The sequence below is a fragment of the Blastopirellula marina genome (assembly GCF_002967765.1).
GTDB lineage: Bacteria > Planctomycetota > Planctomycetia > Pirellulales > Pirellulaceae > Bremerella > Bremerella marina_A.
Window position 1 is genome coordinate 346029 of the sequence record NZ_PUHY01000001.1, and the last position, 57671, is coordinate 403699.

39 protein-coding genes (1 of these 39 only partly in view) are annotated in these 57671 nt (G+C 53.0%); 17 read left to right on the forward strand and 22 right to left on the reverse strand.

Annotated elements, in window-relative coordinates; all coding sequences use genetic code 11:
- The 5 genes in view from ctaD to C5Y83_RS01245 are tightly spaced (at most 14 nt apart) and all read left to right on the forward strand, a layout consistent with a single transcriptional unit that may run on beyond the window.
- On the forward strand, positions 1–1768 hold the 3' portion of the coding sequence (gene ctaD / locus C5Y83_RS01225; protein ID WP_105327815.1) for a cytochrome c oxidase subunit I. It extends 458 nt beyond the left edge of the window; only the last 1768 of its 2226 coding nucleotides appear in the window; the start codon falls outside the window, past its left edge; its stop codon occupies positions 1766–1768.
- Positions 1765–2595 carry a cytochrome c oxidase assembly protein gene (locus C5Y83_RS01230; RefSeq protein WP_158262181.1) on the forward strand — a complete coding sequence of 277 codons (831 nt, stop codon included), beginning with the start codon at positions 1765–1767 and terminating at the stop codon, positions 2593–2595. The genes ctaD and C5Y83_RS01230 overlap by 4 nt, the downstream gene beginning before the upstream one ends.
- Positions 2592–2816, forward strand: coding sequence for a hypothetical protein (locus C5Y83_RS01235; RefSeq protein ID WP_105327817.1), 225 nt, complete (start codon positions 2592–2594; stop codon positions 2814–2816). Before C5Y83_RS01230 ends, C5Y83_RS01235 begins: the two co-directional genes overlap by 4 nt.
- A 14-nt stretch (positions 2817–2830) precedes the next feature.
- Positions 2831–3358, forward strand: coding sequence for a ubiquinol-cytochrome c reductase iron-sulfur subunit (locus C5Y83_RS01240; RefSeq protein ID WP_105327818.1), 528 nt, complete (start codon positions 2831–2833; stop codon positions 3356–3358).
- Entirely contained in the window at positions 3358–4770 is a 1413-nt protein-coding gene (locus tag C5Y83_RS01245; protein WP_105327819.1) for a cytochrome b N-terminal domain-containing protein, read from the forward strand. The genes C5Y83_RS01240 and C5Y83_RS01245 overlap by 1 nt, the downstream gene beginning before the upstream one ends.
- Positions 4771–4795: 25 nt before the next feature.
- On the opposite strand, the gene C5Y83_RS01250 is transcribed toward C5Y83_RS01245, so the two are convergent.
- The 11 genes from C5Y83_RS01250 to C5Y83_RS01300 all read right to left on the reverse strand — a co-directional run bounded on the left by C5Y83_RS01250 (position 4796) and on the right by C5Y83_RS01300 (position 21458).
- Positions 4796–5707, reverse strand: coding sequence for a dihydrodipicolinate synthase family protein (locus tag C5Y83_RS01250; RefSeq protein WP_233207018.1), 912 nt, complete (start codon positions 5705–5707; stop codon positions 4796–4798).
- A gap of 31 nt (positions 5708–5738) precedes the next feature.
- Entirely contained in the window at positions 5739–7469 is a 1731-nt protein-coding gene (araD, locus tag C5Y83_RS01255) for an L-arabinonate dehydratase (protein WP_105327820.1), read from the reverse strand.
- A gap of 45 nt (positions 7470–7514) precedes the next feature.
- Complete coding sequence (locus C5Y83_RS01260; protein WP_105327821.1) at positions 7515–9185, reverse strand: GntP family permease; 1671 nt, start codon at positions 9183–9185, stop codon at positions 7515–7517.
- Between the two features lie 195 nt (positions 9186–9380).
- Entirely contained in the window at positions 9381–10616 is a 1236-nt protein-coding gene (locus tag C5Y83_RS01265) for a DUF1501 domain-containing protein (protein ID WP_105327822.1), read from the reverse strand.
- Positions 10617–10656: 40 nt separating this feature from the next.
- Positions 10657–12024 carry a DUF1800 family protein gene (locus C5Y83_RS01270; protein ID WP_105327823.1) on the reverse strand — a complete coding sequence of 456 codons (1368 nt, stop codon included), beginning with the start codon at positions 12022–12024 and terminating at the stop codon, positions 10657–10659.
- 5 nt (positions 12025–12029) lie between these two features.
- The gene (locus C5Y83_RS01275) at positions 12030–13805 is read right to left on the reverse strand and encodes a hypothetical protein (RefSeq protein ID WP_146117586.1); all 1776 of its coding nucleotides are present in this window, start codon (positions 13803–13805) and stop codon (positions 12030–12032) included.
- Positions 13806–14038: 233 nt separating this feature from the next.
- Complete coding sequence (locus C5Y83_RS01280; RefSeq protein ID WP_233207020.1) at positions 14039–15175, reverse strand: dihydrodipicolinate synthase family protein; 1137 nt, start codon at positions 15173–15175, stop codon at positions 14039–14041.
- Positions 15162–16208 carry an NAD-dependent epimerase/dehydratase family protein gene (locus tag C5Y83_RS01285; protein WP_105327825.1) on the reverse strand — a complete coding sequence of 349 codons (1047 nt, stop codon included), beginning with the start codon at positions 16206–16208 and terminating at the stop codon, positions 15162–15164. Before C5Y83_RS01285 ends, C5Y83_RS01280 begins: the two co-directional genes overlap by 14 nt.
- Before the next feature lie 60 nt (positions 16209–16268).
- Positions 16269–17642 carry a sodium:calcium antiporter gene (locus C5Y83_RS01290; protein WP_105327826.1) on the reverse strand — a complete coding sequence of 458 codons (1374 nt, stop codon included), beginning with the start codon at positions 17640–17642 and terminating at the stop codon, positions 16269–16271.
- Positions 17643–17993: 351 nt separating this feature from the next.
- Positions 17994–18728, reverse strand: a complete 735-nt coding sequence (locus C5Y83_RS01295) for a YebC/PmpR family DNA-binding transcriptional regulator (RefSeq protein ID WP_105327827.1) — start codon at positions 18726–18728, stop codon at positions 17994–17996.
- Positions 18729–19001: 273 nt separating this feature from the next.
- Positions 19002–21458, reverse strand: coding sequence for a M14 family metallopeptidase (locus C5Y83_RS01300; protein ID WP_105327828.1), 2457 nt, complete (start codon positions 21456–21458; stop codon positions 19002–19004).
- 471 nt (positions 21459–21929) lie between these two features.
- On the opposite strand from C5Y83_RS01300, the gene C5Y83_RS01305 reads away from it, so the two are divergent.
- The 5 genes from C5Y83_RS01305 (at position 21930) to C5Y83_RS01325 (ending at position 32922) form a co-directional block, all read left to right on the forward strand.
- On the forward strand, positions 21930–24878 hold the full coding sequence (locus C5Y83_RS01305) for a DUF1592 domain-containing protein (protein ID WP_105327829.1): 2949 nt from the start codon (positions 21930–21932) through the stop codon (positions 24876–24878).
- 15 nt (positions 24879–24893) lie between these two features.
- Complete coding sequence (locus C5Y83_RS01310; RefSeq protein ID WP_233207021.1) at positions 24894–26231, forward strand: DUF1552 domain-containing protein; 1338 nt, start codon at positions 24894–24896, stop codon at positions 26229–26231.
- Between the two features lie 129 nt (positions 26232–26360).
- A complete protein-coding gene (locus C5Y83_RS01315) occupies positions 26361–27569 on the forward strand; it encodes an ATP-binding protein (protein ID WP_105327830.1) in 1209 nt (402 codons plus the stop codon).
- A 2-nt stretch (positions 27570–27571) separates the two neighbouring features.
- Positions 27572–31159 carry a DUF5682 family protein gene (locus C5Y83_RS01320; protein WP_105327831.1) on the forward strand — a complete coding sequence of 1196 codons (3588 nt, stop codon included), beginning with the start codon at positions 27572–27574 and terminating at the stop codon, positions 31157–31159.
- Positions 31156–32922, forward strand: coding sequence for a hypothetical protein (locus C5Y83_RS01325; RefSeq protein WP_105327832.1), 1767 nt, complete (start codon positions 31156–31158; stop codon positions 32920–32922). Before C5Y83_RS01320 ends, C5Y83_RS01325 begins: the two co-directional genes overlap by 4 nt.
- 10 nt (positions 32923–32932) lie before the next feature.
- On the opposite strand, the gene C5Y83_RS01330 is transcribed toward C5Y83_RS01325, so the two are convergent.
- The 4 genes from C5Y83_RS01330 to C5Y83_RS01345 form a co-directional block, all read right to left on the reverse strand.
- Positions 32933–38017 carry a hypothetical protein gene (locus C5Y83_RS01330; protein WP_105327833.1) on the reverse strand — a complete coding sequence of 1695 codons (5085 nt, stop codon included), beginning with the start codon at positions 38015–38017 and terminating at the stop codon, positions 32933–32935.
- Complete coding sequence (locus tag C5Y83_RS01335) at positions 38014–38964, reverse strand: DUF4132 domain-containing protein (RefSeq protein ID WP_105327834.1); 951 nt, start codon at positions 38962–38964, stop codon at positions 38014–38016. The genes C5Y83_RS01330 and C5Y83_RS01335 overlap by 4 nt, the downstream gene beginning before the upstream one ends.
- A 280-nt stretch (positions 38965–39244) precedes the next feature.
- The gene (locus C5Y83_RS01340) at positions 39245–42412 is read right to left on the reverse strand and encodes an efflux RND transporter permease subunit (RefSeq protein ID WP_105327835.1); all 3168 of its coding nucleotides are present in this window, start codon (positions 42410–42412) and stop codon (positions 39245–39247) included.
- The gene (locus tag C5Y83_RS01345) at positions 42409–43845 is read right to left on the reverse strand and encodes an efflux RND transporter periplasmic adaptor subunit (RefSeq protein ID WP_105327836.1); all 1437 of its coding nucleotides are present in this window, start codon (positions 43843–43845) and stop codon (positions 42409–42411) included. Before C5Y83_RS01345 ends, C5Y83_RS01340 begins: the two co-directional genes overlap by 4 nt.
- A 306-nt stretch (positions 43846–44151) precedes the next feature.
- On the opposite strand from C5Y83_RS01345, the gene C5Y83_RS01350 reads away from it, so the two are divergent.
- Complete coding sequence (locus C5Y83_RS01350; RefSeq protein WP_105327886.1) at positions 44152–45120, forward strand: AraC family transcriptional regulator; 969 nt, start codon at positions 44152–44154, stop codon at positions 45118–45120.
- 19 nt (positions 45121–45139) lie between these two features.
- On the opposite strand, the gene C5Y83_RS01355 is transcribed toward C5Y83_RS01350, so the two are convergent.
- Together C5Y83_RS01355 and C5Y83_RS01360 are read right to left on the reverse strand one after the other, a co-directional pair.
- On the reverse strand, positions 45140–46138 hold the full coding sequence (locus tag C5Y83_RS01355) for an amidohydrolase family protein (RefSeq protein ID WP_105327837.1): 999 nt from the start codon (positions 46136–46138) through the stop codon (positions 45140–45142).
- Positions 46139–46181: 43 nt separating this feature from the next.
- Positions 46182–47540 (reverse strand): aminotransferase class III-fold pyridoxal phosphate-dependent enzyme, encoded by a 1359-nt coding sequence (locus C5Y83_RS01360; protein WP_105327838.1) that lies wholly within the window; start codon positions 47538–47540, stop codon positions 46182–46184.
- Between the two features lie 389 nt (positions 47541–47929).
- On the opposite strand from C5Y83_RS01360, the gene C5Y83_RS01365 reads away from it, so the two are divergent.
- A complete protein-coding gene (locus C5Y83_RS01365) occupies positions 47930–49435 on the forward strand; it encodes a sodium:solute symporter family transporter (protein ID WP_158262183.1) in 1506 nt (501 codons plus the stop codon).
- Positions 49436–49458: 23 nt separating this feature from the next.
- On the opposite strand, the gene C5Y83_RS01370 is transcribed toward C5Y83_RS01365, so the two are convergent.
- Positions 49459–50031 carry a hypothetical protein gene (locus C5Y83_RS01370; RefSeq protein WP_146117587.1) on the reverse strand — a complete coding sequence of 191 codons (573 nt, stop codon included), beginning with the start codon at positions 50029–50031 and terminating at the stop codon, positions 49459–49461.
- A complete protein-coding gene (locus tag C5Y83_RS01375; RefSeq protein ID WP_105327841.1) occupies positions 49970–50386 on the reverse strand; it encodes a PadR family transcriptional regulator in 417 nt (138 codons plus the stop codon). Before C5Y83_RS01375 ends, C5Y83_RS01370 begins: the two co-directional genes overlap by 62 nt.
- Positions 50387–50849: 463 nt before the next feature.
- Here C5Y83_RS01375 and C5Y83_RS01380 point away from each other — a divergent pair, with 463 nt between their 5' ends.
- The 4 genes from C5Y83_RS01380 (at position 50850) to C5Y83_RS01395 (ending at position 54355) form a co-directional block, all read left to right on the forward strand.
- A complete protein-coding gene (locus C5Y83_RS01380) occupies positions 50850–51392 on the forward strand; it encodes a sigma-70 family RNA polymerase sigma factor (RefSeq protein ID WP_105327842.1) in 543 nt (180 codons plus the stop codon).
- Complete coding sequence (locus C5Y83_RS01385) at positions 51389–52810, forward strand: FecR domain-containing protein (RefSeq protein WP_105327843.1); 1422 nt, start codon at positions 51389–51391, stop codon at positions 52808–52810. The genes C5Y83_RS01380 and C5Y83_RS01385 overlap by 4 nt, the downstream gene beginning before the upstream one ends.
- A gap of 64 nt (positions 52811–52874) precedes the next feature.
- Positions 52875–53870: a DUF1559 domain-containing protein gene (locus tag C5Y83_RS01390; RefSeq protein WP_105327844.1), complete on the forward strand. Its 996-nt coding sequence runs from the start codon at positions 52875–52877 to the stop codon at positions 53868–53870.
- Between the two features lie 68 nt (positions 53871–53938).
- Entirely contained in the window at positions 53939–54355 is a 417-nt protein-coding gene (locus C5Y83_RS01395) for a carboxypeptidase-like regulatory domain-containing protein (protein ID WP_146117588.1), read from the forward strand.
- A 69-nt stretch (positions 54356–54424) separates the two neighbouring features.
- On the opposite strand, the gene C5Y83_RS01400 is transcribed toward C5Y83_RS01395, so the two are convergent.
- Both C5Y83_RS01400 and soxR read right to left on the reverse strand, forming a co-directional pair.
- Entirely contained in the window at positions 54425–55072 is a 648-nt protein-coding gene (locus tag C5Y83_RS01400) for a DUF1801 domain-containing protein (RefSeq protein ID WP_105327846.1), read from the reverse strand.
- Positions 55073–55238: 166 nt separating this feature from the next.
- Complete coding sequence (soxR, locus tag C5Y83_RS01405) at positions 55239–55688, reverse strand: redox-sensitive transcriptional activator SoxR (RefSeq protein ID WP_233207022.1); 450 nt, start codon at positions 55686–55688, stop codon at positions 55239–55241.
- A 111-nt stretch (positions 55689–55799) separates the two neighbouring features.
- Here soxR and C5Y83_RS01410 point away from each other — a divergent pair, with 111 nt between their 5' ends.
- Entirely contained in the window at positions 55800–56531 is a 732-nt protein-coding gene (locus C5Y83_RS01410; protein WP_105327848.1) for an SDR family oxidoreductase, read from the forward strand.
- A 225-nt stretch (positions 56532–56756) separates the two neighbouring features.
- Here C5Y83_RS01410 and C5Y83_RS01415 read toward each other — a convergent pair whose 3' ends face one another.
- Positions 56757–57647, reverse strand: coding sequence for an AraC family transcriptional regulator (locus tag C5Y83_RS01415; RefSeq protein WP_105327849.1), 891 nt, complete (start codon positions 57645–57647; stop codon positions 56757–56759).
- Between the last annotated feature and the right edge of the window lie 24 nt (positions 57648–57671).

Consider the following 57671-nt stretch of genomic DNA (forward strand, 5'->3'; position numbering starts at 1 on the left):
ATACAACTTGATGGTCGCGCAAGACTACTGGATTATCGGGCTCTTGTGTTTGGGCGTGGGCTCGGTGGCTGGTTCGATCAACATTTTTGTCACGGTACTCAGTCTGCGAGCACCGGGGATGAGTTTGCAGCGGGTTCCCCTGTTTGTATGGATGAGCTTCATGATGGCCATCCTAACCGTGTTAGCATTACCGGCGTTGAACGCAGCTCTGGCGATGCTGTTGATTGATCGTTGGCTCGGTGCAGCCTTCTTTGAACCAGCACGTGGCGGTTCGGCCGTGTTGTGGCAGCACTTCTTTTGGGTGTTTGGACATCCGGAGGTCTACATTCTTATTCTGCCGGCATTCGGCATGATCTCAGAAGTGATTCCGGTTTTCTCGCGGAAGCCTATTTACGGCTATTCTTTCGTCGCCGTTTCGAGTGCCGTGATCGTGCTGCTGAGCTATGGGGTCTGGGCTCACCATATGTTTGCGGTCGGGCTAGGCATGGGGGCCGACATCTTTTTCGCCATCGGATCTCTGCTGATTGCGTTACCTACTGGCGTGAAGATATTCAACTGGACCGCCACGATGTGGGGCGGATCGATACGATTGACAACGGCGATGCTGTTTGCCGTGGCATTCCTTCTGGAATTCGTCATCGGCGGTCTCTCCGGAGTGATGTTCGCTGCGGTTCCGATCGACTGGCAGTTGACTGATAGTTATTTTGTCGTGGCCCACTTCCATTACGTCTTGATTGGCGGAACGGTCTTTGGTGTATTCTCAGCGACTTATTATTGGTTCCCAAAAATGACCGGCCGCATGCTGAGCGAAAAGCTTGGCAAGTGGCAATTCTGGCTCTGGGTGTTCGGCCTGAATGCAACTTTCATGTCACAACACATTCTGGGCGTAATGGGGATGCCGCGAAGAGTGTACACCTATGCCGACAATCCCGGCTGGATGGCATTGAATGCCATCGCCACGCTCGGGGCCGTCGCCATGGGTGCCGGCACGCTGGTGTTGCTGTGGAACATCTGGATCAGCCTAAGAAGTGGGGAGATCGCAGGAAACAATCCCTGGAACGCGTTTACTTTGGAATGGGCAACCACCTCGCCTCCTCCTGTCGAAAACTTCGAATCGATTCCAGAAGTTAAAAGTCGTCGACCCGTCTGGGACATGGACCAACCTGACCGCGCCGACTGGAAAGTAGAAAAGTCGCCGCAAGACTCCGGTCGTCGTCCAGACAAGGTAACGCTTTGTGCGTGGGCATTCATCGCCTCGGAAGCCGTCTTTTTTCTATTGCTGTTGGTAGCTTACGTGGTATTCAATGCCCGTGCGGATGAAGGACCAACCTCCGCCAATTCGTTGGACGTAACTCGAACCGGCGCGTTCACCGTCTGTCTATTGGCAAGTAGCGTCACCTTCTGGTTGGCGGAATTGGCTCTCTCGGCAGGCAAGCAAATCCATTTTCGCCGTTGGCTAACACTGACGATCATCCTCGGATCGATATTTATCGCCGGTCAGGCCTGGGAGTACACGGGGCTGCTGCTAAGTGACATCACAATTGACGTGAACCTGTTTGCGGCCACGTTTTTCACCGTGACAGGTTTCCACGGAATGCACGTTATCGCTGGTTTGGTTACCTTATCAATCGTATTAGCACTTGCGTCCAGGGATGCCTTTCCGAAGGATCGCGTAAACGTCCTACGAGCGGTTGGCGTATATTGGCACTTTGTCGACGTCGTCTGGATTATCGTCTTTTCGATCATCTACCTGGGGTATTTACAGTGACGTCATTCGTCTTTCACGAATCGCTCTGGCACTGGTCCTCACCGGTCTGGCTAGTCGTAATTCCGGCAATCGTCGCCACGTTGTGGTCGCGATCGGCCGTAGTTTGGCATACATGGTTCCGAGTTGTGGCGTTAGCAGTCTTGCTGCTGGCTTTTGTTTCGCCTATCGGCGTATTGGCCAACGGTTATCTGTTCAGTGCTCACATGATTCAGCATTTACTGCTACTGTTGGTCATTCCCTTGTTTCTTCTGCTTAGTTTTCCGGAAGATGCAGCTAGAGCGGTGATGAAACGACCGGTAGGAAAAGAAGTTGGCCGGCTACTTTCAATTCCCATGTTGGGCTGGTGCTGCGGTCTGGGTGCGATGTGGTTCTGGCACGTTCCTTCCCTGTGTAGTGCGGCAACTGAGAACAGTCTTGTCGGCCTCGTACGAAATATCAGCTTTCTTGTGGCTGGTCTGGCGTTTTGGTGGCCTATTTTTGCTCCTGTGAAAAGTGCACGCATCGATCCACTAATGGGGATTGTGTACTTGTTCTCCGCTTGCCTGGGCTGCACGCTGCTGGGTATCTACATCACGTTTACCCCAATCACCGTTTGTCCGGCATTCGCCAATCCAGCCGATCGTGTCGGCATTCTGACCGCACTCTACAAAGCTGGTTTCACGCCCGATATCGATCAACAGTTGGGGGGCCTACTGATGTGGGTTCCGCCTTGTTCGCTATACATTCTGGTCATAATTAGCGTAATGTGCCGTTGGTATACGCAGCCCGTAGGTTCGCCTGAATCGCACGCTTCGCCCAGTAACGAAATTGCGGAGCCCACATCATGAACGACTCCGAACCAATGGAAACCACAGATGCCGAAAGACCGGTAGCTGCTTCTGTTGAAGAAGCGCCACCCCGCCCTACCTACGCCCCTGCCGCGATGGCTTTGGGCGTGATGATGTTGCTGTGGGGCGTGACCACCATGTGGATCATGTCGGTCGCAGGACTGGGCGTGATGATCTGGTCGCTGTGGACTTGGATGAATGAAATCCGGTTGGAAAGCTGAAAAGGAAAGCATTCGTGAGTGAAAGTGTAGACTCGTCTGAAACGAGTGCCGAGGATAATCGACGCGGTTTCCTCGCGCGACTAAGCTTAATCCTTTCTGGGGTAATCGGAGCCGCAATCACGCTTCCTGGCGTTGGTTTTGTTCTAGCCCCCGTTTTCTCGCGCGAGCCACGTGTTTGGCATCGGCTGGGTAAGGTCGACTCTTTCGAGGTAGGAAAGACGGTTAGTGTCGAGTTCCAGAATGCCTCGGTCCGCAAATGGGCTGGAGTAACAGCCCTGACTGGTGCTTGGTTACGCCGAGTCTCTGACGAAGAATTTATTGCTTTCTCTATTAATTGTCGTCACCTGGGATGCCCAGTGAATTGGATCGAGGATGCATCACTGTTCATGTGTCCTTGCCACGGTGGTGTCTACTATTCCGACGGCGAAGTTGCCGCTGGACCACCACCGGAACCGCTTGCTCGTTACGAAGTACGTGTCCGCAAGGGCTACGTCGAGATCGAGACTTCGCCCGTACCTTTGACCACCAACGATCAGGTTTAATGATGATCGCCGAGATCTGGAAATGGATCGACGATCGGAGCGGATTCTCCGACGTGGTCAAACCGATGCTGGAACATATCGTCCCAAGCGACGCTCGCTGGTGGTATGTCTTCGGCAGCGCAACGCTTTGTGCGTTTATTGTTCAGGTACTAAGCGGCATCGCGTTGGCGATGGTGTACGTTCCTGGCGGTGACGCGGCTTACGAAAGCCTCAAGTACATCACCAACGACGCCACGTTCGGTTACATGGTGCGCGGAATGCACTATTACGGCGCGACCGCAATGGTGATGCTGGCTGTGATCCACATGACCCAGGTGTTCCTCCACGCCTCATACAAATTTCCACGCGAAATGAACTGGATGAGCGGTGTCGTTCTCTTGTTTGTCGTGCTGGGGATGGCTTTCACAGGGCAACTTTTGCGTTGGGATGCCAACGGTGTCTGGTCCGTGATGGTTGCGGGCGAAATGGCCGGACGTGTTCCGTTCATTGGTGCCTACATCGCCCATTTCATTCTGGGTGGTGAAACGGTCGGAGGTTCCACGCTCAGTCGCTTCTTCGCGATCCATGTCTTCATCTTGCCGGGACTGATCTTCGCGGGGATCGGTTTGCACATGTGGCTAATCTTACGACATGGCATCTCAGAAATGCCCAAGGTTGATCAGCCTGTCGAGCCACAAACATACAAAGAAAATTACGAAGCTCGCTTAGAGAAGACCGGCGTGCCCTTCTGGCCCGTAGCGATGTGGCGGGATGTCCTATTCTCGGCATTGATGGTCGGCGTGATTCTGCTCTGCTCGCTCTTCCTCGGACCACCGACACTGGGTCCATCCCCAGATCCGGCGTACATTCACGCCAATCCGATGCCAGATTGGTACTTCTGGTGGTACTTCGCAATTCTTTCGATGCTTCCCCCGGAACTCGAGACGTACATCATTCTGGGAATGCCCGTACTTGGTTTCGTCGCGCTCTTTGTCGTTCCACTGCTTTCAAACCGTGGCCATCGTGCGCCATCCAAACGACCTTGGGCGATTGGAACCGTCGTGTTCGGTGCGACCGCATTCGTGGTGCTGACGATCTATGGCTATCGAAAACCATGGTCGCCCGACTTTACAGTCAAACCGCTCCCTGCCGAACTTGTTAATTCCAATGATCCGCACATCCAGAAGGGAGCGGAATTGGTGCATCAGAAAGGATGTCTGTATTGCCATAACATCGAAGGTTATGGTGGCTTCCGTGGGCCAGAGCTGACGTACATCGGTGACCGACTGGACCGTGGCGAGCTTACGATTCGAATCACCAACGGCGGCTACAACATGCCCTCCTTCGCCGCATCGCTATCGGCGGAGGAGATGGAACAAATCGTCGACTTCCTTCTGACACGCACGGAGCCTAAGCCCGAAGTGGCGAAGTGACAACGAGTCGACAGAAATCCAGCCTTTATGCAGATTGCTTCATCTGCTCGAGCGCAGCCGAGATCTGCTTTTGAATCGATTCCGCTGGCTCCGAGAGAAGTGGCGAAATTGGGCCAGTCTGGGCGATACCAGCCAACTCGGTAGCACGATGTAGGATCGTGATGGGTCCAAGATTGTCGCGTAGATTTTCCAGCGGTAAGAAGCGTTCGCGAATCGCTTCAGCTTCGTCCCAGTTGCCTGCTTGAATTGCTTTCAGCAGGTCGGTCGACATCTGAGGAAAGACACAGCCACAACCTGTCGTGAAGCCACCCAGTCCAAAGTGCCGCATGTGCGTGATCGCCGGTTGATCTCCGAGACCGCTGAGGATCAGGCTTGGATCGATCTTTTCGGTCAACGCTTTCAAGTAGTCATCCTGCATGTAATCTTCGCGGACGACAGCATACTTAATCGCTGAGATCATTCCGTCGTTGACCAGGGCAGTTGCATCTTCAACCGTGACCACACCGCCAAATTTCAGGTAAAGCACGACCGGCTTACCAAGTCGCGCCACCAGGTTTCGCGTACCGGCACAGAAACCTGCCGACGTGACAATATCACGTTGTGGCAAGATCATTGCAGTGGGAAATTCGAAGTCCTTCAATACCTCGGCTTGATCGAGCATCGTGCCATAAGCCGGACCGATCGCCGGAATAACCAACGAACTATCCGCAGCCAACTCGCTGATCATTTCCAATGCCGAACGATATTCGGCGAGGGTAAGATGATAGAAAATAGCGTTCCCACCGTACAGCAGCGTCGAAATGCCACCTTGTTCGATGTGCTTAATAAGCTTGGCGTTTTCCTGGCGATCCAGCTTTCCATCGGCTGCACGAGCCAGTGAAGGTACTGCCCAAACCGAGCGAGAGATCGTTGCCGCTGTTATTTGTTCCGTATCCATAGCCAATCAAGGTCCCTGGGTGAATTGTATCTCAGTAAATATCGGGATCCGGCGTGTCGGCGCCGTGATGTAGAAAGTCAAAGTCACAGCCGGCATCGGCCTGGGTGACATATTTTAGGAACATTGCTCCGTAGCCACGCGTGTAACGTGCCGGAGCAGGTTTCCAGGCGGCACGTCGCTTCTCGAGCTCGTCGTCATCGACCAACAGTTGCAACGAACGCTTCTCGACATTGAGTTCGATCATGTCTCCAGTGTGGACCAGGGCAAGTGGTCCTCCGACCGCCGCCTCGGGGGCTACATGTAAAATACATGTTCCGTAGCTCGTGCCACTCATTCGGGCATCGGAAATTCGTACCAAGTCGCGTACACCCTGCTTCAGCAAGTGATCCGGAATAGGCAGCATGCCCCATTCAGGAAAGCCGGGTCCACCTTGCGGACCAGCGTTACGCAAAATGAGGACACTATCGGCCGTGATACCTGCTTCAGGATCGTTGAGCTTCGCTTTGAGGTCACCGTAGTTATCAAACACAACCGCAGGCCCTGTATGATTCAGCAGTCGCGGCGAGGCAGCCGTAGGCTTCACCACACAGCCGGAAGGAGCCAGATTCCCTTGCAGGACGAACGTACCACCACTCTGAGAAACCGGATTATTAACTGAACGAATGATTTCCGGATCGATCACTTCCGCCCCGGCGATATTCTCACCAATTGTCGCGCCATTAACCGTCGGACATTTGCGATCAATATGCGAACCTAATTCCGAAAGCAGCGCCCGCAAACCGCCAGCATCAAAGAAGTCTTCCATCAGGAACTTACCAGCCGGACGTACGTTGGCTAGCACCGGTGTCGTTCGCGATAGCTCGTCGAATCGCTCCAGTGTCAACGGAATTCCGGCTCGGCGAGCCATGGCGATAATGTGCACGATTGCATTGGTCGACCCGCCAATGGCCATGCTAGTGACAATGGCGTTATCAAACGATGCCCCGTTCAGAATGTCCGAGGGACGCAAGTTTTCTTTCGCCATTTCGACAGCTCGGCGCCCCGTGGCAACTGCCAGACGAGAATGTTCTGCGATGACCGCTGGAACGGACGAAGCCCCGGGAAGCGTCATTCCCATCGACTCAGCGATTGCAGCCATCGTCGACGCGGTTCCCATAGTCATGCATGTCCCGGCTGAACGAGCGATGCAGTTTTCGATCTCGCCCCAAGATTCATCACACAGGTTGCCAGCTCGACGTTCGTCCCAGTACTTCCAAGCGTCGCTTCCGCTGCCCAGCGTTTGATCTTTCCAGCGCGCTTTCAGCATCGGTCCGGCTGGTAGGAAGATGGCAGGACGGTTTGCAGAAATCGCTCCCATGATCATTGCCGGGACGGTCTTGTCACACCCGCCCATCAGCACGGCAGCATCGATGGGATGACAGCGTAAGACCTCTTCCGTTTCCATCGCCAGCAAATTGCGATAGAGCATAGTCGTTGGCTTCATCATCATCTCGCCGAGCGACATGACGGGGATCTCTACCGGAAATCCACCCATTTGCCAGATACCGCGTTTCACCTCTTTTACGCGTTCCGGAAAGTGCGAGTGGCACGTGTTCAGATCGCTCCAGGTGTTAAGAATCGCGACGACCGGCTTGCCACGGAAGTCTTCGTCGTCATAGCCCATACCTTTCAATCGCGAACGATGTCCGAAGCCACGCAAGCTATCGGGATCGAACCAGCGACTACTGGGCAACTCGGAATTCTGAGAGGGATCGGAAGTCATGGATCAAAAGGTCGGTCGGAGGGAAAGAATCAGGAGGGACGGTTATCAACCATTGGAGGTTAACCAAATGGAAAACATAGCAAAAACCAAGGTCGCCAGGAACGACACAACACCCATGATCGTCAGCAATACCGAAAACGTCTTTAACGTCTCCTTTTCGGTAAATCCACTCATTCTGCTAATCACCCAAAAGCCACTGTCGTTCATCCAAGGAAGGGGTTTCGATCCACAACCGATCGCGAGCGCCAAAAACACGGGATGAAACGGCAGCCCCATTTGATTTGCTACCGGCACGACAATACCAATGGCCGTGATCATAGCCACTGTGGCGGACCCCTGAATTACGCGAATCAGCAAGGTAATCACGAAAGCAGTCACTAACAGACCAAGCCCTCCGGCTGAGGCAGGAAGTGCGTCCGCGATCGTTGCACCGATATTCGTCTGCCGGATCATCTCGCCGAAGGCACCACCGGCACAGGTAATCAATACGACGACGCCCCCATCGGCGAGCGCTTTCTGAACCGATTTGCTTAGTGACTCCCAAGTAACACTGGGCTTGCCGACCAGTGTTAACATGGCCAATACAGCCCCGAGGGATAGTGCGATATTCTTGTCCCCCAAGAACGAAATCGTGGCTCCAACAACATCAAGAAGAACTCCGCCGTCGATTGGCTCGACCGCCTGATAGACCGTCTTCATCGCTAACAAAACAATCGGCACGAAGACTGGCAAGATGGAAATTGTGAACCCTGGCAATTGCTCATTCTCTGGCAATGTGCCTCCGGCGACCGCCGCTTCCTCCGTCATACGCAGTGGAATATCCCACCGACGATTCGCCCACACCATGTACAAATAGCCTGCGACGACACCCCAAAATCCGACTCCAATGCCTCCAATGACCATGGCACCAATGCTCACGTTGAGCTCGGTTGCGACGAACAGCGGCCCAGGCGTAGGCGGCACTAAAGAATGGGCCAACGTTCCGCCGACAATAATCGACATCACGTACATCAAGTAGTCGCGCCCGGTTCGCCTTGCCATGGCGCGGGCTAACGGCAGCATTAGCAGGAAGACGGTGTCAAAGAAGACGGGGATGGCCAGCACAAAACTGCTGATCACAAACGCTGGCGTCGTCCATCGCTCCCCCATCGCCTGGCGGATTCCGAGCACAATTCGCTCGGCCGCACCACTGGCAAGCAAGCACTGGCCAATGATCGAGGCCATGGCGATCAAAATCCCGATCTTTCCGAAGGTCGATCCAAGCGCACTCGCCACTCGATTAATCGCGCTATTCTTGGCGAGCTTGGTGGCCTGAGCGTAGTTCTCCTGCGACACCAACCAAGCCTTGCTGACGTTCAAGTCGCCCGGCAGCGGTTGTCCGAGATTCGCGAACCTTTCATCTTCACTGCCTTCAAAGTTCTCGACCCAGACAATGCTGGGACCGACAAGTTTGCCTGTGTCGTCCGTGGCGTCAACGAGATAATAAGCTCCAGCCTCACTGCCAAGGTCGCTGCCGACGTCGGTTAGCGTGACTCGCCTGCCGCTTACCTGTGCAATGGTGGCAGTAGTGTGCTGCAGAGCGCTATCCGAAATTGAGTGCGGGGAAGTCGCCGCAGCAACAACTAGAGCACCAAAAAACAACGCCAGGAAGGCGTGCAGGCGGAGGAACAGAACGCCACTAAGGACGATCAGCATTCCCAGTACAATCGCGATCATCTTTAGGAATGCCTAATCACTTCACTTGGGGTGGGGAGGAGCATGGGGGAGGGAGAATCACCGGCGGGGCATCGTCCTTATACAGACGAACGCGACGCCATGAATCAGACAAGGGACGCTTCGTAGCGGTTAGGAACGCTCGGCAATCGACTCCAAGGGTAGCAGACGCAACCTCCCCAAGCAATCGGCAAGTCGCTAAGAGAACAGCGAGAGTGGCGGAAACTGCCCTAAGATAACTTCGCGAGGGCTAACGTGTAGCCAATCGCGCAGGATACCGGCGTAAACTTGGCGGAAGTCGATTTGATGTTGGATGTCACCGTCATCCAGATCGGTCAAGTCGGGCGTTTGCCCCAAGAATCCTGATTTGACTTTACCTCCACAAATAAGCATCGGTCCGGCCGCGCCATGGTCGGTTCCGCCGCTGGCATTCTCGGCGACGCGGCGGCCGAATTCGCTGAATGTCATAACGCAAACTCGATCCGCGTGATCACGTGCTTTCAGATCCTTCATAAAAGCGGACACGGCGTCGCTCCAATCCCGCAGCAAGATCGCGTGTGTATCTACTTGTTCGGCGTGCGTATCGAAACCATCGAGCTCGACGTAATAAACGCTCGTTTTCAAACCAGAATTGATCAGTTGAGCAACCGTACTTAGCTTTCTCGCTAAATCGGTCTCAGGATATTTGAATTCCGGTCGATATTGCTGTACAGCATCGGACACACGTTTGCTTGCACTGATTGCGGAGGTTGTACTGGACTGAACGAAATCGAGGAGTCCGCCCTTCTCTGACGCGGGTGAGGTCAGCTCCGTTTCCAATACGGCTTCGATCACTTCTTGATGATTACCCTGCAATTGAAAATCAGTCAGCTTGTTGAGTGAAGGAACACGAACATTTCGCGTCGCCAATGCCAACGGCTGCTTGCCTCCACCTACATGCAGGGCCGGAACATCTTCCGACAGGGATCCGTTATTTTGATCGACGTAGCGGCCAAGCCAACCGTCGCTACGTTTTTTGTCTTTTCGCAGACATGTATGCCAGATATCCATCGACTCGAAGTGGGAGCGATTCGGATTTGGGTATCCCACGCCTTGAACGACCGAAGCAGTACCTTCTTGCATCAATTCATGAAAGCCACGAAGAGATGGGTGCAGACCAAGCTCGCCACCTTCCTTCAATAAGTCTTTCGCCGCAATGCCAAGCTTCGGCCGCGCCTTGTAGTAGGCATCGTCCTGAAACGGAACGACGGTATTCAAACCATCGTTTCCCCCGGTAAGTTGGACGACGACCAGGATGTTTTCATCTTGTTTCACTTGCTCGCCCAAGGCGTTCGCAAGAAAAGACGGCACCGCGGTTCCTACGCCTATGGAAAGGCAACCTCCCAGCGAGGTCTTCACGAACTGTCGGCGGCTGAGGGAGATCGAGGATTTCATGACATGCTCCTTGAGCTTACATGCAGTTCGATGACTATATTTAGGCTAAGTGATAGGCAGGTAGCGCCGCGATAACTTCCACAATTCCTCGCAGTGACTTCTCATCCCGAGCTTCATTCGCCGGAATTCGATCGATAATCTGTTTTTCGATAATCGGGTCCAATGGCGCAGTCATCGTGAGTCGATTGAACCAAGGGATTAGTTGAATTGGTGTGTCAATGTCATACGTTCGGAGATAGTCGCCAAGGTTTTCACCATGAAACTTCGTCACAGTATCATTGAGTATTCGCTGCGCCAAATTTGCACGAGCCAGAAGAGTCGACGAATTAATCCAGGTTCGTCCCCCGTCCCAGCCTTTCACGCTCGGTGGGTAGAACAATCCTTGACCAGCTTGCATCAGCCCTTCGGCAATCTGTTGGGTATTGCCGCTGGCTTCTAGGCAGCGCATTGTTCCGATCATGAACTCGACGGGTGATTTGATCTTTCGTCCCACCGCGTGCTTAGAGTAGAAGAACTGACTGGTAAGTATTTGCGATACGACGGGAGCGATCTCTAGATCGTTGTCTTGCATTGTTCGCACCAGAGGAGCAATAAACTCGTCCGACAACTCCGGTTCATCGCAGACAAAAAAGCGAACCAGTTTTCGGCAAATGAACTGGGGTGTTGCTTCCTGCTGGATGACGATGGCAACGCCTTCCTCTCCACCAAATTCTCCCGTCTTACCGAGAATGGACTTCTCGCTTCCGTCGTGCTGGTAGCGATTCTTACGAAAGCGATGATTCTTGATCTCCCAACCAGTGAAACAACGGGCTAACTCTTGAACGTCCACTTCGGTGTAGTGCCCTTCGCCAAGGCAAAACAGTTCCATCACTTCCCTGGCGTAGTTTTCGTTGGGATGCGCCTTTCGATTGGAGGTCGAATCGAGATAGACAAGCATCGCTGGATCTTTGGAAATCGCCTGAACGAGCGATCCGAAGTTGCCTAACGCATTCTTGCGGAGCAACTGATTTTGCTCCCACATCATTCGTGGGTCTTTGACTTTTTCCGCACTCGTGGCAAAGTGACCGTGCCAGAACAGCGTCATCTTCTCTTGCAAGGGATTGGGCGTTCGAAGTAGGCGATAAACCCAAGCCGCCGACAAGCTACGCGCGTTCCCACTAGGGATCACGGTTTCCGCCAGGGTGTCGGCAACGTCGCGAAATTCTTGTTCTTGGCGACTCTTCGCAATCATTTCCGACACGATTTGGTCCGGCGACTTTTTGGCTGCTTCCTCGAGTTCCGCGAAAGACGCGCCGAAGCCAGCTCGGCGAAATAGGTGTGCCGCTAACCGGTCCGTCCAGGGAATTTCCGCCGATGGGACGAACGGTTGCCAAGCCGTATTGGGATCAATATTGCGAAGATCGTTCATCACACTCACTCCTTCGCTTCAAGATTCAAACGCAATTGTGTATTCAGTTTCAGTTCGCTTTCCGAATTCTCAAGGCTGACGGACACATCACGCACCAACTCGATTATCTCAAACAGAACGCCGATCTCGGCTTCGGCCGCTTCGTGATCGTGACCTTTCTCTAACATATTTTGGGCGATGAGGTATTCACGATTCGGCTCTAAGGCAGTTGCGATTTGCTTCGCATTGATATGGATCAATGAATTCGCTTTGATTGCCGGTCGTTCAAAGGCGGCTTTGTCTGCTTCCTTCCCATCGATCAGTGTCTTCGCCAGTGAGAGTGAGCTGGCCATGATCATTCGGTTATTAACAAAGCCGAGCGTTGGGGAGAAGTTGTATTGAACGCTGGCCGACTTATCATCCGGGGCATCGGCGTTCGGGACGAATGTTGCGTAGTACTGAGCGGCCTCGTCCGAGGTATCCGATCCTAAATCCAACTGGGGTTGCCCCTGCATTGCGCCGATAATATTCACAAACCCGACAAAGCTCTGAAAAACACGACGCAATTCGCCTTGCGTCGCTTCCCGATCCTTGAGCTCAAACTGGAACGCGAATGCCGGCAGCTTGATCGCAGGTGTCGGAACGATCTTCTCAAAATCTTGTGCGACAACGACGAGTTGAACATCACTTGCAAAGGCCCCCAAAATGTCCTCGCCGAAGTCTTTCCCGGAAAAGAACGTCGTCAACGTACTGTCCGCTTTGGCTAGATCTTCGCTTCCTTTCTCGGTTAGGAGGTCGCCAGATCTCAACCACATTTGCGATAAATCTCGATAGGCGCTGATGGCTGCAATCGTGCCTGGTGGATTCAGGAGTTGTGGAGCCGTAGCTTTCCCCGACTCCCCGAAATAGTATGCTCGCCCTTCGAGCCATGCCATCTGATTTGACGTGGCCAATTCAAGATTGACCCGATCTTGTTGCAGATTTAGCGATGCCGTGGCATAGGGAGTTTGCTGTAAATTGGACAGCAATCCACCAAATAACACCTCAGCTAATATATTGTCGGTACGGCCAGAATAAAGTCTTTCGGCAATACCGGCATCGCGAATGGTTTCAACATTCACGTATCCCCACACTTGGGATTCGGCTCGATTCTGTTTCGCCTCTTGAAACGACAAAGTCTCCGCGAGTGAACTCTCGGCACCGTCCAGAGCATTATCGATTACTTGCTTGCCCAATTCTGGCCGATTGGTAACGACGAGCCAGTTTTCCAGAAACGCCATCTTGACCTGCGGAGCGACATCAAGGGTAACCACCTTGCGATAGGTACCATACTCCGTTGCCTCGCCACCACCCTTTCTGGCAACTCGGCCGACGACTTGCACGAACGCACGAAACTTGTCCAGAGTTTCGCGACTATCGGCCTTGGATAACACAACGACACCCTTGGTATTGGAATCGTAACCCACGTACATTCCACCCTGGGTTAGCGATGTAATCGCTTCTTGCCACGGCTGTTCCATGCCCGCCTCAAACATGGCAATCCCCATGCGAAGCTTCGCCATCCCTTCACCTTCGGTCGCCTTTTGATACGCATCGGACGACTCGATTCGAGTCCTAAGAGGATGGTTCAAAACGAGATCGATCATTTCGCTCGGGCGCAGGGTTTCCGCGTAGAGCGTCGTACTAGACGGCAAGATCTGAGCGGCTGACTTTTCGGTAAACGACTCTGCTCGGGAACTAGTAGGAACGCACAAACCGAGCATTCCCATAACGACGATCAGTACGAATCTTGAGTAACTCACGTAACCAGTTCCCTCGGGAAGAGTTGTGCTACCAGGCAATTCGACATCGTTCCTCCACCCGCAACATCTAGCTGGAGAGAAAGCTTAATGCCGGAGTTTTGGTGCGTGTTGGCTTGCCTTGAATACTAGCAAGGCTACGCGTTAGTTTCGCGGAAGTCTGCTTTTCGTGGCAATCCACTTCCGCGATCTACCCGTGAAAGGGTCAGCAAAAGATTATGATGCTAAGCAAAGCATCAAGACATCCACTCGTCGAGATGTTCCGCCACGAAATCGTCGTCGACCAGATGTGGATAGGCCGCGCGGACTCGATCGATTTCTTCTTGCTGACCTGGTGAAAGTTTCTCGGCAGGATCAAGACAGATAAGGTTTTCGAGCAAACCCTGCTGCTGCAGAACGTAATGAATACCTGCGATACATCCGCGGAAACGATGGCGAACATCAAAAAGTGCGGCGTTGCACTCCGTTACCTGACCTGCAATCGTCAACAAACTCGATGGCATTTTCCGTTCCTTCCACGCACGCTGGCATAATTGCAATTGCTGGACGGCCTTCAGAGTCCAACAAGCCCAGTGCCCCAGCAGCCCACCCACGATTCGTAAATTGATGGTTTGCGAATCGCCAGCGATCTCAAATGGCGTTAGAAGATCGACGAGGATATTGTCGTCGTTCCCGGTATAAAGCGCGATCTCTTCTGCTCTTCCAGAATTAGCCACACCTCGCAGAACATCCAATGTCTGATATCGATTGAACGGTGCCATCTTGATACCGATGAGATTTGGAAGTTCCGCCAGTCGACGCCAGAACTCTTGGGAGAGAACACGCCCTCCTACGGCGGTTTGCATGTAAAAGCCGAAAACTGGTAAGACGCTGGCAACGGCCGAACAGTGGGCAATAAGTTCCTCATCACTGGCGTTCGGTAACGCCCCGAGCGAGATCATTCCGACGTGATACCCAATGTCGCGAGCCAGTCTAGCTTCGGTCACCGCCTGAGCAGTCTCACCGCAGATGCCGGCGATCAGGACGGTTTGCCGACTGGCCCTCTCATCCTGCTCTTTGGTGGTCAGGGCGGCAAGTTCCAACATTGGTTGGAATAGACCATGCTTCGGCTGTCGGATTTCGAACTGCGAGGTATGAACACCGACCGCCAAACCTCCAGCGCCGGCCGCGTGATAATATCGCGTCAATGCTCGCTGTCGTCGTTCATCCAGCTTGCGATTGATTGTAAGTGCTAAAGGATGAGCGGGGATCGCGATCCCCGCGCGTAACCGATCGGTAACCCAAGTCGGCGGCATTGGAGCAGCCCCTGGCATGGAAGTTCTAGAACTGTCGCCAGCACCTTGTCGGTCGCTGATCGAGTCAGAACTTCCCATCACGCACCTCAAAGTGAGTCGGCTTGTTGAGCAAACGACCATCGTTGGCCAGCCAGTTTGCCGTCCACCGAATCATCGTATCGGACGTAACCGATGGTACGCCCAACTGCTCGCAGCATTTCGCTGAGTTGCTTAGCAGCGCCGATTCCGCTTCTTCTCCGGTAAACCTCACAGGGCGATCAAGTAACTCACCAAAGCGTTCCGCAATATTTCGGACCGAAAGAGTCTCCGGGCCGGTAAGATTCAATAGGGTCGGCGGACTTTCGGCGACGGCCAAGGCGCGGATGATCGCATCGTTCGCATCTCCTTGCCAAATACAATTGAGATAGCCATTTCGGACGTCGACCGGTTCGCCGGATAAAACTCGCAACCCGATATCGGTCAGCACACCGTACCGCAGGTCGACGGCATAGTTCAATCGCATCAGCGTGACGGGTGTGTTGTTTCGATGCGAGAAATATTGAAACATCCGCTCACGACCAAGCGCCGCGTTTGCGTATTCTCCGACAGGCTCCACTGGTCCCGCTTCTGTAGCGCCTCCAGAATTTGTAGGAACAAACGGATAAATGTTGCCAGTCGAAAGAGCCACAAACCGCGAGGTAGCAAAGCGTTCCATTACCTGGCCGCTGGCAATCGTGTTGATCGCCCAGGTAAAGGATGGGTTCTGACTCGTCCCAAACTTGGTACCAACCATGTACAGTACATTCTCGGCATCCGGGATCTGCTGCACTGCGGTACGATCGAGAAGGTTTGCGGAATGCGTTATCACGCCACGTTCGTCGAGCCACCTTCGCGAAGCCGCGTCAGAAAAGCGACTCACGGCAATTACGGAAGATGAACTCCCAGCCGCTTCAATCGCCCGTTTGGCGAGTACGGCCAGCGATGGTCCCATCTTTCCGCCCGCACCCAGTATTAAGATGTCCCCTTTCAATGCTCGGACGAACTCTACCAGTTTAGGACTTGGGGACGTCAGCACGTCATCGAGCTGCTGCTCATTGGTAATGGTGTTGGGAATCTCAGCGAAGGATGTCATGCGATTTCAACTTCCAATTGTCGTCGTTCGTTGGTAACCAATGAGCCAGGTTATTCCCCGTCACACGACGAGAATCCCAAGCGATCCGAGCACAGCGTAGGTGATAAACAGCCCGTAAAGCACGCAAAGAATCAGCGACTTGCGGAATGTCAATTGACGGTTGTGCCACATAATAGCGAGTGTAATCCCGGTCAGCACGAACAAGCTGATACGCAGACCAACCAAACCAGCGATCGGTTCACCGTCTTGCGTAAGCGAGACCGGTCCCCACCCCACCAGGTAGGAGTTAACCAGCAGCGGGACCGAAAGGCAGATGCAGATATCAAATATGTTCGAACCGAAGGCATTGGAGACCGCCCCTGAGTCATCACCACGCATGGCCGACCCAATCGAGAGGAATGTATCTGGTACACTCGAGGCCGCTGCGGCTAAGATCACCGCCACGAAGAACGTCGGTACGCCCAGCGTATGAGCCGTGTCTCGGGTGACCTCGACCAGGAAGTAACACGCCCCGGCAGCGAGCGCGGTACTGATCACCAAAATCAAAGTTGCCGTGATCCCGTTCAAGGGGATTTCGACGAAGCCGAAAAGAGCACCTGCGCCGTCTGGTACTTCTTCAACCTCCTCTTCGCCTTCAACTTCGCCGGATTTGATTTCGTCGCGGATCTTATCGACCAGTAAGGGATGAACCTTGTGGTCCTGCTTTGCCAGGTCGGAAACGACAGTAGCGGTGGCCGTCTCTAGTCCATTCGCGTTCAAATAGTGAGCGATGTATTTCACCCGTTGGCGATAGATCATCGTGTCGCGGTACAGCTGCCCGATATAGAAGAAGTACATCAAGATCAATATGACTCCCATCCACCACTGCATGGCATCTTGGTACAGACAACCTAAGAGCACCAGTTCGCAGACAAGAAACCAAACCCCATCCCGCGCGAGAACTTCGTCCTCGACATCGATAGTCGGTCGTGATTTCCGGTAAGCAGCGATCGTCATTGTTACGATCGCGGGAATCAAAATCATGTTATAGACGGCACTTCCGGCGCACGTTGCAATCGTCGCTCCGAATCCCTCAGCGCCTGCCGCTTCCAGGGCAGTTGAGTTACTGGGATCGACCGAAGCGATCGCCAACACCACGAAGAAGATCCCACTGAAAAGCTCCGGCAAACTACTTGCTACGGCATCTAATGTCGCGCCGCGAACAGATCCGGGAACACCAAGTGTCGTTCCAACCCACTGAGCAGCGTCGGCAAACGGATCGCAGGCCTGCCAGATGACGATCGAAATTACGACCACCGCAAGCAATAAGAAAGGTAGCTCCCAGTTGATCAACCAAAATACGATTAGCAGTGTCGTCGCCAACGCGGCTACCGCCACTCCGTACCAGTCGCCCCCTTCATCATCTCCTTCATCCGCCACCACGTTTTCAGCCATATCGTTGTCGTTTCTCGTATAAGGAAGGCAGTACGTAGCCGTTTAATCCGTTGCGACGACAGTATAGGAGTGCACAAATGCCCCCGCAAGTGAGTGCTGTCGGTCGACCAGCCGAAGTAACAGAGGCCCATTTCGAGCGAGGGTCGATCGTTGTGTGAGGCCCCGAGCATTGAGCCTTGCTGCTTCATCGCCCTCTATCGTGGCGACATTCGTGAAAGAACTTTTCTTAAGAGTGGTCTCACCGGGACTTATTCGCAACGAGACCGGGGGACGAAGGTAAATTGCATAGAGGTGGCCGGCAAATGGTCTTGCTGGCCACGAGCATTTTCCATTGTATCTAGCGATTCGCCGTTATTCTTCTTCGGGAAGCTGGGCGTTGTGATACACGTGCTGCACGTCTTCGCAATCGTGTAGCATGTCGAGAAACTTTTCGAATGCCCCGGCATCGTCCCCTGACAGTTCTGTATTGGACTGGGGCACAAATGCAATTTCCTGAACATCGAACTCCGTATCGGGATTGAGTTCGAGTAACGCTTGCTTAGCCTTGAAGAAGTCGCCCGAGGCGGCAAATACGGTGAGTTGGCCATTCTCGTCTTCGACGTCGTCGACATTGACATCGGCCTCGAGCATGGCCTCTAAAATTTGATCTGAATCGTGGTCTCCCTGTTTAAAAGAGAAGACCGCCAGATGATCGAACAAGTGAGCGACCGACCCTGCCATGCCTAATTTCGCCCCGCTCTTGTTAAAGCAATTGCGAACATCGGTAATGGTGCGATTCGGATTATCGGTCAAACAGTCGACAATTACCGAGGTTCCGCCTGGACCAAATCCCTCGTATCGCGACTCGGAGTAGTCCTCGCCGCCAGTTCCCCTGGCCTTTTCAATCGCCTTGTCGATCACGTGGGCCGGAACCTGCTCTCGCTTGGCCTTTTCTATCATGCTCTTGAGGCTCGGATTTGATTCCGGATCTGGCACGCCGTTTTTGGCGGCAACATACAGCATTTTGCCGTATTTCGAGTAGAGCTTGGACTTCTGAGCCGCCGTCTTGGCGATCGAATGCTTCCGGTTTTCGAAACTTCTTCCCATGCGAGTGATCTACTAATTGTCTCAGGGGTGATTAAGGAACTATCGCACTAGAAAGATATACGAGTTCTGGATTTAGAGCAATTACGATACCTCAGCCAACCGCAGCTAGCTATCCTCGTCAAAACTTCTTCAGCGGAAACTACGCGGAGGAGACTCACAACTGTTGAAGCGCATCCGTGACTTACTAAAAGCAGCGAAATCGACAAAACACCAGTGAGTCTGACACCGCGCAACTGTTTTGACAGCAATGCCTTGCCGCGATATCCGCTGCCGTCAATCGAACAAGATCGACCGCATTAGGAGGTGAAAAGAAGCATGGGTCCAGCCGCGGTAGTAGGGTCGAAATCCAAAAAGATGGATGCAGCCCTTTCCCTGCTTAACTTTTGCCCATGCAATCTGCCCCTCGATGACCTCCGGTCGGTTCATGGTCCCTGATAACAAGACTCGGCGCGGTGCGTAGCTTAGCAACGCCTCAACATCGCACTCGATGTCCATACGCGCTTCCCGCTCCTTCGAGGTTGCAGCACGCCATGCTTTAGAATGGGCGAACATGAACGCAATGGTATCCGGCAGGCCATCGGTGGTTTGATGATCTTGAACCACGCCACGTACCACACTGCCACTACAGCTGAAGTCGCGATTCTCTCGCTCAGCCGTTACATCCACCAACGGAATGCGTAGCAAGTCGATGACCCACGGACAGGCACTTTCCATCACGATCAATTTACCGCCGTCCTTGACAAACTCTTCAATCGCAAGTGCACCTGTGACGTCGAGACCTCCGGTAAGATTTCCCTGAACCGATCCTTCACGCCGACCATGCTCGACGCTGGTCGGTGAAACATCTGGGATCAAAATGACGTCAAACTCCTCTTTAAGATTCCCTGCCTTTACCGTTGAATTCCGGACCCGTCTATAGGGCATCTCGAGGTATTCGAGTGTCCAACGCAGCCAACCTTCATCCATGCTCGCCGACCACGGTGCATAAACTCCCACACGCGGAAGCGACTTCGTCATCTCCTCATTTAGCTTGACTTGCTGTTCTTCCGCAGATTGTTCCGAGACAGATGTCTGATATGCTTCGGCCCTGGCAAGCTTGCGATTGAAACTAATCCATTGCCTAGTATCACGAAAGGATCGCGTATCGGCACGTTCACTATTGGAAAATGCCTTAGGCAATTGCTTGGAATCGAGCAGTTTGATTTCACCTTTCAGCTCCCCGACCACTTCCACAACACGTAACCCAAACAGGGCAGCTAAGGACCATCCCGAGACGTCATATGCGGTTTCGCCATCGGGGAACTCCTTGAGTTCAAATAGATCGTTTACCAAATTCGATTGGGGTTGTCGGCACGAGACAACAAGCGTTCCTCGGGAGTACGTACGCTCGTCAGCCTTGATCTCGGACCTGCTTTCGTGAACTTCGATACCAAGTTGCTGAAGTAGATTAACCAAGCGTACGACAGCGCCGATATCTTCGTTATCAACCGTGATCAGCCAAGCTTGACGCTTGGAATCTTCGTCGATCGCCGATGCCTTCCTTGCCGCGGTCATCTTATTTTTTAGCCATAACTTCGGCTCTCGACTGATCGTCCCGAAAAGGGATTTTGCGAATGCCAGTTCATACCGAATGATGTCAGCTTGTCGCCACCAACCACCTTTCCAAGGGGCGATGAACTGATTCGACGAACGATACTCTTTCCGACCGAGCGGATCACTTAGTTCGCGCTGCTCAAGGTAGATCGGGGAGGCAAAGTTCGCGGAAGCGGCCTCCGTCAAAATACCAATAATGTTCTGACGTGCCGGAACTGAACGATTCCCACCATTCCACCAATTGTCGTAAGACACACCGGTAACGATGCCCGTGCAGTCTTCGGTCGTCATATCCATGACGGCGCGAGATCCAATCGCATTGATGCCTGCGACGATCAGAGGATCGATATTCTCGTTTAATGGATCACGATAAGGAGGAACGAAGAACCGATCACCATTTTGTCCTTGCTGATGAACATCCCACATAATCTGCGGATACCATTGCTGATACATCAGCTTCGAAAGTAACTGGGCCTCCACTTGCGTGAGAGCGAAGAAGTCACGGTTGTTGTCATGACCGGTATACTTCTGATAAAGCTCTGGCAGGCTCGAACTCTCGTACGGCTTTTCAAGATTCTTTTCATACCACTGGGCAACGTGATCAACACCGTCGGGATTCAGCGATGGCAATAATATCACGATCGCCTCGTCTCGCATTGTGCTCCAAGGAGCTTCCTCGGACGTTGCCAGAAGCCAGGCCAACTCCATTCCCATTTCCGTGGCGGCAACTTCAGTCGAGTGCATCGACGGTGTGATGAAGAGCACCACTTTGCCATCCTCAACTGCTCGCTGAAGTTCTTCTTCCGACTTGCCGCGCGGATCAGCGATCGTCCGAGATGCGGCTTGAATCGCCTCGATGTTTTTTAGGTTCTCTGGTGAGGAAATGATTGAGATCAAGAAATCACGTCCCTCAGTGGTTTCTCCGACTCGCTGCAACTCAACCGTCGAACACTGTTCAGCGAGGTGAGTGTAATAGCCTTGGACCGTGTTCCAATCGACCAGGCAGAAGTCGGCACCTAGCGACCGCTTAAGATACGCTTCCGGGCGAAACTCACTGGCGTTAGGCTCGGCCCCAAAACAGATATTGCCGAAGAAGCATAGCAGCAGCCATATCGAAATTCGTGAAGTCCGTATCATTTAGTATTCAATTCAAGGAGGATTAATTGGCGGGATTCAAAATGGGGATTCATCGGGTCTGTTGCCACGAGCTATCGTAACAACCGATGCAAACGCCCAAACTGGTTTTGCAAACCATGGAATCTGCTTTGCAAAAAATGACAGTCTTCTTCGCTTGTGTTCGGTCTAAGTTCCACACAGCGAAGCGTTGGCAACCCTCATTGAGATATCACCACCCGAAAGGACAGTCCCATCCACCACCTCGACGGAGGGGGCGATTTGTCTGTTATTCCAAGTGGGCACTTGCTATATTAGTAGACCTGTCTTTCATCATCACCGTTCAGCGATGCAGGTTTCCAAGACCAGCTGAGTTGGATCTTGCCCGAGTCAAATTGTTCGTTGGCTACCTACCAATCCTTCGAACGACGCCCCATCCATAACTTCCTCCCTGTGTCCGTTTTCCATCTTCTTCCATTTCGTGATGGGAGTTCCATGACGTTCGTGTCTCCTGCTCAAATTTTCCTGGTTTGGTTTGTATTGGTCGCTTTATTCGCGAGTCCTGCGGCCCGCGCTGAATCCACCTCTGAAGATCAACTTAAGCAAACGTTCGAGAAGACGGTTCAACCGTTCTTGAAGACGCATTGCGTTGCTTGTCATGACCAGGATGCTCCAGAGGCTGAGCTCGACCTGAGTCTCTTCTCGACCGTCGACTCCGTGGCAAATGACCATCAACGATGGGAACTGGTTCTTGATCGCCTGACAGCTGGCGATATGCCACCCGAAGATTTCGATGCTCAGCCTTCTCCACAACAGCGAAGAGAAATGATCACGTGGATCAAATCGGTCCGCGCTCACGAAGGAGAAAAGAATGCGGGTGATCCCGGATCGGTACCAGTTCGCCGATTAAGCAACGCAGAATACAACTATACGATCCGAGATTTGACCGGCGTCGATATACGCCCCACCAAAGACTTTCCGGTCGATCCCGCCAACGAAGCAGGCTTTGATAACTCGGCGACTTCGCTCAGTACCTCCCCTGCTCTGGTGAAGAAATATCTAGACGCTGCTCGCCACGTCGCCGATCATCTCGCGTTGACGCCCAGCGGATTCGTGTTCGCGCCGCACCCGGTGATCGCTCACACCGATCGAGACAAGTTTTGCATTAACCGGATTGTTGATTTCTATAAAGACCAGCCGACCGATTACGCTCCTTACTTTCTTGCTGCGTGGCAGCTCAAGAATTCCGATCAGGCAGAGAGGTCGCTCGAGCAGATTGCAAGTGACGGTAACCTAAGCGCGAAGTACTTAAAAACAGTCTGGGATGAATTGAATCGCGAAGTTGATCCCGTCGGTCCGATCGCGGCGTTACAGATCATTTGGCAGTCAATTCCTCAAAATGCATCTCTCGATGACGCCCAGGCGACTTGTGACCAAATGGAAGCGTTCGTCAAGGATCTTCGCCCCAAGTTCAAGCCTGAAGTTGAAAATCTGACATCCCCCAAAATCTCCCCAGGGTCACAGCCGCTCGTCATTTGGAAGAATCAACAGATGGCGATCAACCACACGAAATATGCTCCGTTTAGTGCTCGTCAATTGACCGAGTGGAATTTGCCCGCCAGTTCTCCGGCCATCGAGGCGATGAAGGTTCCAGAGTCGCTTGACGGTCGAGAAAAGCATGAAGCGGAGTGCCAGCGTTTCTGTGAAGTGTTTCCCGATGCCTTCTACGTATCTGAGCGAGGTCGCGTCTTTCAAAATGAAGCCTCACGTGGACGCCTTTTAAGCGCTGGCTTTCACAATCAGCAAGGGTATTTCCGCGACGACACGCCACTATACGAAATGATCCTCGACGAAGCTGGGCAAACAAAACTTGATCAGTTATGGCACGAATTTAATTTGATTGCCGATGCGCCACAGCGTCAGTATCGAGCGTTTCTTTGGTACGAGCGTGCCGAGTCGAGTTTCATGCGAGACGAAGTCTTCGATCACCACCGATCCGAAGACAAAGATTCGATAACCAATGAAAAGATGGATGCTCTCGAGGCACTATATCTTGAAAAGGCATTGCGGGAAGGTGCCGATAAAACAGCGGAGAAGGCAATCGTCGATTACTTCGCCGCGATGCAGTCAACCTTCCGAGAGCTTGAAGTCGCCGCGGAAGAGGCCCACCCCAGCCATCTCGCTGCACTACATGTGTTCGCCGAACAGGCGTTTCGTCACCCTTTGACGCCGACTGAAAAACAGGATCTCAATGCCTTTTACCAGTACCTTCGTGAAGAAGAACAACTTAGCCATGAAGATGCAATACGCGACTATGTGGTTAGCGTACTGATGTCGCCCCAGTTCTTCTTTCATCTCGGTTCTCCGGCCAAAGTTTCTTCGACGCCAGTCCCTTTAGATGATGTTGCGTTGGCCAATCGCTTGAGCTACTTCCTCTGGTCGAGCATGCCAGACGAGGAATTGATGAACCTGGCAAAGCGGGGCGAACTACACAAACCATTCGTTCTATCCGCACAAGTTCGCCGCATGGTAAGTGACCCGAAGATTCGAGGTCTGGCCGTCGAATTCGGGGGGAACTGGCTCGATTTCCGCAGGTTCGAGGAACACAACGCGGTCGACCGAACACGGTTTCCCTCGTTCGATAACGATCTTCGGCGAGCCATGTTTGAGGAGCCCATACGTTTCTTCACGGACGTCGCCATGCGGGACGGATCTGTGCTTGAATTCCTTTTCGGAGAGCATACATTCGTCAACGAGCCGCTCGCCAAGCATTACGGGATACCGGTTCCCGCGAAATCGGAGCGGGACGCCGATGGATGGTTTCGTGTTGACGATGCCGTTCAATATGGTCGAGGCGGAATTTTGCCAATGTCGGTCTTTCTAACCAAGAACGCTCCCGGTCTCAGAACGAGTCCCGTAAAGCGAGGCTACTGGGTGGTCAAACGTGTCCTGGGCGAACACATTCCGGCCCCACCAGCGGATGTTCCCGAACTTCCGGCCGACGAGTCGAAGAGTGAATTGTCACTGCGAGACGCTCTCGCGAAACACCGCGAGATTGCCAGTTGTGCCGGCTGTCACCAACGATTTGATTCGCTTGGCCTGGTATTCGAGGGATATGGTCCCGTCGGCGAGCGTCGAACGGAAGACTTGGGTGGCCGCGCCGTCGATACCAATGCAGATTTCCCAGACGGCCAAAATGGCGATGGTTTAGGCGGGCTCACAAAATACATCCGCGAGAGTCGCCAGGACGACTTCATCGACAATCTCAATCGAAAGCTCCTGGCGTATGCCTTAGGCCGCACGCTCCAGCTTTCTGATGAGAAACTATTACGCGAGATGCATACAAACATCTCCAAGAAAGACTATCGCTTCTCGGCCATGCTTGAAACGATTGTTACGAGTCCTCAATTTCTCAACCAGCGCGGCGCCGCCGCTTCCAACTAAAAGGTACATACGACCATGTCTGCCATCGAAAAGTCAGATCTCTCTCGTCGAATGTTTCTTCGTGGTGCCGGTGTAGCAATGGCCTTGCCGTGGCTTGAATCGGTTTCGGTCTGGGGAAGCGAGGCGAAACCCGAGGCCAACGATATTCCTGCTGCGCCAAAGCGATTTGCCGCTCTATTTATGGGCTGCGGTGTAAACCCCGATCATTGGTGGGCCAACGGGGAAGGCGATCAGATGGAGTTGGGCAAGAGCCTCGAGCCGTTGAATGATCTTAAAACAAAACTCAATGTCATCCACGGCCTATTTAACAAGTCTGCCACCGGCGTTGGCATTCACCCGGGACAAACGGGAAATATCCTCTCCGGTGCTGCGCTTCAAAAGGGCGCCGAACTGCGCGGTGGGATCAGTATGGACCAAGTGATCGCTGAGCACTTCCGCGACCAGACCGAACAATCGAGCATGGTGCTAGGCTGCGAACAACCGGTGACCGGCTACCATGAAACCAATTTCTCGATGGCGTACAGTTCGCATATTTCGTGGCAGAATGCGACCTCTCCGGTTCCGATGGAAGCCTATCCCTCGTTAGCATTCGACAACCTCTTCAATAACCAAGGCAATCGACGTAATCAGAGTGTGCTTGATCGGGTTCGCGAAGAAGTCTCTTCCCTTAATGGGCAAGTCAGCGCGGCCGACCGCGGGCGTCTCGATGAATATCTAACGAGTGTCCGAGAGGTCGAGAAACGCATTCAAGCTTCTCGCAGCCATAAAGAAAAAGCGGATGAACGAGCTAAGCACCAGAACAAACCGGTCGTAACCATGAAGCGGCCTGACGACGGTCTCCCCGAAGACATTCGCGAACACATGCGGTTGATGTGCGACATCATTGCTATCGGCTTCCAAACCGACAAGACCCGTGTCGCCACGTTGTTAATGTGCCGCGATATTTCTGGAATGTTCTATCCATTCCTTGGTGTGAGAACTGCCCACCATGGCGCTTCCCACGACGATCGTTCCGACTCCTACCACAAGATCACGCAATACTATGTTAGTCAGTACGCCTATCTGGCTAAGAAACTCGACGGCATGAAGGAAGGGGAACGAAGCGTGCTCGACAATTCATGTCTCATGTTTGTCAACAGTATGTGGTCAGGCAGCGCGCACGATTCGAGTAAGGTTCCTCTGCTGCTCGCTGGCGGTTTGGGGGATACGCTTAAGACGGGTCGTTCGCTTGACTTTGTTGAGAAGGATGATGCCGACCGTAAGCTTTGCAGCCTTTATCTTGGCATCATGAATCGAATGGGCGTTCATCAAACTCACTTCGGCGATGCCGACACACAGCTAGCGGGTTTGTAAGTCGCTTGAGCTAACAATAGCAATCGATGGAAAGCGAAAGCATGGTTGCCAACGGGGGCCTGCTATCCCATACAATGGGGATGCGTAACGTTCGTATCTCATCCCCATCGACAGGCAAACTTCTTTCCGATGGCCAAGAAGAAGACCCCCACATCTCGCGCCGGTAGCAACACCGAAAAATCTCCTGACATTCAACTTGCTTCGGCCGAGGTTCGCTTTTCCGATCAACTGGCGTTTTTGCACGCGATTGACGATGCGGCTCGTCCGCCAGGCTGGTTACTATCGCCAGTGCGAGTTGTCGAGTTCATTTGCGGCACTCGCGGCGAGGCATTGCGGGCTCCCGCTTCAACAAAGCTACCCGCCAAGCTACCCAAGTCCTTGGTCATTCCACCGAAGTTCGTAGGGCCCCGCGCCCTGGTCGAACGTTGTGTTGTGACGTTGGCCGGCGAACGTGGTTTGATGTTGGTCGGTCAACCAGGTACGGCCAAAAGTATGCTCGGCGAACTGCTTGCCGTCGCCATTAGTGGTTCCAGCGCGCTAACCGTGCAAGGTACGGCCGGTGCGAGCGAGGACCACATGCGTTACGGCTGGAATTATTCGATGCTTCTGGACCGTGGCCCACGCCCGGAGGCGCTGGTTCCTTCCCCTGTCTTGACGGCTATGCGGGAAGGTAAGCTGGTTCGTATCGAAGAATTGACCCGCTGCTTGCCGGAAGTTCAAGATGGCTTGATCAGCCTGCTAAGCGAACGTCGCCTCATGATTCCGGAATTGGAAGGAGACGACGGCAGTGTCTTCGCCCGACCTGGTTTCAACATCGTTGCCACGGCAAATCTTCGGGACCGTGGGGTGTCGGAAATGTCCGCAGCCCTCAAACGTCGCTTCAATTTCGAAACCGTTCATCCGATCGCGGATCCGCAACAAGAGATCGAGCTGGTACGAAGTCGGGCGGTTTCCGTCTTGTCCGAGACCGGACTGACGACCGATCTCGACGCTCGTTTGCTGGAACTTTTAATCACGACCTTTCGTGACCTCCGCGATGGAAACACAAGCGAAGGTTGGAGCGTCGAACGCCCCGCTTCGGTGATGAGTACAGCGGAAGCTGTCACCGTTGCGACAGCCATCGCCCGGCAAGGAGCATTCTTTCCAGCACAACGTGACCCCATATCCCTGCTCCCGGGCCATCTGTTAGGGGTCGTCCTCAAGGACAACCTTGAAGATCGCGAACGGTTGTTGGCCTACTGGGACGGTCCCGTCCGACGTCGCAGCGAGAACGATGCTCATTGGAAGCGAATGTACGAATTGCGTGATGTGTTGGAAGAGTCGGCGGAAGGAGCGTAGCCATGGATGGCGAAGAGCCACGTCAACCGTTGGAGAGACTTGCGGCCTGCCGAACGCCCTACCTAATCGGCGTTCGCCATCATTCTACAGCGTTGGCCCGCGCGATGCCAGAATTGTTGGATTCGATACGCCCCAAGTCGATTCTGCTGGAGATGCCCCCTGACTTCCAATCTTGGCTTCCTCATCTCGGCGATCCTGAACTTGTCGCACCGGTTGCCTTGGCAGCGTGTAATCGATCGGAACTGAATTCGTTTTACCCACTCGCAGATTTCTCGCCCGAATTGGTCGCGATTCGCTGGGCAACTAAGAACGGCGTCCCAATCATCCCGTGCGATCTCGATCTGGCAGGTATGCATGCGGCTGATCACTTCATCCCCAATTTGGATAAGCATACCGACGAGGCCAAAGTATCCCCGTCGCTGCAAGATGAAGTCATGCGTCGTCACGAAACGCGTGATTTCGGCGAATTGTGGGAAAAGCTTGTCGAAACGCCGGCCCTCAACAGTTCTCCGGAAGCAATCCGACGAGCCGCCCTCTATTTCGGTTGGCTAAGCCGTTGCACCCAAGGCGAGCTTACCTACGCCGACGCTCATCGAGAACTTGCCATGCGAACGGCGATTGACGATGCCCCGGATCATTCCGTCGCGATTATCGGCGCTTTTCACGCAGCGGCACTTCTTCCCGAGCCCCTTCTTTGGTCTCCACCGGAACCATTTGCGAAGGAACTGGTGCAGTATCGCTCCAGCTATGAGGCCTCGACTTCGCTTATCCCATACACGTTCGCTCAACTGGACGCGCGCAGTGGTTACCCGGCTGGTGTCTATGATCCCATCTGGCATCAAACGATGCTCAAAGCATCTGATAACAATTCCACAACTACTCTAATCTCGGACCTCGCCGTGCGTTTGAGTCGCCAGCTTCGACACGCTGGCTACGTAGCTGGCTCGCCCGAAGCCATGGAAATTGTGCGGGTCGCCCTCGATTTGAGCCGTCTACGGGGGCATGCTGCGCCAGGTCGAGCGGAGTTTCTCGAATCCATTGAAACAACGCTGGTCCAGGGAGATTTGCTTGGTCGTGGCCGCGCGGTCGCAGCGGCCGCACAACACGTTCTCGTCGGGACGCTTCGCGGAAAGTTGGCACCTGGTACGCCGCGAAGTGGACTAGCACCACATGTCGAAGAGAAGCTATCTCGCCTAAAATTGCCAGGCCCCGATACGCTGGAGCAAGACACCCGTGAACTTCGTTTGGATCCTCTCCGTTCGCAGCTCGATCGAGCGCGAGCCGTACTATTTCGACGATTGAACCTTCTTGGGGTTCCATACGCGACGCGAACTGATACGACCGGTGTCGGACTCCGTGAGAACCTCACGGAAGTTTGGCAAGTTCGTTGGACACACGGTACCGCAGCAACGGTTGAGGCAGCCGCGATCTATGGTGTCACGCTCGTACAAGCTGCCGAATCGGCGCTTCGCAAAATCGGGAACGATCAGGAACCCGACTCCGATGGTCGCCTTCATCCAGCCGTCACACTTAAGCGATTGTTGACTGCCGCCGAATGCGGACTTCCAACTTCCGCCAGTCAATACCTGGAGCAACTGGATGGTCACTTTCTCCACACGGCCTCTACGCCTGAATTGATCGAAGCGGCAGGACTCGTGGGGCGGGTGGCCGCGGGCCATTTCAGTGGCCTACCCTTAACGAACGAGGACGCTGCTCCGCCCGACGTCTACCGCTTGGAAGTTCCATTAGGCCTTCTCAACAGTATTCCTTTTCTTGAGATGGCGATTCGCAGTGCCGATGGCTTACGCGGGTCGGACGATCCCAACGATGTCATATCACTGACCGAACTTGTGGCATTGGTCCGTGCGACATCCAATCAGCAAACGTCTCACCTCGCGATGATCTCGCTGATACCCGCACTGAGATCGCTGCTCCTTCGAATTCGAAAGGAAGGTTCCGCCCGGATGCAAGGCGCGGCTTGGGGAGGGCTAGCAACCATGGGCGACGCCGACGTTGTTCAACTGAGCCAATCCCTATCGAGTTGGTACGATGCCGCTTCGAATCACGATGGAAGACAACATTTGCGTGCACGTCTTCAAGGACTTCTCGTTCCTCTAGCGCCATTGGTCGCAGCCGAGACAAGCTGGCTGGATGGTATCCAGGAACGTCTGACATCATCGGACGATTCTGACTTTTTGGCGCGTTTGCCAGCATTGCGAGGTGGCTTTCAGTCGATTTCACCAAACGAACGAGCACGCATTCTATGCGAGCTCATCGAAACCTTGGAGCCTGACGGTCCTGGAAGTTCGCGGCGGATCATGCTCGAAAACCCCATTGCACTGGCGGCGGCCAGTTCCGCTGATCGTGCTGGCCGCGAGGCTGTTCGCCACCTACTCCCTAATTTTGTGATTCGTGAACCAGGCAAGAGTGACGCTTACTCTCACCCAATCTCGATTAGCGATCCGCCCGGAGAAATCTCGTTGACGGATCGATGGCGATTAGTGCTGGGTGTGCAAGGATCAAGGGGCGCCAAGAGCCGCCGAGTCGCCTCGACCCTGGATGAACTTTACGGCGGTTCCGCTCGACCTGGACGTGGCCATCGCGACGACTTGGTTCCTCCTTCTCGTGGCGGGACCGAGTCAGCAACTCCGTCCGCTCGTGAGTGGCTCGATGATGTGATGGGCTTATTCGGCAAGGATTTGTGCGAAGAAATTGCTGCCGAAGCAGCGGCGGATGGTCGCCCTGCGCTATTGGAATATCTCGACGGCGACAAAGTTCGTCCTTCGGTTGCCTTGCTGGAACAAGTTCTTTCGTTGAAAGGTGGCATGCCGGAGCGTGAGCTTAGCCTTCTGCGTAGGTTGGCTCGCAAGATCACCGAACGACTCGCTCAGCAACTTGCCAACCGCCTGCGTCCTGCACTAAACGGATTGAGTTCGCCAAGGTCGACACGTCGAAAGCATAGAAAGGTCGACTTCCCGAGGACGATTCGCGATAACCTGGCCACTGCGTATCGCCGCGAGAATGGAAGCGTCGCGTTGGCGCCTCGCCGTATGTCGTTTAAAGCCCCAAGCCGTAAGCAGATGGACTGGCATCTCATCTTCGTCGTCGATGTTTCTGGTTCGATGGAACCTTCTGTGATCTACAGCGCGCTGATGGGTGCGATTTTCTCGGCATTACCAGCGATTGATGTTCGATTCTTCGCCTTCAGCACCGAAGTGATCGATTTTTCCGATCAAGTTGATGATCCCCTTTCCCTTCTAATGGAAGTGCAAGTGGGTGGTGGAACGCACGTTGGACTTGGGCTACGCGCGGCTCGCGAGGCCGTTAGGAACCCGACACGCACGATCGTAGTGTTAGTCTCCGATTTTGAGGAGGGTGTTTCGATCGGGCAGATGCTGGGCGAAGCAAGAACCCTTGCCGAGTCGGGAGTTAAGCTACTTGGCCTGGCCGCACTCGATGACGAAGCAAACCCACGTTACCACGTGGGCAACGCGGCAGCTTTGGCAGGAGCGGGAATGTCCGTAGCGGCCGTGACGCCAGAGCGTCTTGCCCAATGGGTCGGCGATCAGATTCGAGGAGCAACCACATGAGTGAGACTCGTCCCACGGTATCCGGTGTTCTCGTTGCAACCATCATAGAATCCGCCCCGGATCGAGTACGGAGACGTCTGGATCGATCACCCGACGAAGCGACGAAATGGGAATGGAAGGCCAAAGGTGATTCGTGGCAGATCGACACCGGCGGAGAAACCGTGAAATTCGCCGCTAACGAGATCAGCGCCCTCGATCAGGTTAGCTGCACCTGTCTGCTGACGCCCAACTGTTTTCATGTCATGGCATGTTTGACGGTTCTGGAAACGCATACCGAGGGAGAGGTGAGCTCCGAAGCCGAAGCCGAGTTAGACGCAAGAGTAATCGCGAATGAGCCCGCCCATGAAATGATCTCGGAAAAACAACGTCAAACAGCTCAGATACTTGAGACCAGCATTGCCAAGGTTCTCCAAGTTGGCATCGCGAATGCCGGTGTCACGTTACAAGCAGGACTGCAGCGGAGCGTGTATCAATGTCGAGCGGTAGGACTACACAAGGCCGCCAGTCTCGGCATTCGCGTCATGACTGGGATTACGCAATTTCGATCTCGCTCGCCTCAGGCGGATCCGCCGCAACTGATCGATGATGTAACTGAGTTATTGGAGACTTCCTACCACCTTTCTAGGAGTCCGAATCCAGAACTGTATTGGATCGGTACGGCTCGGCGTGAACAGTTTCCGGTGCGTCTCAAGCGTCTTTACGGATTATTTGCGGAACCGGTTGTATCACGCAGTGGACATGCCGGTGCGATTGCTTGGTTCCTGGGTGAAGATGGCAATTATTACTCGGCGTCCGACGTTCGTCCTGGCGACGTCCAGCTAGCTCGTGATGCCTATCGAGGAGGTATCGAAATAGGCCCACTCGTGCAGCCGGGGCGGCAACTGGCCCGCGGACTTTACGTTGGCAGCGAAATGACAGCCTCTACCGACGGCCGCCTCGGACGCGGCAAGAAGGTGAAGCTCGTCCATCAAGGAGAATCATCGTGGGACACAGAAGCAATCGAGCGGCGATTTTCGCAGCCGTTAGCCGATCAGTGGCAAACCGTCTACCAACACGCTTCGCTCCCCGATGATGCACGTCCCGCCGGCTGGGATTTTACCTTCGTGCAGGGCACGGTGCTGGGAGCAAGCGGCCCGGATCTATTATTTCAGCTAGTCGACGGCACATCCATTCGGCTGGGGATCGCTAACGATGCTGATACTCTCGCATTCCGGGGCAACTTAAAGATGTTAAGTTATGCGCCGGGACTTCGTTTAAGGGTCATCGGACGTACATCCCTCGCAGACCCTAAACTTCTGTTGCCGATGGCAGTTAGCAACTCGGACGACGGCGATTCCACTTCCAAGCCAGAACAGCGGGTCCCCACGCTTGAACTCCCAACGCAGCTAGCAGATCGTGTGATGCTGGGCTTCGACCAACTGGAACGCAAACACATTCGTAACGCCATAGCTTCGCCAATCGTCTTTCCACCCACCACAGAATCGAACAGTAACAACGAATTAGCTCCCTTGGTTCGACGCGTCTTATCCGCGACACTTGCCGGAATGAATTCTCCCAAACAAGCCAACGCCAACAGCATTGCCCAAGAGACTGCGTTACTTAAGCAGTATGGCTTCGCCACTGCAGCTGGACTCTTGCATACGCTAACACATGGAAATCCTGTCAACGCTGATGAAGCAGTAAATACCTTCTTAGCTGTACAACTCTATCTACGCGCCTGCCGCAACGAACTTGCCAGGGCAAGGGCAACGATAGACCAGTAGTTTGCGTCTGCTACTTCTTACGACTTGCTGGCTTTTTCACCTTTTTCCCTACTTCCTCGTATCGCGGCGCATCCCCGTCACAAACACGTTTCCAGGCCGCCTTGAAAAGGTCTTCGAAGGGGCGAAGAACGAGAGGACCGCCAAGCGGCAACTTTGTCCCACAATCCATTTCCATTTCCACCAACAGAGGCAATTTCCAGGCTTCCACAGGCAGCCATGGTGCTTTCAACTCTTGCCACTCGCCAGGCAGAAAGTGGCTGCGACCTGCCCGAGCACGTTTCGCTTCGAGAAATAGTCCCTGCTGGGTAACCTCGGCAGCTGCCTTTTTATAACGTGCCGCGGTCCAATCGTTCCATTTGCGAATGTTCGCGGTTGTGGGATCGGGCAGTGCCAATGTTTGGAGGTACAGTAGGGCTGCATCCTCGCTGAGCTTCATTTTTTTCGCGACAGCGGCGACGACGTCAGGGGCTGAGTGCAGTGCGTTTTGTGACCAGCAGCCCGGATCTAAACTCTTACCTGCGATCGCCTCACTCAGCTTGCGGAAACCACTACTTCTGAGCAAAGCAATAATCTTGAGAGGTTCGCTCTGATTTCCGTAAGGATCTTCTTCGATGTTCAGAACCGCAACGAGACGCCCTACTTCGTCCATCGACTGGACCTTGCCGACGCGATAGCTAATCAACAAGCTACGTCCTTCATCGTGAGCTCCCGCCAAAATCAATCCATCGTCGAATCGGGCGACTTTGTCCTTTCCAACGTTGGCTTTACCTACGTGCTGATTCAGCCACGCGACTGGTTTAAGCTTGTCATCATAAAAGAACGATTGACGAAGCTCCCAGAGTAAGTTGTCATCCTCAATGACTTTTGCCATCTGCTTAATAATAGCGGGTACGGCCTTACGAGCTTCGTGACCAATCTCGGTATCACTATGTACCAAGGCAACTAGTTTCGAAAGAATTTGAAGCATTGTAGGCGAAACTGGACTCACATCTTCCTTGCCTTTGAGAGACAAACTGTGATAGTTGGCGGTCGGGTCGACCTGGATTTTATATTTGCCAACTTGCAGGGCTTCATGAGTTTGCGGATCCGTGGCAGCCGCTAATACATGTTCGTGATCGACACGCCCCCAGCGACTTGCTTTAGTTAACGCTGACAATCGCTTTTGATGTTCGGCATCGAGAGGAATTCGCTTCGGCATGTACGCGTTCCATGCCGCTTTGACCGCATTGAGTACTTGCTCACGATCGTCCGCAAACGGTGCCGTGAGTCCGCACGAGATAACAGAGTGGAAAAGCTTATGGCGGACGTCTTCGTTCAAGTTGGTGAGACTTTGCCGAGCTGCTTTGGCATCGGCCATCTTGATTCCCAACTTGTTTCGAATCTCCGTGGGCAGGAAGTTGGTCTCGTAACTATCAAAATTGAGACCGCCAATCCAAATCAAACCAACCTCCGCCGGCGAGGCCCCAACTTGCTCCGCGAGTTGTTTTAATTGGTCACCTGTTGGGACAGCTATGTCGTCGGAGCCATCGATGGCACCAAAGAATGCTTCAAATTCTGGTGCATCGATTTCGGGAGTGATTCGCTCTTCACTCTCAACGATAAATCCAGTAGGCGCCTTAGGTTTTTTCGCGGTGCTATAGCGGAGAATGTGGCTGAATGCATTCGAATAAAAGCCACACTCAAGCACTACGAATCGATTGTCTCCATCGACAACACCGTACGCAGTTCCAGGTGAATGTTCGTTCCGAATCGTCTTGCCAGCCGACTTCTTCTCTGGTTTACGCTTCGCAATCAGGAGGTCGAAGCGTCCCGGTAACTTCTCGAAGCCCAATGTTGCCAGAAAGCTCAGCAGATCTCGCCAAGCGGGCTCTCGATCATCTTTGCCACTGAGCCTTGCCCCCTGCGCGCGCCAATAGGTCTGCCACGCTCGAAGCGGCAAGTCGTCCAAGAGCTTAAACCATTGATAATTGACAATAGGCAATGGACCGGATTCTTGCTCTCCTTTCAGGAAAGAGCTGACAGCGGTGAGGTGCTGAGCGAACGAAGCAGATTGACCATAAATATGAATGTTGGGCATGTTCCAAAGCTGGGCGGAAGCATCGATCTTTTGATTCAGTACTTCAGATGAGCCGGTATCATTCTCCGCTTCTTCTGCCAGTCGATTCCTCGTGCTCATGAAAGTGGATCGAAGCTGTTCGGCATATTGAACGATTCCAACGATACCAAGGGCAAATCGCTCAGGAATCTTCGGGAATAGCTTTTCGACGCTCTCCAAGATACTAGATGGCGCATCAAATGCTTCGTCCTCATCATCTGGACGAACACTTCGCAAGACCTGAATGGCTGCCGCTGGAATATTCGGGCCGTGGTCGGCTTTTGGTAAGGCTGCTCCTGCTCGCGCACCCTCCGCGACTTCAATTAGGTGTGCCGTATCGTTATTGGAGATGGTACGCAGCTTCTTCGATGTGGCCTCGTGCCTCGGCGTCAAAAAGTGCCAATAGGTTAGTGGCAATGTCACCACTTGCCCCCGAGAGAATGGAGAATAATTCCTATCCAACGACGCAATAGCCGTCTCGCCTTGCGGGTCCAACAAGGTCGGCCAATCTCCATCCTCCTTTACAATAGGAAGGTTCCCATCGGCGCCGATTCGTCGGAGCAAACCAATTGGTGTGTGAAAAGTTCCAGTCGATTCATGAATCGGCTTCTCCCAGGATTGCCCATCGATTCCCACTCCGGAAAAGGTACCATCTTGCTTCTCGATGACTTTCCATCCCACCATGCCCCCCTTACAACCAATGGGCGAGTCATGCGCTCGATCCGGCACCTGATAGAGATAGCTCGAACGAAAATCGACTTTGTTGCCGTCTTCCGATTCGAACCAACTCGGCACGCTGGCTCTTCCCTGCTTACCGGTCTGCGGGTCGATCTCATGCAAAACGGCTCGCGACTCTCCTCCTTCATGAGCCCACTCCATTTCCCAGAATCTCTCGCCGTCGTGGAAGTATTGCGCCGAACCTTGCGGTTCTTTGCTATCGCCTGGATGAACTGCCTGCCTACCGTAAAACAGTCCCCCGTCTTCCAGGACGGTCTCCCGCATCCCAAACGTATCCAAGAACTCATAGTCGGCGTCGTACGCCTGTGAGGGATCACTTAACCAATAGAATTTCCGATTCCAACTCGTGTCGCGCACGAGTACCGCGACATCATCCCCAACCGGAACTACGCTTAGTACATCTTGGTTCGCCGGAACGCGAAGCTCGCGTTTCGTGATCTTGCCCTTCCGATCTAATACGAACGCGTGCGTCTTGTTCCACAAGACAACTTGCGGAAACACCAAGGAACAGGTCGAATTATAACGCCGCTTCTGCTTGATCGGGATTTCGGATTGTTCGACCAGAGACTCCAACTCGGGCCAACCATATTCATCGATTATCCCACTTTGCAGCGTCAATTTCAGCGACTCGGTAGGCTCGACGGCAGCCAATCGATCGGCGACATCAGGGAAATAACGTAGCGTCTCAGGCCAGAACGTCGATTGCATCCAATCAAGCGATTTACTGAAACTCGCTAATCCCGTATTCTCAAGCTGACCGACGACGTCCAACGCGTGTTCGTGCCAGATCTTTAAGATTCCCTCACGCCCGTCCGCAGCAACAGGAAAGGGATGACGATTCAAATCCGCGACACGATAGCCTCTATTCTTGGCTTCGCCACGGCATGTTAACGCATTATTAAGCCCTCGTTTTACGGCAGTGGCAAAGCGATCATCGTTGGGGGACAGAAGCACATCCCGATTGCGGAACTTATGGTCGGGTTCCTCCATGAGCCAACCATTGAAATCAACTTCACATTCCGGTGGAAATGCAGCGAGCGGGATATCGAGATCAAGACATGTTTCCAACACATCAACGTCCGCACCACGCGATCGCCAGCCGAGGTTGGCATAAAGTGATAGGGGCTCCCCTTCCTCTTTCAACCGAGGCGCCAGATGTTCAAGCATGTCGAGAACTCGCCTGGGAACGGGTAGTTCATGAAGCAGGATCCTTCCGAACCAGACCGCAATTGGTTCCTCTAAAGGTGGTGCCCCTTGATGCCCCTCCTCCCGTAGAAACTCAAGCACGCCCCAATCATCTAACAGATCGAGCCATGGCCAGAGCTTACTTTCCCCCCAGTAACTGACCTCAGGCTTGGTATGGCGAATTAGTGCCATCGCAAAGCCTGGGTTCCGCTTAATAATTCGCCGGCAATGCTTGTCGCATCCCTTCCAGAACTGCAACGCCGCACGTCCCATGGCAGGCGTCTCAATGATGTCTTCCAACCAAGCTTCCAGCGCCCCGTCGGCATCGATGTCGGCTGCCTTCGCCAGCTTCAGAAAATCCTTTGGCAGGTTCGCCCATGGCGCCATTCCACCGCGCGTACGACGAACGCAAAGGTCTTGGAAAATCTCGAATGCTTCTTGTGGCGGATACTGCGATTTCAAATCGTTTGTGTAGTCTGAAAGCGCCTTGCCTGCCAAGCAGCCTGCAAGTACGAACTCAAGAATCACATCCCGTCGACGCCCCCTGTCCGACTCCAGGGCATGAACGCGTTCCGCTTCTAGCGATCGGTTCAGAGCACGACCGGCATATGTCTGATTGCCAAGCTCCTTGTAGGCTCGGCCAACTTCCTCCCAAAACGGTGGAAGAAAGTGTCTTACAGAACGCCCTAACTCTTTCGAAAGTTCGTCATAAGCGTCCCAAGCATGTCCCGGTTTCGATTTTGCCTTTCGATCCGCTGACTTCATCCTTTTGACGAGATCGAGCGCATAGTGGGCATTGTCTGGATCGTTGATGAGCGCCCAGGCAGCGAATCCCAAGCTACGTCGCTGCTGAATGGCCAATGGCTTCGAGACTTGGGGGGCCTCAAAACCAAGAAACTCCATCGCGAGATCTTCGGCCTGACCAAGTCTGGCGGAACTGATACGAACGACCGGTCGATCGCCTAAGGCGGGGTGACGGTAAGTCCGCGCGACCACTTCTTCCGAGCTTTTATTGTCGACCTTGGCCTTCGTAGGAACCAAACCACCAGCATTTAGCGTTAGTTGTGCCGAGCTCATGCGTCGCCCTCCTCTTTTTCGTCTTCTTCGACTTTGCGTTTGGCATAAATCTGCGACGCCATGCGCATTCCCTCGCTGAATGTAACGAGCCCGACATCGGCAATCGATTGCGGGGTTTGTTCCTCGTCAACAAAGATCAAATCATCGGTCAATGTTTCGTACTCAGGATCTCCTTCACCAACCCAATATCGCGCCTCCATCGGCGTGCCGTTTTCCCATACCTTGTTACATGCGTAACCTCCGCGAACGGGATAACCAAGACGACGACAAAGCGAGGCGACGAAGTTAAGCTGATCGAACTTTCCGTTGCTAAACTCGGTAATTCGCTCTGTCTTCTTCTGTTCATTCGTTGCCGAGAAGACTGGACGAAATAGTTGTTCAACGGATTGCGTAAAGTCCATGTCGGAGGAAATCTCCCGCAGATCCTCAACGCCATCGATCAAGATAGGATGCGGAATCATGATCTGAGAAGATTTAAGCCATTGTGTCTCCCCATCGCGATCGACGACACCGACACCCTTCTTCGCATCAATATCGCGAAGTAATCCGGTTTTGTCGGCTTGTGTGTCGCCTTTCGCATCCGCGGCAACTACCACTAAATTTTGCAACAAGTCCCGCCAGTCGGGATCAGGCCAGACTGATTCCAGAACCTCACGCGGAATGGGTAAGGATCGTAGCATCCATGCTTCGATCTGCCGCAGGCAGTCAGTACGGTGCGTAGCAAGCCACTCACAGGCTGCCAGAAGCTGTTCTGCTAGATCTGAGTCCTTAAGCGTCTTAGGAACCGAGGCCAGCTTCTTGCCTTGCGGATTTCGAGCTACCAGTTTGCCTTTAAGAATTCCCAGAGCGTAGCCCTTGTCGGCTTCTAGCCAGGGGAAAGAATCATCCACCGCCGCAGCGGCCTTCTGCGGGCTCTTCTTCTTGAGAGCCTTCGTCGCTTTCGCCATATTGCACCATGGGGGGTGTGTTCCGAGGAGATTTGGCCCCCATTATGGCGAATGAAATCCAGGAATCCAGTACATTTTCATAAACCGTTTCGCGGCCTTATAACGCGATCTGTTTTTCGTACCGATGAGGCTACCAATGTTTCCATCTCGCTTTAAGAATCTCACCCTCTATGCACCGTTGCTCGGCCATCACTCGCTCACGTAAGTGCAAAAAGGCGACTCCTTCCTTAGAACGAGTCGCCGTAGAGGTTTTGAGATGCTACTCAGGATCGTTAGCCCATCACGTGGTCGTGGCCTCAGCACCGGTTGTCGGCTGAGGCTTCTTCTTCGCAAACTTACTAAGGACCACGTAAAACACTGGAGTGAGGAAGAGCCCGAAGATGGTCACCCCCAACATTCCAGCAAACACAGCGGTCCCGAGCACACGCCGCATTTCGAAACCGGCACCCGTCGCAATTAGAAGCGGAATCACACCCAGGATAAACGAGAATGCGGTCATCAAAATCGGACGGAGACGCAGTCGACAGGCTTCAACGGCGGCTTCGAATCGATCTTTCCCGTTGTCCTCTTCAGCCTTAGCGAATTCAACAATCAAAATCGCATTCTTACATGCCAAGCCCACGAGCACGATAAAGCCAATCTGCGTTAAAATGTTGTTATCCATCCCTCGGTACCAAATACCAAGGATTGCGAACAACAAACACAATGGCACGATCAAGATGATCGCGAGCGGAAGCAACCAGCTTTCGTACTGGGCGGCCAATGTTAGAAACACAAATAGCACTGCTAAAGGGAATAAATAGACAATCGTGTTCCCAGCTTGTCGCTCTTGATAGGCAATATCGGTCCAAGCATAGCCAAAGCCAGGTGGAAGATTGGTCTGAGCCAACTCTTCCATCGTATCCAACGATTGTCCCGTGCTGAATCCAGGGATGGTATCGCCATTAATATCGGCAGCAGGATACAAGTTAAATCGCACCAAACGATCAGGACCAGTCACCCGCTGCAGCTCCACCAGCGAACCAAGGGATACACTCGCGCCCCGAGCACTGCGCGTGCGCAGTTGCATGATATCGCTCGGTTCATCACGGAACTCCGGCTCTGCCTGAGCGGTCACGCGATACGTTCGTCCGAGGAAGTTGAAATCGTTCACGTAGAGTGATCCAAGATAAACTTGCAACGCCTCGAAGATATTGGCCACCGGTACATCCAGCATTTCCGCCTTTGTTCGATCGACCTCAGCGTACACCTGGGGAACACTCAACCGATAATTCGAGTAAACTTGCACCAAGCCCGGTTGCTGATTCGCCTCAGCAACCATTCGTTGGGTCACGATATTCAGGGCGTCGATACCGGCGCCACTTTGGTCTTGGACATACATCTTGTAACCACCACCACGACCAATACCACGTACCGGCGGAGGCGGAATGACGAAGATCTCGGCTTCGTTCACCACAGCAACTTCGCGACGCAGGTCCGCGACAATTGCGTTGATATCTCGTCCACGAGCCGCCCGTTCTTTTGCATCATCCAATGGAAGAAACGTCACGGCGGCGTTGGGACTAATCGTGAAGGTCGATCCAGATAAGCCCGCAATACCAACCGAGTGTGCCACCCCATCGATGCGACCACCGATTTCTGCCACTTTTTTGGTAACTACGTCAGTTCGAGCAAGTGCCGCGCCATCAGGTAGCCGAATCGCCACAATCAGATAGCCTTGGTCCATGGCAGGAATAAACCCGGTAGGTACCAAACTGAAACTGCTCCAAGTGCAATACAACAAGCCAGCGTACAGAAGCAAGACTACGACCGACACACGTACGATTCGTGAGATGACCCAAGCGTACGCATCACTCGTAATGTCAAACGTGCGATTGAATAGCCGAAAGAACCAACCGAAACACTTGTCAACGATGCGCCCACTCAAATTTCGGGTGGTACCTTTTGGCCGCAATAGCAACGCACAAAGGGCGGGACTAAGGGTTAATGAAACGAACGTTGAGAATGCGGTAGAAATGGCGATCGTAATCGCAAACTGCTGATAGAACTTTCCGCTGATGCTAGGGATGAAGACGGTCGGCACGAAAACCGCGATTAACACCAGGGTCGTCGCGATCAACGCGGAACCAACTTCATCCATTGCCTTATGCGTTGCCTCACGAGGCGATAATCCCTCGGCAATTAAACGCTCGACGTTCTCAACCACCACAATTGCATCATCGACGACGATACCAATTGCGAGTACCAGTCCGAATAGCGACAGCGTATTTAAAGAGACTCCCAAAAACTGCATCACAGCGAAGGTTCCAATCAAGGAGATTGGAATTGCGATCACAGGAATGATGGTCGGGCGCCAACCGTGCAAGAAGATAAACACGGTGAAAATCACGAACGCGGTGGTAATATATAGCGTGTCGAAAACTTCCTCGATCGATTCTTCCACAAAGTTGGTCGGGTTGTAGGCGATTTCGTAGCCAATTCCAACAGGAAAGTCCTTACTTAGGTCTTCCATCGTCTGCTTGATCTGATTCGCCGTATCAACCGCGTTCGTTCCTGGCCTCTGATAAACAAGCACAGCAACGGCTGGCTTGCCATCGAGATAGCTAAGCCGGGAATAGTCTTGAGCTCCCAGTTCGACGCGAGCGACGTCGCTCAGGCGGGTCACGCGACCATCTTCGCCACGTTTGATAATGATCTTGCCGAACTCTTCCGTATCTTTCAGTCGTCCTTGCGTCGTCACATTCAGCTGAAATGCGCCCGTTTCGTCGGTTGGAGGTTGACCGATCACACCCGCTGCGACTTGAACGTTTTGACCACGAATCGCCGCGACTACATCCGCCGGCATTAAATCTAGGTGGGTCATGCGTTCGATATCGAGCCAGACCCGCATGGCGTATTCGTTACCGCCAGCAATTCGCACGTCGCCGACACCATCCAATCGCATCATCGCATCGCGAACTCGCAAGAATGCGAAGTTGCTGATATAGAGTTGATCGCGACTTTTGTCGGGCGAATTTAGATGCACCACCATCAGCATGTCAGGAATCTGCTTGCTGGTAGTCACCCCGATTTGGCGGACTGCTTCCGGCAAACGTGGTTCCGCAATCGCCACACGGTTTTGCACCAGCACTTGAGCGTCGTCCAGATCGGTTCCCAATTTAAAGGTCACCGTCAGCTGCATCGTTCCGTCGGCGCTCGACGACGATTCCATATACATCATGTCGTCGACACCGTTCATCTCTTGCTCGATCGGCGTTGCCACCGTATCAGCAATCACTTGCGGCGTTGCCCCGGGATAACTGGCTCGCACGACAATCGTCGGCGGAACGACGTCGGGATACTGCGAAACCGGCAACGTGTAATAAACGATGCCACCAACCAGCACGATCAAGAAAGATAACACTGACGCAAAGATTGGTCGTTCAATGAAGAAGTGTGGGAAACTCATTGGGCGGCCCCCGATTTGCTAATGGAGGTCGACATACCAGGGCTCTCTTGAGTTGTCGGAACGTCTTGGTTGGGTGTCTTGATCGAGGTCAGGCCTGACGAGATCCATTTATCCGGCGGCAAAGGCTCGTAGGTATTCGGAAGTCCGTCTTCAACTATTTGTATTTCACCGGTCTGAACTTGTACTTCCATCGCTGGTCGAGCCAAGAGAAGGCCTTCGATGACAAGTTGCTCATCACCCTTTAAACCTTCGCGGATAATGCGTAGTCCATCGACCAACGGGCCGGGAACGACAGCACGTCGTTCAATCTTTTTGTCGACGACGATGTACACGAATTGCGACGACTGATCGGTACCAATCGCGGAATCCGGAATCAGCACTGCTTCATAGGCGGCACTTCCTGGAAGGCGAACACGACCGAACATTCCTGGCACTAAAACATGATCCTCATTGCGAAAGATACAACGAACCCGCATGCTGGCCGTATCAGTATCGAATCGGTTGTCAACGAACTCCATGTGTCCGTAATGAGGGAACAGCTTTTCATCTGACAAACCAAGATAGACCGGATTCTTCGCTTCACGAGAGCTTTTTCGTTTACCCTGTTGAGCAAGGCGAATGTATTTAAGGGCCTGTGCTTCATTCACATCGAACGCACAATAAATTGGCTCGACCGAAGTAATCGTGGTAAGTAGTGTCGAAGTCGCTGCCCCCCCACTAATGAGATTTCCTTCCGTGACGTATTCACGGCTAATGCGGCCGGTCACAGGAGCGTAAACTCGCGTGTAATTCAAATCGAGCTGTGCTGTCGCAATCCCCGCGTTAGCGGCTTCGATCGCGGCGTTTGCGGTATCCATCGAAGCTTCGGCCAGTCCGATGCTTGCTTCCGCCGAAGCGACATCGGCTTGCGATTGAACGATGTCGGTTTCCCGCTGATCGAGTTCATCTTGTGCCACCGCATTTCTTTCACGCAGCGTCCGTGCACGCGCGACGCGAAGTTGCGCCAAATCAAGTTGAGCATTTGCTTGTTTTTGTTGAGCTAATGCCTCGGCCATCTGCGCTTTTGACTGGGACAGTTGGGATTCGGCCTGGCGGAGCTGAGCCTTAGCCTCACTCAATGTTGCCTCGAAAGGACGTGGATCGATGATAAACAGGAGATCACCTTCGTTTACCATCTGTCCTTCGTCGAAGTGTATCGACTGAAGATAGCCGCTCACGCGGGCACGCACTTCAACAAACTCGACCGGCTCTAGACGCCCGGTGTATGCGTCCCACTCAACGATCTCTTTTTGCAAAGGTTGAGCGACAGTCATTGTAGGTGCAGGTGGCTTGGCCTGCTCGCGGGGTGCCTGGCCGCAGCCCAACATTCCGCAAACAAGAAGTCCACCCACAATGGCCGCAGAATGCGGCGAAATCAAACGAAGCGTTAGCATAGCGGTAGGCAAGTGGGTAAGAATTAATCGATTGTATTTAATGCTTTTTCAACATCGTGAATAAGCAATCGCGTACGGCAAAAGCACCGTGCGGATTGCCGCGTCCAACTAAGTGAGGGTCACAAAAATAACGGCAAATGTGCCGAAAAATGCGAGACGAATCGACCTCGCATGGGACCGGACGAATAATACTAGCCAGAGTTCTAATTTCGTCGATAGCACGATCCTCGAAGATCCTTGTACAATCCTCCAATCATCGGTTTCCTACCATCTGATGATTCAAGCAGTACGACTATCATTAACCCGATGACGAACGCGCAAGACCAACACGAACGGCAGCGAATGCACGTTGATCAGCTAGAACTTGCTGAGCGAATAACGCAACATGTAAGGCATGATGGCCGCTCGGAAATTCAGCCTGGTTTGTTCTTCAACCGGGCATCCCATCCAAGCAAACCACTACACGTGGTTTCTGATCCGGCGTTATGTGTCATCGCACAAGGGAGCAAGGTGGTCATGCTTGGCGAACAGTCATTTCGCTATGACCCGGCTCACTACTTGATCAACACGGTTGATCTACCGCTGGTGGCGGAAATTGCAGAAGCGTCCCCTGACCTTCCCTATTTGAGCATTCGCTTGGTCTTCGATGCATCAATGGTTAATTCAGTGACTATTGAATCTGGGATTCTGCAACCTAGTAGCGAAGCCAACGAGAAGGCGCTCGACGTCAGCCCACTCGACTCACCGTTACTTGATGCCATCTTGCGATTAGTTCGGCTAGTCGATCAACCAGACGACTACCGCGTGCTTGCGCCGCTTGTGCAGCGGGAGATCATCTATCGACTTCTTACGGGCGTGCAAGGAACACGAATGCGTCATTTGGCAACCTTTGGTGGTCAAGTCGATCGCATCGTGCAAGCGGTTAACTTAATACGATCAAATTTCAACAGACCGCTGCGAATTGAAGATGTTGCGCGGGAGCTGCACATGAGCGTCTCCGGATTTCACGCCCACTTCAAATCGGTTACCGCAATGACCCCACTTCAATTCCAGAAGCAACTTCGATTGCAAGAAGCACGACGTTTGATGCTTAGTGAAGACGTTGATGCAGCTCAAGCAGGATTTCGTGTCGGTTACGACGATGCTTCTTATTTCAATCGAGACTACAAACGCTATTTCGGTAATCCTCCGAAACGCGATGTTGATCACCTGCGTGAGATCTCTGGTTCAGACGCCGAGCTGCTTGCCGATCGACTCGACGGAGCAGACCTCTAACTCAGCTTACCCACCGCGATCACGATTTTTGAATACCAAATAGTTGGGTCGCGTTGTTCCAAAAGATGTCTTCAATCTGCGAATCGACCAATTTCTCGGACCAACACGCCCATTTCAGGGAACGAATATGCTCAAGACCAACTAGCACTGGCTCGATCGCTGAATGCTTCTCGTTCCAGATCGGGGAATTTTCTGTGAGCCATAGGAACGTATCGCCTATGGCGACGCACCGACCTTTTATGTGGCTGATCGGGAAATCCGTTCCGTATATCAGCTTCTTGTGCCCGAATAGTCGAACGATGGCCTGATGCGCAATCGGCTCACAGTTTGCGCTGCTGTCGAAGTAAAGATTATTGAGGTCTCTGAGGGATTCTAATCCAGCAAGGTTATGCGCAGGCTGAAACCCACGGGCAGAGTGTGCAAGAATCAACTTGATATGCGGATATCGCTCGCAATAGCGCCGAATCCAGTACAAATTTCCCGGATCGGCAACGGCGTGCTTCTTGACTATGTGAAGCGTGATGAACCAACCTTCCTGATTCGCCACCGCGACGAGCGGCTCTGGTAAATAGTCAGGAATCTCCGCTTCGAACGTAGGCTGGTTCGGCGCCATCGTGTGGTAACACTTCAAACCATGAAGGCCCAGCCGCCTGACTTCTTGTTGCACCCATTCCGGATCGTCTTCAGGTGTGACAAAGAACGCCCCGACACAATCAGGTGCGAATGCGAGCTGTTCACTCACCCAATTGTTCGCTTCGGGAATCTTCTGCTTCAAGCTTGCATCAAATCCGGGAAGAAATAGGCCCGCATAGCGACGTTGTGAATGTAAGTCTTCGCTGAAATGTTTCACCTCCTGGTAACCGAAGGTGGCAGGAATTCCACGAATCGCAAATCGGTGGGACCCTTCTTTCATCAAATGCGCGTGCGCATCGAATACTTTGTCCGGCAGAAAAGACTCGACCTCCCTCTCAAAGAAAGCGTGATCGATTTCCGTCGCTGGAGATGGGTGTGAAGTCATGCAGAGGCCGTTGAACGATATGGACTATTATCAAGCAAGGTCATTACTTCACGAGCCGACGAAAAGCATCTCTCTGAGGAGAACATTCGAGCACAGCCGTAACCTCATTTCGGTCAAAAGCATCGCGGATAATGACAAATGTTTCCCGAGCCGCTTCGCATGTCTGCGAAAACTCGGAATCTCCTTGAGCGGCATTAAGGTAGAACGATGCGTATCCGTGACACCCACGTTTGGCCATTTCCTGGATGTATAAAGTAACAACTTGGCTTCGCAGTTCTTCATTCGGTATGTCGAAATGTAGGTAAGGATGTACATCGACACCTCGACACGTGACCGGACACGATACTTCCAAGGCGATCGTGTTCAATTCGCGTTTAAGCTTTTCCCCGTATGCTTCGAGCTGAGCCGCAACGTTGCGATGTGACGCCTCTCGAATGGTGGTTAGCGCGGCACGCAGTCCAATCGTTTCGCTCCAGTACGTACTTGAAATAAACATCTGCGCTGCAGCTTCCATCACCTGACTTTTTCCCACTACCATTGCCATGGCATAGCCATTCGAGATTGACTTGGCGAAGACAGACATGTCGGGAACAGCGTTGAACTTTTCCTGTGCACCTCCCATCCCGAAACGAAGGCCCGTCGAGACTTCGTCGAAAATAGAAACACATTGGTGCTTTTTCGCCAAAGTCAGGACGCCTTCCAAATAACCAGGCACAGGAAGTTCAGAGCGCAGCGGTTCCATAATGACTGCGGCAACTTTGCCTTCATGCTTTTCTAGAAGAGTTTCCAAGCTTGCTAGGTCACCATATGGAAATGGCATAGCCGTATTCGCTAAACCTTGGGGAACACCAATCGGTTCAATGCCAGGAAAGAGATGCTCGCCTAAACTGCTACCGGCATCAAGATTGGCGGCCAGGTACCAGTCATGCCAACCGTGGTAGCCACAAAACAGAATCATATCCTTGCCAGTTACCCCACGCGCGATTCGAACCGCCATAGCACAGGCTTCACCGCCAGTCTTCGCATAGCGGACCATTTCAGCAGAAGGAATCCAGTGGCAGAGCTCTTCGGCTAATTCGACCTCCAACTCATGATTCACCGAATAGTTGGTCCCATCCATAATCTGCTCGCGAACCGCAGCATCCACGACTGGATCGGCATAACCAAGTAGTATTGACCCAATTCCACTAATCCAATCGATGTACTCGAATCCATCGACATCTGTGAAACGCGCACCATTGGCGGACTGCGCGTAGATTGGCGATATACCATATGCGGTACGGGTTGGTCGGCGACTCACCAACTGAGTGCCACCTGGGATTCGCTTCAAAGCGCGATGGTAAAGCTCCATCGATCGCGGAATCCGCGATGATGCAACTTCGATCGATTTCTCACGAGTCATAACGAACTACCAGCATCTTCGACCAAGCTTCGTCCGGTGCCATCACGCGCCCTGAGTTGTAGGTACCACTTAATACATGTATTGCTTCCCTAAATGCCGATACTCACACCTAACACCACGCCAACAATGCAGGCGAAAATGTTGGAGCACCACTGCGTTTCCAGAAATAGCTCTCAGGATGGCGTGAATACGGAGGATTAGTATCGAAGAATCCTCTATCAATCCAACTTGTACGTACCACTTGAGATTTCAGATATTCATTCCTAAGCTAAGGCACCGAGGATTTGGAGACCTAATTCGATCGACCATTTCGTTGACCTCAGAAACGAAATCTCAGGTCGCTGTAAAGGCCGTGTTTTCGATACCGCAACCGAAGATAAATGCAGAACATGTCACATCGATTACAGACGTTGGATTGGTTCGTAATTGGCGCCTACCTAGTTGTGATGCTGCTGGTCGGCTGGTACTTCAGCCGTAAGACTGCAACGACGGACGATTATCTGCTGGGTGGCCGACAAATGAATCCGTGGGCGGTCGGCTTATCGCTATTCGCGACCTTGCTGAGCACGCTTACGTACTTGTCGATGCCAGGCGAGATGATCAAACATGGCCCGATGGTCATCGCAGTAATTGCGTCGTTTCCACTCATTGCCTGGGTCGTCGGCTGGTACATCATTCCGCGTTTTATGAAACTTCAGGTCACGAGCGCCTACGAGATCTTAGAAGACAAACTCGGCATCGGAATTCGCTTACTTGGATCCGCCTTATTTCTTTCGTTGCGGCTACTGTGGATGGCTGTGGTGATCTATGCAACGGTTGAGAAAGTCCTGATCCCCATGCTCGGTTGGGACGAGAAGTATATTCCGTACGTTTCGGCATTTCTCGGGGTAATTACGGTAATTTACACTTCGATGGGCGGACTTCGCGCGGTGGTTTACACCGACGTTGTGCAAACGTTTATCTTGCTGGGTGGTGCGATCCTGACAATGGTCACCATCACCTACAGCCTAGGAGGCGTGAATCAATGGTGGCCAAGTGAGTGGGATCCTGAATGGGCTCCGGTTCAGCTGTGGTTTTCGCCCACCTCCCCACGCACGATCGCCGGTGCTGCGTTGTCTGGCTGGGTCTGGTACGTCTGTACGGCAGGCTCCGACCAGATGGCCGTTCAACGTTATCTGGCGACTCGCGACGTCGCTGCTGCTCGAAAGATGTATTTCGTTTCCCTCGGGGTCGCTGTCTTTTCGACCGTTTTCCTCGCCGTTCTGGGACTCGCACTGCACGGCTTCTTTACGGCGAACCCTCAGATGCTCTCCGAAGGCCTCTCCATTCAAGAAGATGCCGACAAACTGTTCCCGCTCTACATCATCGTGGGGTTGCCCACGGGAATCAGCGGGCTCGTTGTCGCAGGATTGTTAGCCGCCGCCATGTCTTCCCTATCGTCCGGCCTTAACTCGTCATGTTCCGTCGTGACGGTCGATTTCCTGGATCGCTTTAAGGCCTCTGGCACGGAAACGGATGCTGGCAACGTTAGCCTGTCTCGCTATGTATCCGTCTTGATCGGTGTTGTAGTCATCGGCCTCAGCATGTTTGCAGGAACCGTAGAAGGCAACTTGTTGACCGTTACTTACAAGGTTGTCAATCTGTTCGTCGCTCCCCTGTTTGTCTTGTTTTTCCTGGCTCTTTGGATTTCGTGGTCCACACCGTTCGGTGCCTGGATCGGAGTCTCCGCCAGTATCGCTGTCGCCGTGGGCATTTCATTCTACGAGTTGTTCGGAATGAACATATTCTGGATCATGCCAGGATCGCTGATCACAGGCATTGTAGTCGGATCCTTGGCGAGCCTAGTTCCATTAACGGGAAAAGCTCTTCCAGTTCCAGAAGATGAATTCGCTTGAGATGCCGAAGCGTGAAAACGTGATTAGTGCCAAAAGTGGTTAATCACCCAGGTAGATATCAAGCTGAAAACGGTGGCCAGAACAAAAATCGACCAGACCGGGATATGAATCGAGGCACGGTATTTCTCTGGCGTGAGATCCGTTCCCATCTTTCTCGTAATGTTGGTGTCGTCTAAGTCGCGTTGAAGTCGAAGCCAGCGAAACCAACCGCATTGCCGACACCACCCCAGGACGTATTTATGGTAGGACCGAGCCCCGATTCGTATTACGCCTGCTTCAGAAGCCGGAGCACTGCGACCACACTTGGTGCAGTAGATTCGCCACCCGGGTGCATATCCCTTTCCTGGCATCGTGATCGGCGATGCCTCGTCGCGGTACTGCGCTGCGACGACCTCCGGCTCGCCAAACTGGTCAACTAAGTGTGCGTAAAGCTCTTCGTCATCTTGAATAGTGTCTTCTGTGTCTAAGCACGCTCGCTCAAGATGCGATCTTGCATCACTGATGGCATCTTCAGGTACGACGCCGCTCTTCGATTTAAGGCTTATTTCGAGCGCGTCCAGATAACGAATCACTGCGGGAGCCAGAGTCTTTTGCATCACGCAACTCCAAAACCGAATTAACGAAGCGAGTGTTCTTGTGCCAGGCATCCGTCCAGGTGACGAGCGTTTGCTTGCCTACCGTCGTGATCTGGTAGTACTTGCGCGGTGGTCCCGATTCCGAAGGCAATGTCTGACTATGTAGCAGCCCCTGTTTTTCAAGAGATCGCAGCACCGGATATAGCGCGCCTTGATTCATGGGCAACGGCTTGCCGGCATGAGTCTCGAGCCACTTCCCGATTTCATAGCCATACATCGGCTCGCCATGTTGCTCAAGAATCGAGAGCAGAATGAGCGAGACAGCCCCAGCATTAAGTTCCTTCTGGAACTTACGCGATGGCTCGTCTTCTGCCATGGGATCTCCTAAATCAGCATTGCCTGAGGCTGGTTAAGTTTCGATTTTGCCCGACTAGTAATAACTTGTCAATAGTTTTGACCAACACCAATCTAGATAGTCGTGTCCATGCACATTGGCCGCAGATCCAAGGACGGAACAAGACCGCAATCCCCACGCTGGGATGGTAGACCTTACGGAGTGTATGTTCGAGCACGGCGCGAAATAACAGTCACAATGAATTCTTAACACAACGAATCCAACAAAGGACCAATGCCCTATTCAACCACCTAAAGAACGGCAATCATTCAGTTAACAGTGACTTGCCCTCCATTCTTTGCATAGCGTTTTCCGCAATCTATTTCCTTTTTCGGAAAACTCACCATTTTCGTGGCCAAACTAAGACCATGACGGGCGAGTGCTTACAGAGCGAATCCAACTTCGCTGTGAAAGAGGTTTCAGGGTGACGCGGTCCCTTTCAACTATGGTTCCAACAGAAAACGATTCGGCGAGACAATCCCATTTCGCCGAGGTGTACATCACCAATCAAGAGCAACTGAAGGGATACGTCTATTCCTTAGTTGCCAATTGGAATGATGCGGAGGAAGTCTTTCAGCGCACCAGCCTGGTGCTGTGGAGGAAATGGGAGCAATTCGATGAAGATCGCGACTTTCTTCCGTGGGCATTTGGCTTCGCGAGAATTGAAGCCAAGCGATTTCATTCGGAACGTGGTCGTCAGCTGAAGATGCTGAGCGACTCGGCGATGGATGCTTTGGATGTTGTGATGGTAGAAAGCGGTGACGCACTTGATGAACGGCTCGCAGCACTTGAGCATTGTGTTAAGAAACTACCCGCCCAGCAGCGATCGATGTTATGGGCATCGTACGACAAGTCATATTCGATCGAGAAAGTCGGTGAACGGTTCGGGCTCTCCGCAAACGCTGTTTACAAGCGACTTCGAAAAATCCGCGAACTGCTGCATCGCTGCATTGACAGCCGACTAGCCGCTTGGGGTGAGGGACAATGAGTGAATCGCCGGAAATCGTAGGAAAGATCATCGACGATCCTCACATCCTTGAGCTTGTCGATCTCTGCCTGACCGACCGCGCCACACCTGAGCAGTGGAAAGAACTCAGCGAGTTGATCGTCAACCGAAAAGACGTTTCCCAGTACTTCGCCGCCCAATCGATTACGAATGCTCGTCTGGCCACGATAAGTCGAGTAGAGGCTGAACAGGAACGAGAATTACTACAACGCATAGAAAACGACTCTCAAGTTGAGCTACCTACCGCTGAATCGGGTAACCAATTTCAGCTACGTCGCGTCGTCACCGCCGTGGGACTTACGGTTGCAGCGGCGCTACTACTTTTCGGTGGCTTGGCTGTTTCGGTTTGGTATCAAAGCCACACGACGCCGGCGCCATCCATCGCTTCCAGTGGACCTGTTCCCCCAGCAGTGATCGTCACGGGAATTCCGGGCGAAAGTGAACCACATCCCTTCTACGGTCGGGATCTAATCGAACTACCCCCAGGAAACTTTCAAGGGGTGACTTCTTCCGGTGTGAAAGTCGAATTAGTCGGACCATTACGAATCCGCGTCGACAAGCCAATGTCTTGGCGATTGTTCTACGGCAAGGTTGTCGCCGATGTCCCCCCCTCGTCGCACGGCTTCACAATTAACACGCACAATGCCTCAGTCGTCGACCTGGGCACGAAGTTTGGTGTCGCGGTAGATGCTGATAACTTTACGGAAGTCATGGTTTACCAAGGTAGCGTCGAACTCCGCACGGGGAATACGCTTCAGCGAATGGTCGAAGGTGAAGCCTATCAGGTACCTATCGGTGGGAAGTTGGAAAAGCTTGCTGCGATCAATTTGCCGACCTTTCTCAAACCTGGTGATGTTCCTCCTTCGGTAATCAGCGAAGTCAGACATAACGGCGTCCTCACCGAAAAACCATACAAGATCGTTCGTGGTGGCTTCCATGAAGGAGCCACTGCTTACGTCGATCGTGTCCACAAGTGGACTGGAGCGTCTGCGAGTGGTCTTCCGGCACCACTTATCGATTTGGATTACGTCCAAATGGCAAACGACTGGAAGTACGACGCCAAATGGAAAAAACGAAACAATTTGGAGTTTACGTTCGTCTTCAACCGGCCGACAGTGGCCTATCTGCTGGTTGACGAACGGTTGCCGGTCCCAAGCTGGCTGCCGCGTAACTTTCGTGATATGGGGTATTCCGTTGGCATGGACAAGGGTTCTCACGAAGACCCGCGATCCAAAACCAACTATCAACTTCCTCAGGAAGATGGCCCCGGCAAGTCGATCGATGTCTCGCTTCGGGTGTGGCGCGCCGTTTTGCCCGATGGTGGAGAACTCAAAGTCGGCCCTATTGGTAATCGCTCGATCGACTGGGTAGTTCCCTGCCTGGTCGCTCGTCCTATTTGATCTTCTTACCTGTTCGCTAAATCATCTATCCCTACAACTACTAGTTAAAGGCTCGTTACCTTTTATGAAGACGACACAACCTAAGGGTTTTACCTTGGTCGAGTTGTTGGTGGTCATCGCCATTATCGGCGTCTTGGTCTCTTTGCTGTTGCCCGCGGTCCAGCAAGCTCGTGAAGCGGCACGACGGATGCAATGTACCAACCACCTGAAGCAAATTGGCTTGGCCCTTCACAACTACCACGACACATTCGGCGCCTTTCCCGCGATTAGCTACGACCACGAAGTGAACGGCGGCGATGAAACTCGCCATGCCAGTTGGAGTTGGGGCACGCTAATTCTTCCACAAATGGAACAAGGCTCCGCGTATGATATTTTGGCTCCCAGCCAACCCGACCGCTTGCACGAGGCGGTCAACAAATCGGTGAAACTGGCCGTCCTTCAAACCCCCATTTCCATTTGGCGTTGCCCATCCGATACCGGTCCAGACTTGAATACGCACCTCACGATCAACAACGGTTCGGGCGATCAGTCGCAAGATGTCCAAATCGCTACCGCGAATTACCTGGGCGTCAACACGAACGGCGACATTGACCGCTCGCGTTACCACAATGGGATCTTTGTACCCGGTACAAACGTGCAAGGTAACTCCCGCATGGTTGTTGGCATGCACCAAATCCTCGATGGAACAAGCAATACGGCCATGGTCGGAGAGCGAGCATGGATGCTTTCAGGTGTGGAACTGGGAGCCGGACTACTTTACGGCCATACGGGAAATGAAGACATCGAGAACAGCCATAACTATCTCGACGGATTCATTGCCGTTGTTGGTGGTGGAAAGACGCACATCAACACGACCGACACCTGCGGTGCATCGTGCAACGATGTTGACGGTCGACAAGGTTTCTCGAGCAACCACCCAGGTGGCGCTCAGTTCATGTTCGCGGACGGCTCGGTCCATTTTGTCAGCGAAAACATTGACGACAACTTTGGTGGTGCCACCGATACCACGTACGAACGTCTGCTTGATCGAGCTGACGGTCAGCCGTTGGGTGAATACTAAGAATAATTATGAAAGGAGCCGCCGCGAGAAAGGACGGATCGCGGCGGACGCCTATCGGAGATCCAAACATGACTCGAATAGCAGTATTTAGCCTGTTGATCGCAATGTGTGCAATTGCTGGTTGTGGTGACCCGAACATGCCACCCGTCGGAGAAGTCCACGGGCAGGTCACCCTCAATGGCGAACCGGTTGCGGATTGTCAGGTCGAATTCGTTCCTCTAGCAGGAGGTCGTAGTTCGTCGGCCATGACCGATAACAACGGCCAGTACGTCCTGAAGTACAAAGGCAATGCCGAAGGAGCCCTTCTGGGAAAACATCGCGTTCGCCTGGTGACCGCACGAGGTGCTACACGCGACGATCATGGCCGCGTCACGAAGCCAGGCATCAAAGAGAAGTTACCGAAGGAATACAACGAAGAAACGACTCAAGAAGTCGAAGTTACCGATGGCGACAATCCGATCGACTTCACGATCGTTACCAAGTAGTCAGTCGAGGAACGAGTATCCTTCCCGAAACGTACTGCCAAACTGCAGTACGTTTTTTATGCGCGATTGCTATTTGAACTGCTTATGCGATCCATCGCAGGTTGGCATCTTCTTCGAAAGCCCACAAGTACAATCATGCAGTCCTTTTCCAGCGAAGATTCGCGGCATGCATTTCTCAATCCTCGCGATACGAGACTTGGCCTGCTTCGCTCCTGCGAAATGCAACAGATACCCGCGTTGTCGGCCAGGGGTTAATGACCCAAAAGCGGTACGAAAAGCCGCGTCTTCCTCTAGCTTGGCTTGAAACTCCTCTGGGCCGTCAAGAATGTCAGCTTCTGGAAGATCGACCTTTAAACCTGACTTTTCAATCTCGATAGCTTCTCGGATATACGCTTTGATTGCTGTCTTGTTTTCTCCGATTTCATCGCCGCTAGTGAAGCGAATAATTCGAGCCGATCGAGAGTTCGCCCCCTGCTTCAGCAAGATCCCTTTCGGATCCTTCATAAGGGCTCCCTTGAAAAAGCCGATTGAGAAGTATTCCTTAAATCCACCAAGAATAGCAATGTTCTTAGTCTGATAGGTATAACATGGCGCGCCCCACTTGAGTTCTTCCGTCAGTTCCGAGTCCCTCACAACCTCTCGAAGCAATGATAATTCGTTTCGCCAATTCTTGACGGAACTCAGATACTGATCCACTTTCGGATTCTTGTCACCCATGGCCGGCTCTCACAGAACGCGGTTTTCACCAATAACGCAATCACCCAAGCTTAGCGATTAACCTGTCGCGTACCAGCACTGATACTCTTGAATTCTGCTGCATTTCAATGAGGGACTAACAAGATTATCAATCGCCTTCTTACGGTCGCCAAGTGAGACCGCTGCACTAGCGTAAAAGATGTGGACCTGGACCGTGCTTTCCGAGCTCATCCTGCGGGTTGCGAAGTGGACAGTCGCTCAACGAAAGACAACCACATCCGATACATTGGTTCAACTGCTTGCGCATCCGCTGGGCGAGATTGATCTTTTCTTCAAGCGCTTTGTCGAGTGCACGGCTAACCTTTTGCCAATCACCTTTCCTTGGTGTTCGATCCGTTGGAATACCGCGAAACGCTTCGCCAATTTCTTCCAGCGTAAAACCCAGATCTTGCGCAACCTTGATCAAAGCCAAGACACGTAACTCACGTCGAGAAAACAGACGCTGATTTCTCTTGTTGCGACTACTACGGATCAGCCCTTTGGACTCGTAGAAGTGAATTGCAGAAACTGCGATACCGCTTCTGTACGAAACCTCGCCGATTGCTAGCAACTCTTCTTCAGCGTGATCACTAGACACGATTGATGCTCGCAGCTAAAGTTAACTTGAGGTCCACCTCAAGTTACGTTGAGGTGTGTCTATTTATTCTGAAACCTACTTCGCAGATCGTCAACCGATAAAGGCATAGCAATGGGCGATTCGACCACCTCAATTGGACTTGTAACCGGCGCATCGGATGGAATTGGCAAGGAAACAGCAAGGCAACTTATCCAAAACGGCGTCCAGGTTATCATTGGTTCGAGAAACCTGGAAAAGGGACAGCGCGTGGTTGAAGAATTCGCCGAGGCTGGACTGAAGTGCCATGTTATACAACTCGAAATAACCGACGACAAAAGTGTGCGCGACGCCGTTCGAGAAATTGACCAGCGGTTTGGGCGGCTCGACATTCTGGTCAACAACGCAGGTATCGCGCTAGATCGCGGACCACTTAGTGAAATGCCGATTGAAGATTTCATCGCCACATTTCAAACCAACGTCATTGGTTCTTTCCGCGTAACTCAGGCATGCCTGCCGTTGCTGCGACGCTCTCAGAAAGGACGAATCGTCAATGTCTCAAGCGGTTTGGCATCGTTGCTCAATATGACCGATCCAAATAGCCAATATTATCATGTGGCCATTCCTGCGTACGCCTCCTCGAAAGCCGCCGTCAACGCCATGACCGTACATCTAGCGCGAGAACTTGCCGAGTCAGGCATCAAGGTCAATGCAGTTGAACCTGGACTCACGGCGACACGTTACGTCTCACTTCCTGGTGCACAACCAGTGGAAGTAGGCGCCGAAGCTTCGGTAAAGTATGCGCTGATCGACGACAATGGCCCCACGGGTTGCTTCTTCGATCGAAATGGGGTGCATAACTGGTAGAAATCAGCTGAAACCAGCCCGCTTCATCCCTTAGAAAGCTGCTGAACGAGCGTTTTCTTGGTCAGACGATAGCGAATCCAGTTCGAGGAATTTCTACGAGATTCTATTGGTTCACGACGACGTTCGAGTCAGGGGTGCTCGACCGTCGAAAGCGTCAAATGGACCAAAGAAAGCCTCATACGGGCCGACCTTGGGTAGGCTATCGGTTACTCACCACTTGAACGATCAAGAAACGGCCGCAAGAAGCGCATCGATATCTTGACGTGGTGGTGCCCCAAACATGCGTCGATACTCTCTGCTGAACTGGGAAGGACTTTCGTACCCAACGCGAAACGCAGCTTCGGCCGCATCGAGCTTCTCCCCCAGCATTAAATTGCGAGCCTCTTGAAGCCGCATTCTCTTTTGATATTGCAGCGGCGTCATCGCTGTGACGTTTTTGAAGTGAAGGTGAAATGAAGAGGTGCTCAAGCCGACCGTTTCCGCGAGAGCCTCAATCTTAAGCGGTGTGGCGAAATGATCTTTCAACCAGCGGATTGCCTGGGCAATGCGATATGCTGGCGCCCCGGCCATCGCCATTTGCCGTAAACGGACGCCCTGCGGTCCCGTGAGTATTCGATGCGTTATTTCACGAAGTACCAATGGCGCCAAAGGCCGAATGTCTTGTGGGGAATCCAACATGCCAGCCAGGCGTCCGATTGCATCAAGCAACAAAGGGTCGATAGAAGATACTGAAAGGCCTCGCTCTGGCGGACCGCTAGAGGAGACGGTTGTTCCGTCTGCCAGCATTTCCCCAACGACTTTCGGATCGAGCGAGATCTGCATTCCCAAATAGGGCTTCTCGGGGGTCGCAACAGCAACACGCGCGTCCACCGGCAGCTCCACCGAAACAAGCAGGAACTCAGCCGACGCCATGGGAAAGGTCTCGCCTGCCAATACGACTTCCTTCGCCCCTTGGGCAACCACGCACAAGCACGGCTCGTAAACGAGGGATACGGCTGTGGTCGGTGAAGAAAACCATGACAATTTCATTTCTGGAATTTCGGTGTTGGTAACTGAGTCACGGTGACCATGTTGCCGAATCGCTGTAACGAGCGTGTCCATTTTTGAATTGTCCATGCATGCTCCTTCTTGTGTTGCCTG

Excerpts from the sequence above, each read along its gene's own strand:
- C5Y83_RS01250 (WP_233207018.1), bottom strand. The coding sequence starts at position 5,707 with ATGGATACGGAACAAATAACAGCGGCAACGATCTCTCGCTCGGTTTGG.
- C5Y83_RS01410 (WP_105327848.1), top strand. The coding sequence starts at position 55,800 with ATGGGCGATTCGACCACCTCAATTGGACTTGTAACCGGCGCATCGGAT.
- C5Y83_RS01245 (WP_105327819.1), top strand. The coding sequence starts at position 3,358 with ATGATGATCGCCGAGATCTGGAAATGGATCGACGATCGGAGCGGATTC.
- C5Y83_RS01340 (WP_105327835.1), bottom strand. The coding sequence starts at position 42,412 with ATGAGTTTCCCACACTTCTTCATTGAACGACCAATCTTTGCGTCAGTG.
- C5Y83_RS01395 (WP_146117588.1), top strand. The coding sequence starts at position 53,939 with ATGACTCGAATAGCAGTATTTAGCCTGTTGATCGCAATGTGTGCAATT.
- C5Y83_RS01260 (WP_105327821.1), bottom strand. The coding sequence starts at position 9,185 with ATGATCGCGATTGTACTGGGAATGCTGATCGTCCTTAGTGGCGTTCTG.
- C5Y83_RS01235 (WP_105327817.1), top strand. The coding sequence starts at position 2,592 with ATGAACGACTCCGAACCAATGGAAACCACAGATGCCGAAAGACCGGTA.
- C5Y83_RS01345 (WP_105327836.1), bottom strand. The coding sequence starts at position 43,845 with ATGCTAACGCTTCGTTTGATTTCGCCGCATTCTGCGGCCATTGTGGGT.
- C5Y83_RS01300 (WP_105327828.1), bottom strand. The coding sequence starts at position 21,458 with ATGATACGGACTTCACGAATTTCGATATGGCTGCTGCTATGCTTCTTC.
- C5Y83_RS01290 (WP_105327826.1), bottom strand. The coding sequence starts at position 17,642 with ATGGCTGAAAACGTGGTGGCGGATGAAGGAGATGATGAAGGGGGCGAC.
- C5Y83_RS01350 (WP_105327886.1), top strand. The coding sequence starts at position 44,152 with ATGACGAACGCGCAAGACCAACACGAACGGCAGCGAATGCACGTTGAT.
- C5Y83_RS01280 (WP_233207020.1), bottom strand. The coding sequence starts at position 15,175 with ATGGGAAGTTCTGACTCGATCAGCGACCGACAAGGTGCTGGCGACAGT.
- C5Y83_RS01315 (WP_105327830.1), top strand. The coding sequence starts at position 26,361 with ATGGCCAAGAAGAAGACCCCCACATCTCGCGCCGGTAGCAACACCGAA.
- C5Y83_RS01305 (WP_105327829.1), top strand. The coding sequence starts at position 21,930 with ATGACGTTCGTGTCTCCTGCTCAAATTTTCCTGGTTTGGTTTGTATTG.
- C5Y83_RS01370 (WP_146117587.1), bottom strand. The coding sequence starts at position 50,031 with ATGCAAAAGACTCTGGCTCCCGCAGTGATTCGTTATCTGGACGCGCTC.
- C5Y83_RS01270 (WP_105327823.1), bottom strand. The coding sequence starts at position 12,024 with ATGAACGATCTTCGCAATATTGATCCCAATACGGCTTGGCAACCGTTC.
- C5Y83_RS01285 (WP_105327825.1), bottom strand. The coding sequence starts at position 16,208 with ATGACATCCTTCGCTGAGATTCCCAACACCATTACCAATGAGCAGCAG.
- C5Y83_RS01390 (WP_105327844.1), top strand. The coding sequence starts at position 52,875 with ATGAAGACGACACAACCTAAGGGTTTTACCTTGGTCGAGTTGTTGGTG.
- C5Y83_RS01380 (WP_105327842.1), top strand. The coding sequence starts at position 50,850 with ATGGTTCCAACAGAAAACGATTCGGCGAGACAATCCCATTTCGCCGAG.
- C5Y83_RS01310 (WP_233207021.1), top strand. The coding sequence starts at position 24,894 with ATGTCTGCCATCGAAAAGTCAGATCTCTCTCGTCGAATGTTTCTTCGT.
- C5Y83_RS01355 (WP_105327837.1), bottom strand. The coding sequence starts at position 46,138 with ATGACTTCACACCCATCTCCAGCGACGGAAATCGATCACGCTTTCTTT.
- C5Y83_RS01385 (WP_105327843.1), top strand. The coding sequence starts at position 51,389 with ATGAGTGAATCGCCGGAAATCGTAGGAAAGATCATCGACGATCCTCAC.
- C5Y83_RS01360 (WP_105327838.1), bottom strand. The coding sequence starts at position 47,540 with ATGACTCGTGAGAAATCGATCGAAGTTGCATCATCGCGGATTCCGCGA.
- C5Y83_RS01335 (WP_105327834.1), bottom strand. The coding sequence starts at position 38,964 with ATGGCGAAAGCGACGAAGGCTCTCAAGAAGAAGAGCCCGCAGAAGGCC.
- C5Y83_RS01265 (WP_105327822.1), bottom strand. The coding sequence starts at position 10,616 with ATGAAATCCTCGATCTCCCTCAGCCGCCGACAGTTCGTGAAGACCTCG.
- C5Y83_RS01295 (WP_105327827.1), bottom strand. The coding sequence starts at position 18,728 with ATGGGAAGAAGTTTCGAAAACCGGAAGCATTCGATCGCCAAGACGGCG.
- C5Y83_RS01415 (WP_105327849.1), bottom strand. The coding sequence starts at position 57,647 with ATGGACAATTCAAAAATGGACACGCTCGTTACAGCGATTCGGCAACAT.
- C5Y83_RS01375 (WP_105327841.1), bottom strand. The coding sequence starts at position 50,386 with ATGGCAGAAGACGAGCCATCGCGTAAGTTCCAGAAGGAACTTAATGCT.
- C5Y83_RS01320 (WP_105327831.1), top strand. The coding sequence starts at position 27,572 with ATGGATGGCGAAGAGCCACGTCAACCGTTGGAGAGACTTGCGGCCTGC.
- C5Y83_RS01365 (WP_158262183.1), top strand. The coding sequence starts at position 47,930 with ATGTCACATCGATTACAGACGTTGGATTGGTTCGTAATTGGCGCCTAC.
- C5Y83_RS01400 (WP_105327846.1), bottom strand. The coding sequence starts at position 55,072 with ATGGGTGACAAGAATCCGAAAGTGGATCAGTATCTGAGTTCCGTCAAG.
- C5Y83_RS01325 (WP_105327832.1), top strand. The coding sequence starts at position 31,156 with ATGAGTGAGACTCGTCCCACGGTATCCGGTGTTCTCGTTGCAACCATC.
- C5Y83_RS01330 (WP_105327833.1), bottom strand. The coding sequence starts at position 38,017 with ATGAGCTCGGCACAACTAACGCTAAATGCTGGTGGTTTGGTTCCTACG.
- araD (WP_105327820.1), bottom strand. The coding sequence starts at position 7,469 with ATGACTTCCGATCCCTCTCAGAATTCCGAGTTGCCCAGTAGTCGCTGG.